We start from the raw sequence: 57,329 nt of genomic DNA on the forward strand, positions 1-57,329 counted from the left end.
TGTTTTAATGCAGTGTCATTACGGCCGATAACTACTTCACCGAAGCTACCTTTTAAACCCACGTACTGGTTACGTGCGGTAATATTGTCTTTATCACCTTTTGAATCAGCGTCAGAGACATCTACTTGGAACTCAAGCTTATAAATAACTTCTAAACCAGAATCTAATTTCTCAGAACCTTTGAAACCAAAGCGAGATGCGTTACTTTTAATTTCAGTAACTGAGCCTGCACCATCGTCAGAAGATTGTACCGATACATTCGCTTTACCATAAACATCAACTTCAGCGTTGGCTTGAAAAGTGAATGCACTTAATAATGATAGCGCTAAAGCAGTCTTAGTTAGTTTCATGTGTATTTCCTCAATATCGCAACACGTATTTTTCAAAACACGCGCAGTTTGACATTGGTAAATGACAAAAATATTACACATAAAATATTTCTGAAAATAAAGTGACACCCAACCTTAAGAAATACGTCACAAAAGATTCATTATAAGAATTACTTCACCGCCCCCAGTAAGTTTACGATGGTTTCTATCTGCTCTAATTGGTCGTTATCTTTGTGGTATGCCACAAAGATCTCTCTTGAGTTACTTTCTACTTCATCAACTTGAGTCAACCTTTCTGCCTCAATGGACTCTAACGCTAGTGCTTCTGGCACAAATGCAGAGCCGCCACATTGGAGAATAAGGTCGAGTGCTATTCGACCAGTGCTGGTTCTAAAATAAGGAGGGGTTGCGCCAGTAAATTGTTTTGCATGCCAAAGAGAAAAAGCGGTTCCCCAGTCAACATAAACGTATTGGTTGTCAAAAAAGTCTTCTTTTGTTGCATTGTCAAAAGTGCTTACAGGAATAATAGCAAGATCGCTGATCGGCTTAACAACCAGTTCATCGACTTTGGGCGGATCGAACAGTACAGCAAGATCTAGTGTTCGCTCTAATAATAATCGCGTGCTTTCTTGCTGAGCTTTCACTTCAGCAACAAGCGATACCCCAGGCATAGCGGATACAATATGGTTAATCCCGAATTGTAAAAATGCGTCCCAAATATTAGCAGTGCCACTCAGTGACAATTGCTTATGCATATTATTTGCGAGTGCAACATCGACCTTGGCCCGCTGCATCCCAGTTAAAATCATTTTGGCGTGTGGTAACAACCTTTCACCAGGCGCCGTTAACTGAATATTGTTACGCTGGCGGATAAAAAGGTTCACTCCTAAGCTTTGTTCAAGTTGGCGGATCCTAAAGCTTACAGCTGACTGAGTGATGTATAAATTTTCTGCCGCCCGGCCAAAATGACGGGTTTTGACAACTTCGACAAAAGTTTTTAATAGATCTATGTCCATTTTTCTTCCTGACGATAAAAATTACTCGTTTAAAAAATTATAAAACTTGGTCCATACTCCAGCCAGATAAACTTAGAGGACTCAGTTATGGATCATAATTTAGCGACTTTGAAAAATGCATTTGCAAGCCCCAGAGCCTTTTATGATGACGCCAACTTCCCTAGAGGATTCGGACGCAGTGGTCACTTCACACTACAAGAAGCCGAAATTCTTGAACGCTGTGGTGCCACGTTAAGAAGCTTATACAGCAAAGCAGCAGAACCTCAAAACAGTTTCCAATCCCAATTTATTCAGGTAATGGAAGGGTTAATCCCCCCAACTAACGCTGTCGAAAAAGCTTGGGCTAAATATTTGAAGCATACTACGTGTAAAACAAAGTTTCACACGCTATTTGGACGCTCTAAAGTTCAAAATGATGGGAGCGTGGTTATCCCAGCAGATATTGACGACGAGCTATAAGCAAAATAGCCCATAAACTATCTAGCTTAGGCGTCAAAAGAGTTGTATTATTTTCTCTTATTGGCGTCTACATTGTTTCCTCATATAAAAACATCTCAATCTCAAATCACACATCGCGCGCTATCTTTCTAGCATTTTGTTCTTAGTCATCACCTGTTTATTCTCACAAGCATTGCAATTAAGCGCAGTTGGGTTAAGAATTAGTAAAACAGGAAATGATTGGCAAAAGTTGTGTTACGGAAAATCTTAATCATTGAAGACACCCCCACAATTGCAAAGGTGCAAAAGCACATTGCAACCACGGTGGGATACCATGTAGATATTGCAGAGTCTTTGGCTGAAGCCAAAGTTTTATTATCACAGCATGATTATTTTTGTGCCGTGGTAGACTTTGTGTTACCTGATGCGCCGCTTGGCGAAGCCATTCCCTATACGGTTAAGGCTGACGTTCCTACTATTGTTATGACAGGTAACCTCGAGAGTCAAACTCGCTCAATCGTAGAGCAGTACCCTATTATTGACTATATAACTAAGGAAAATAAGCAAGCCTATCATTATTTACGGCGCCAATTAGAGCGTCTACCAAGAAATGAAAATGTCAGAGTACTAGTTGTGGACGATTCTATTTCGTCGAGGCATTATGTGTCAGCGCTCCTCGCTCGCCATAAATACCAGGTACTAGAGGCCTGCGATGGCTTAGAAGCGCTCGCGGTATTAAAAGACAATCCCGATATCTCCGTGATCATTACCGACAATGAAATGCCAAATATGCGAGGCGAAGAGTTATGCATCGAAATCAGGCGACTCTACACTGACGATGATAAAGCTATAATCGGTATCTCAGGTGTTGAAACTGCTAATCTATCCACACGCTTCTTAAAAAATGGTGCTAATGACTACCTCAGAAAACCTTTTAACGCAGAAGAGTTTTACTGTCGTCTTAGCCAAAACGTCGATATGTTAGAGCATATTCAAACGATACGCCGACAAGCGAATACAGACTATCTAACCAACTTACCAAATCGACGCTACTTTTTCGATACCGTAAAGAAAAGTCTAAAAGCGAGACATAAAAAAGAGCTCCATGGACTGATAGCGATGATAGATATTGACCATTTTAAGCAAGTAAATGACAATTATGGCCATGAGGGAGGCGATGCAGTGCTTGAGTCTATTGGCCAAGCGTTTGCTCAATATTTTCCCAATGATTTAGTCGCTCGATTAGGCGGCGAAGAGTTTGCGATATATTTTAAAGATACGGTGACTGATCATTGTAAAGAAAGGCTGGAGCGCTTTCGGGAATATCTGGAGCAAAGCAGTAACGAACTGACCGCTCAGCAGATCCCGTTTACTGTTTCAATGGGGCTTGCTGCTCAGGTGACCACAAATATAGAAAGCCTGATAAAACAAGCTGATGAGCGTTTATATCAGGCTAAAGATACAGGAAGAAACCGCTTAGTTTACTAAGCGCTTTCTCTTATCTCTATAAGAATCAAAACTAAACATACGCCAGTAAAAACGCAATGACAGGAATGAATCAAACTGATTAACTGCAACACTACACCCACTATCGCCAATAACACAGCAAACTTTTGCGCTGTTCTTAATCTTTCCGATAAGAATAACACCTCTAACAATACGTTAAGTGACGGGTTGATGTAATAGCCTGAGCTCGCATCTAACATAAAGCATGTTATTAACAGTCCCCAATTAAAATTCAATCGCATCAATATGGACACGTTACTTAAAATAGATAAACGCAATTCCCTACATAAAAACGGCGAGTACAGCGAGTAAGTGTCCTTTCGTTTACTCTTCAATCACGGGCGTTTAATCTTTAGAGGGCTCAACTAAGAGGTCAATCATTATACTCATTTTTATTAATCACGGCGATGAAAGTTAGATGAATTAACAATCGCAAAATCTAAAGCCACAAGTGCTTAAAACTTAGTCAAGTCTCTTAAGATTAGATAAAAAGCAAAGACAAGGTTCAAAAAAAGCTCTAAAATGACGCCGATGGATACCCTCGTAAGCCCCCCAATTAACGACCCTCACTCTGTACTGAAAGATGTGTTTGGCTACAGTACGTTTAGAGATGGTCAGCTTGACATTATTCAGTCCAGCTTAGCTGGTCAGGATACGCTTGTACTACTGCCTACCGGCGGTGGTAAATCACTCTGTTACCAAGTTCCAGCAGTATTATTTGCAGGCGTGACAATTGTAATATCGCCTCTTATCTCATTAATGCAAGACCAGGTCGCGCAGTTAAAAGCACAAGGCATTGCCGCTGAATATATTAACAACAGTGTCGCTTGGGAGCAGCAAAGAGATACTTATGACGCGCTTTTCCAGGGTCGCTTAAAGCTATTATATGTAGCGCCGGAAAAGGCCTTACAAAGAGATTTTATCGAACGCATATCTAACTGTAACATCAGTTTATTTGCCATCGACGAAGCCCACTGCGTATCCCATTGGGGGCATGACTTTAGACCACATTACTTTCGTTTAAAAGAGTTACGTCAACATTTTCCGTCTGTTCCGATGATGGCATTAACCGCAACGGCTGATTTAGCGACACGGAAAGATATTGTCCAGCAATTAGGTATGCAAGCCCCCTTTATCTATACCGGTAGCTTTGACAGACCCAATATTCGTTACACCATCGAAGAAAAGTTCAAACCCCTGTCGCAGTTGATCCGCTATTTAAAAGAGCAAAAGGGGCAAAGTGGTATAATCTACTGTGGTAGCCGAAAACGTGTTGATGATATTGCTGAAAAACTGATTGATGCTGGGTTCAATGCAGCAGGCTATCACGCAGGTCTAGATAATGATCAGCGTCAGTTTGTACAAAACCGCTTCGCCCGAGATGACATTCAAATCGTAGTTGCCACAGTTGCTTTTGGTATGGGGATCAATAAACCCAACGTGCGATTTGTGGTTCACTATGATATTCCAAAAAGTGTAGAAGCATATTATCAAGAAACTGGCCGTGCAGGGCGAGATAGCTTGGCAGCTGAAGCCGTTATGTATTTTGATCCTGCGGATATTCCCCGCGTTAGACGCTTTTTTGAAGATATTCCAGACGAGCAACGTCGTAAAGTCGAAGAGCAGCGCTTTCAGGCGATGTCGAGCTTTGCTGAAGCACAAACCTGTCGTCGTCAAATTTTGCTCAATTACTTCAGCGAATATCAACGAGAAGCATGCGGTAACTGTGATATCTGCCTTAACCCACCAAAACAATTTGACGGCACATTAGTTGCTCAACAAGCCTTATCGTGTGTATACCGAGCTGAGCAGCGTTTTGGTATTGGTTATATTGTCGATATCTTACGTGGAGCTAATACCGCAAGGATCAGAGAGCAAAATCACCATACACTTTCAACCTATGGTATTGGGAAAGAGCACAGTAATGAATTTTGGTTGAGTATATTACGTCAACTGATCCATCATGGTTTATTGAGTCAAGATATTACACAAGGTGCAACACTTAAATTAACAGAAGCCGCCCGGGCCGTGCTGCGCGGTGAATATGTGCTACAACTGGCAGAACCAAGACTCGTAGCTAAGCACGTCTATCAAGATAAACTGGCTCAGTTTAATTATGACAAGAAACTATTTGCTAAGCTTCGTGCACTCAGAAAGCAGCTCGCAGATGAAGATGATGTACCGCCGTATGTTGTCTTTAACGATCGAACGTTAGCTGAAATGGCGCAAAGAACACCAACAACAGACAGCGAGTTTTTACAAGTATCTGGTGTCGGTTTTACTAAGCTCAGCAAGTACGGTTCCCCTTTCATGCAACTCATTCGCAATTATTTGGAAAGAGAATAATGACCACACTCACTTTAGATAATCCACACGAGGTGATTATCATCAACTGTGAAGTTACACCTCAAGACGACGAGTTTGAACTTTGGGGCAAAATATTCTTACACCATAACGCGATTCAATTAATTGAGTTCTCTGCTGGTGCAGACAGACATCAGTGGCGTTTTTCATGTGAGAATTGCAATTTCAATTTAAATTTTGAACATTACAGCGAGAGTATTTGGATAGCTCCAGATGGCGTTGATGCCTTAGAACTCCTACCTTTCCTGCGCCAACAACTTTCTCGTTAAGTCCACATAAAGCTCTTTAAGTCTATAAATATTATTACTTTTGTTGCAGAACTAAAGCAAGCTGCAACAATATCATCCATACTAAAGGAATATTAGACTTAAAGGCTCTGTGATGAATTTAAAGAGGATTTCGTGCAATAGTATTGTACTAATGTGTAGTCTAAATGCAGCTGCACAAGCTGAAAATGTGCCTGCTGTTGACTATACTAATAGCTGCGGTAATAACCGGGTTGAGGCACAAAACGACCAAAATCTTTCTCGCCAGTTAGACAGTAATCAAGTCTATCCAGAGCCAACTGAAGGCAAAAAAGTCGTCGCTATCACACTCAAACAACTTAATGTTTTCGACACTGACAAGCCTGAAGAAGACAATGCTCTATTCCGATTTGCCAACCGTTACCATATTCAAACCAAACCCGAAGTATTAAAAAGTGTGCTCTTATTTAAGGAGGGCGATACTTACAACCCAAGAAAACTCAGTGAATCTGAGCGGCTCCTTCGCAATCAGTCATACCTATATGATGCTCGTATCTATGCTACTGAGAACTGTGACGGTGATATTTTAGTTACGGTTGTAACAAGGGACCTTTGGACTCTATTGCCCGATTTGAGCTTTAGTAGAAGCGGAGGGGAAAATACTTCAAGAATTGGGTTTAGAGAAAGCAACCTATTTGGTTGGGGAAAGCGCCTTTCCTTTACGCATATACAAGAGGTTGACCGCTCCGGCTACCAGTTTGTATATGATGATCCTAATATTTTAAATTCAAGATATCGTGGTCGCATCGAATACTCAGATAATGACGATGGTGAACGCCACTATATCGATGTGAGCTATCCATTTTTTGCAACCGATACACCATACAGTTACGGTTTTACGAGTTATTCCGACAAACGCGAAGAGCCCTTATATTCTGAAGGTGAAACAATCTCAGAGTTCAGTCAGTCCACGGATGTCACGCAAGTCTACTTCGGACACTCAAAAGCGCTATCAGGCAGTTGGACCCGACGCCTCATTGGGGGTGTTAGACACGAGCAGCATACTTTCCGTAAGATAGCTGACACCACTTTACCTATTGCACAGGATAGAACACTCACCTACCCTTATGTCCAAGCTCAGTGGTTTGAAGACTCTTATGTAAAGGTACGCAATTTCGACTCTATTTATCGTACAGAGGACCTAAACTTAGGCTGGAATATTAACGCCTTATTTGGCTATTCAGCTGACTCATGGAGTGACGATAGCGAACGCCTTGTCTATTCATTTTCAGCCAATACAGCGCACTATACCTCAGATCATAGCTTATGGCGGTTTTATTTTGATGTTAGTGGCAACTGGAACAAAGACACAGATAAAACCGAGAACCTGATAGCGAAAACGACCTTTCAATATTATTTAAATACCAGCTTGTATGAGTCTTGGTTTATCAATGCAAGCTATACCTATGGAAATAACCTGACCTTTGATAATCAGATCACCTTAGGCGGGGAAACAGGGCTGCGCGGATACCCAATAAAGTATCAGCAAGGCAGTCGCAGTATGCTACTCAACATCGAAAAACGCTATTATTGGGAGTATGACTTACTACGCTTATTTAAAGTTGGTGGTGCCGCGTTTTTTGACGTGGGTCGCGCATACCACTCTCACCTGCCGATTGAAGCAGATGAATCAGTCCTAAAAAATGTCGGTATTGGCTTACGGTTAGCACCTAGCCGAGCCAATTCAGATATCATGGTTCATATTGATTTAGCCGCGCCAATTCATGGCCCGGATAACGTCGATAGCGTGCAGTGGTTATTAACGGTGAAAAATCGCTTTTAACGGTGTCGCGCTCCAATAAACATGATATAAAGCAGAAAAAATTTCTTAGGATACGATTTTGCATTTGTTAGATTTCGCACTCAGTCAATACAAGCTAATTGTAACTTTGGTGGCACTATTATCCTTCCCACTATTGATGAAAGCATGTTGCAAACTATTAGAGAAAGTAACACGCGGAAAAATAGACTCTCATCGTAAGCAACGTGCCGATCTACTCATTCGTGTACTCGTTGCATTTGTATTCGTCTGTTTCATGCTCGTGTTCTGGGGTATAGAACTTCGTGGTTTACTGGTGCTCGGCTCATCGTTATTTGCGATGCTAGGTGTTGCTATGTTTGCCGGTTGGTCATTACTTTCCAATCTGACTTCGTTCTTACTTATGTTTATTCAAAACGATTACCGCGTTGGAAATTGGGTAAGAATTGTTGACGGTGCAAACTTTGTTGAAGGCTGTATTGTAGAGATGGGGCTAATGAGTGTGGTGCTGCGTCATGTTGACGGTCATAAAGTCGTATATCCTAACAACTTGTTTGTTACTCGACCCGTTATGGTGCTTAGTCAGGAACCAACTAAACCTAAACAAGTTCCAGCACCAAGAAGAACTTTAGGCCCTAAGAAATAGGGCCTATGTCGTCAATAAAGGTTTCTAGCTGTTGTTCAACAATGCTATTTGCATGTGCAAAATAGGCTAAGTGAAAAACTGCATCACCTTCATTCACCAAAGGCAACATTTGTTGACCAATCACTATCCCACTACGAGGCGCGATAACGGCTTCTTCACTTTGACCTAGTGGGCTGTCTATATAAGCCAAGATTTGACCTTTTGATACGCGTTCTCCCAAGTTAACTTGAGCTCGAACAATACCATCAACGTCTGCACGTACCCAACTTGTTGCTGCGGCAATAACTGCGTCATGACGTTGCTTCCTGCGACGTCCACGCAGCATCCTTAGTTTACGCATGACATTCTCGACTCCTTGCAACCCAGCTGCAATAGCCAATGAGTCAAACCGCAATGCTTCTCCTGCTTCATAAGTGATAACAGGAATGTCTAACCCCGCGGCTTCACTTCGCAAAGAGCCATTACGCAGTCGTGCATCTATTGCAACCGGAGTACCAAACGCCATGGCCATTTCTTTAGTCATTTCACAGGACAAATCACCTCGGATCTGCGGTAAGTTCGAGCGATGAATAGCCCCTGTATGCAAATCGATAATATGGGTGCATTTTTTTACCACTAAGTCGAAAAACATATAAGCCATTCGAGCCCCTAGAGAGCCTTGCTCAGAACCAGGAAAGCAGCGGTTTAGGTCTCGTCTATCAGGTAAATATCGAGACTTATGAATAAAGCCAAAGATATTCACAATAGGCACCGCTATCAAAGTACCTCGCAGCGTCGTCGCGTCAACTTTACTCAATAGCTGACGCACGACCTCAACGCCATTCAGTTCATCACCATGAATTGCGGCACAGACCAAAAGTACTGGCCCAGCCTCCGCGCCATTAACGACTTCAATCGGAATAGTCATTGGCGTATGTGTATAAAGCTTTGCCACTTCCAACTGAACAGTCTGCCTTTCAGCAACCCCTACTCGTGTATCTAATAACGTAAAGGGTTGATTGATTTTAACCTTTGCCACGTGTAGCAGTCCTTTTCGCCGCCGCATTCTTCTCGATAAAGGAGATAATCAGGCTTGCAATATCTTTACCTGTAGCCTTTTCGATACCCTCAAGGCCTGGAGAAGAGTTCACTTCCATCACCAAAGGCCCACGCTCTGAACGTAACAAGTCAACACCAGCAACATTTAGGCCCATGGCCTTTGCAGCAGCAATCGCAGTGCGACGCTCTTCTGGAGTGATTTTTACCAATGTTGCAGAACCACCACGATGTAGATTTGAGCGGAACTCACCTTCTTGCGCTTGACGTTTCATCGCGGCAATAACACGGTCGCCGATAACGAAACAGCGAATGTCCGCACCACCAGCTTCTTTAATATACTCTTGCACCATAATGTTGGCTTTTAAGCCCATAAATGCTTCAATAACGCTTTCTGCAGCTTTGCGCGTCTCAGCCAACACCACACCAATTCCTTGAGTGCCCTCAAGCAGCTTGATCACAACTGGTGTGCCGCCAACCATTTCTAGTAAGTCTTTGACGTCATCTGGCTTGCTGGCGAAACCTGTGATTGGCATGCCCACGCCTTTTCTTGACAGTAACTGTAATGAACGCAACTTATCTCTTGAGCGAGTGATTGCAACAGACTCATTCAATGGATACACACCCATCATCTCAAATTGTCTGAGTACCGCACACCCATAAAACGTCACAGATGCACCAATTCGCGGAACAATCGCATCAAAGCCGCTCAACTGCTGGCCCTTAAAGTGAATTTCAGGCTCACTACTGTTGATATTCATATAACAACGTAGTGCGTCAATAACCTCTACTTCATGCCCACGTTGCTCAGCTGCCTCAATTAAACGACGTGTTGAATATAAAGATTGATTCCTTGAAAGAATGCCAATTTTCATGATTTATCCGTTTTATTACTTAAGTATGACTGCTCTGGATCAACAAGGATGCGGCCTCGCATCGCTGTACGGCCCAGTAACATTCTAAATTTCATGGTTTCTCTATCGCTTAGCGTGATTTCAATTGGCCAAGCCTGATTGCCGATAGTTAAATTTGTTTCTATTACATAACGTAGTTCTTTATGACCGCCCGAATCGGTAACAACGCGCTCATCCACTACTTTTGCTTCACTACAGACTTCATAGTCGGTATTGTCTTGTTTGGGATGGATCCAAAACCTTACCCAAAGTTCATCTTGTTCTGTTTTGAAAGGCTCAACCTTAAAGGCATGCAGACATGATGTTCTTGCTCCAGTATCTACTTTCGCTTTGATTTTTTCGATACCTAAATCGGGTAAGGAAAGCCACTCTCTCCAACCAACTGTGATCATATTATGCTCTCGTACAAAATGAGTTTGGACTTATACGCTGATTCAAGTCACTTGAAAAACAAAATAAATTTATCCTAAAGATAAAAAGGCTCTGTTAAGCCAAGCACCTTAACTTACAGTAACACCACTTACACATTTTTCAAGGTAAAGCCCTATACTGAGCTAAAGTAAAATAGAGCATTCAAACAATTTATTTCATCGCCAAGATTTTAGGACCTGTTGACCTTTCAAGTTTGTTTTTGCAGCAGTTTGATTGCCATTTATACTAGGCAGAGCCTGCGTAGCATAGTTATTCTATGTAAATCAGGCGATAACACAGTAGAAATGCCAATCAAGCGCTGCCCTTTGGGTTCACCTGAGTGTGCTTTGTTCATTGTTGCTCAACTTTTGCCTAGATTACTAGGCGGCAAGTCGAGCGTCGCGACCAAAACACACTCAGGAGAACAAAAATTAAACAGCAAAGAACAACAGGTCCTAAATAAATTTGAAAATTAAATTATCTATGTCAGTCTTGGAACGTACTTTTTAATAGGAATTAGCTATGACTGGATTACTCCATGCGTTTGTGCTCGACGGTCAAGGTGGCGGTAGACTACTTTGCGATCTGAGTGAAGTAAAATCCGTAATTCACAAAGAGCCTCTTTGGCTCCATTTCGACTACAGCTTCGACGAAACGACCGAATGGCTGAAGCAACAAACGTTTTTGGATGACTGGGAAAGAGAAGCACTAACCGCAGACGAAACTCGCCCGAGGATAGCTAATGGCGATGAAGGTTTACTGGTATTCTTGCGAGGTGTGAACCTTAACCCTAAGCAGAGCCCCGAAGACATGGTTTCTATTCGCTGTTTTGCAAATGATAAATTATTTATCACCTGCCGTAAGCGCCATATTATGTCCGCCCAAGATATGTTGGCACTGCTCAAAAAAGGTCAAGGCGCAAAAAGTATCGGTGAGCTACTGTCCACATTGGTGATGCGACTTTCTGTGCGAATGCAAGATATCATCTGGCAAATTGAAGAACAGCTTGACGAGTTTGAAGACGCAATGGAAGGCACTGAGCAATTGCCCAACTATCAGCAACTGTCAACATTAAGAAGACAAACCATTGGTTTAAAACGTTATCTTAAGCCTCAAAAGCTTGCTATTAACGAACTGCTCTTAGCAAAGCCTGCTTGGCTGGACGAAGATCATCATCATATGCTCGAAGAAGCGAGCAATGCCTTAAGTCGATATATCGAGGAGTTAGAAGCCGCGATTGAGCGTGCACAAGTGATCCAAAATGCTATCACCAACCATCAAAATGAGCAGTTAAACCAAAGAATGTACGTGATGTCCGTCGTTGCGGCCTTATTCTTACCACTTGGATTTTTAACAGGCTTGTTAGGAGTGAATATTGGCGGTATTCCTGGCACAGAATGGGGCGGCGCATTTGCCTTTTTTGTTATTATGTTGATAGTGCTAACAGGTGGTATTGGCGTGTACTTTAAACGTAAAGGCTGGTTGTAAGTAGGTATAAAAGTTGGCGCTCTCGCTAGGGATCGAACCTAGAACTCAGCCTCCGGAGGGCTACGTGATATCCATTTCACCACGAGAGCGTCGGCAACATAATAATGCTTAGTGCAAGCAATTGCCAGACAATGTTTGCTATATGACTAATTAGTAACCTATTTTTTAAAAAAAGCTGTACTTTGGGCAAAAAACCAGTTATTCAACTATGCTTTGAAAATAATAAAATAGAATGATATTGCTGCCAGTTCAGAAATATCGCGATACATCATTGAGGATCCCAAATATGACACCGATGACAACAGAGCAAGTTGCAGAGTTTCTTGACGTAAAGGTTGAGCGCGTAAGACGCCTCGCACGAGAAAACTTGCTAGTCGCCAAAGACACAGATGCCAATGGCGAACCTATCTTTGACAAAGCCGATGTTGAAAAATACAAAGAACTCGCACAGCGACTGGGTGGGATCTAAACTACCCAATAGTGATAGCCAGTAATGTGATCAAGGAATATCACACGCTACTGGCTTAGCTAGTTGTCACGATAACCACTGCTTCAGTAACTGTCTCAGTTTTTCAGCTTCTGTTATTACGCTACGCTGCTCGTACCATTGAATGCTAACAATCAAATAAATTTGGCAAAATACCGTCAGTTTAGCTTGAGCGTATGAGGGCATAACTTGGTGCTTTAGAGAAAAGTAAGACTCAACTACTATAAGCGATTCTTCAACGCCACAGCTAAAACTACACACCAGCGCTGCTAAATCAAAAAAGATGTCACTATGGCAAGCATACTCAAAGTCGATTAACCGAACTCCTTCCGGACTTTGAATAATATTGCTCATGACTAGGTCATTATGGCAAAATGCCAGATCCATGGGTAAAGAAGCTAAGCTTTCTATAAGCCGTTCGATATCAACTAAGTGACGTAGTTCCTCATCAATAGCCTGAACATAACCAACTAAATCCAGTACCTCATATACTTCAAGCTCTAAGCTATGCACCTGAATAACTTGTGCTAACAATTCAGGGGTGAGCCTTGGCTCAGCACACACTTGTGGCATAAAGGTGAACAATGCCATACGAGTGCGTAGGTCGTACTGCAGTACTTTAGAAGTAATGCCTTGCTGTGCTAATTTATTTTGTGCCTTTAAGGCTTCAGTAGGAATACCATGGCTATAGCACTTTAATAGATAGCTTTCACCTTTACTCACCATCAGGTAATTATTGTTACTCACACCTTTAGTTAGCTTTTCTAATCGCTCAGGTGAAACCTTGAATACGGTATCCACCTTTACTTTTAATTCTTCAAGCTCAGAGTGCTGCAAGCGTCTTTCCTTGCTTAGCTTCATATTCTTCGTACCAACGCTTGTAGCCCCAACACGCCATCAAGGTGTAGAAAATAAATAGTACCAGCGTAGGATAGAAACCTTTAAGGTAATAAAGGTAGATGGAGGCTGCATCAATCACGACCCAATATAACCAGTTTTCAAGAATTTTCTTAGCCACCAAATAGGTTGTCACTACTGCAAAACACGTGGTAAAGCTATCTAAATAAGCGAGATCCGCTGCCATATAATGCTTGGTTAAATAACCAAGCACAACAGAGGCCACAGAAGTAATAACAATGATTGAAAGGTGTTTTGATAACGACCAAGAAACGATATCACTGGGCTTATTTTTGTCACCCTGACGCCACATCCACCAACCAACAACAGCCATGACCATGTAGTAAAAGTGCAGCAGTGATTCCATCACTAGTGCTCCGTTCCAATACAGTACGGTATAAATAAAGGTGTTTATAAAAGCCACAGGCCAACACCAAATATTTTCTCGAATTGCTAGCAATAAATAGGCGACTGCCAGCACCACAGCGATATACTCCCAGCTCGACATCGCTGTGAATCCAGCAAAGGTTTCAGTAAGCCAGTCCATTAATCGCAGGCACTATCAGCTGGAGATAAGTCGCCTGAGATAAACTTACAAACAAAAATAGATTTTCCGTAAGCTTCAAATGAGTGTTTCATTTCTTGATTCAATACTGAGGTCACTAAATCAAATTCACCAAAGACCTGAGTTGACATCGTGTTTGTGATCACCTTGATCCCTTCATGCTCATTCAGCCTATCAATAAAACCTTTAATAAAAGGGATATAGTCTTGGTGCAGTGGGTACTTGCTTATTTCAACAGAAACTTGCATGGGCGCTCCTTACAAATGGCAGCCGATTATTGATATTGCAGATTTAGATTTTCCCCACCGGTAAAATCCGATTTCGGGGTATAGTTAATCCAATCTTGCTGATAGATAATTTTACCTTTTTCGTCAAACTTTAGCACTATCAGAAATCGCCAAGGCCCTAACTCGCGTGACGCATGATTAAAGCGATTAAAAACGCCTCTAGCAACCACAGTTCGAGTCGTGGTATCGACTATCTTATCTTCTACCACCAAGGCAGGTTGTTCATCCAGCACAGCAAAATTCCCTGCAGACCAATTAAAAAAAGCCGTAATTTGCTCTTTACCTTGTGCTTTATGGCCAAAAACCATATCTTCCAACACGGCATCTTCGGCATAGAACTCGATAAACTGCCTAAAGTTCTTCCGCTGAGCATAGGTATTAAAGTAAGCATCGGCATGGCTGATGAATGTATTCTTCTTACTGATATTAACGGAGTTACTACAACCACTCAGTATTAATATAAAAAATAACAAGAACCGATAGCGCATCATAGTCACTCCAAAAGCCGTATTAATCGAGTATAAAAAAAGCGCCTGTAGCGCTTAATTCGACGATGATAAAGTGTGTATTTTTATACTGTTACTATACCCAATGGTTTAGCGGTTTTCCACGCTCCACGGGTAAAGTCTGGAATACTCAATGATTCACTGCGATTAGCGACTGATTGAGCCGATAATGGAGAAATTACCGACCAAGCGGCACCGTCGTATACGTCTTGATCTAGCGCCTCACCATTGCGCAGGCAATAGATCATCCGCCAGAACATTAAAAAGTCCATACCACCATGACCGCCGTTGCGCTGTGCTTCTTCACCCATTTTAGTCCAAAGCGGATGGTCGTATTGTTTATACCATGAATCCATTTCGTAATCCCATTCATGGAAGCTCTTCGTACCACCTTGCTCTAACGCGATACGATTAGGGAAACCAGCAAAGACCCCATTAGTTCCTTGAATAAGATTGTGACGAGAATAAGGCCTAGGCGTGGTCGTATCATGTTGTACCATGATACTGCGTCCTTTGATGGTCTTAATCATCGTGGTATTCATATCACCCGCAATATAATGTAGTTGATTGCGTTCATGATCTGCCGGAAATTCGCGTTTTGCATAGGCTGCACGACCTAGGGCGGGAGAACTCATAGAAGTTAAGTAATCAAAACGGTCACCGCGGTTAATATTCATGTACTGAGATACAGGTCCTAAACCATGCGTTGGATATAGGTTACCATCTCGCTTAGTATGCCAGTGCGTACGCCATGAGCCGGTCTTGTGCTCAATTTCTTTCATTTGCCAACGTAGCTCATGAATATATGCAGCTTCACCATGCAACAACTCACCGAATACACCTTGGCGAACCATGTTCAGTACCATTAACTCATCACGACCGTAGTTGACATTTTCCATCATCATACAGTTCTTTTGCGTGCGCTCTGCGGTGTCGACTATCTGCCACATTTCTTCAACGGTCAGCGCTAAAGGTACTTCAACAAACGCGTGCTTACCACTGTTCATGGTATCTATTGCCATCGGCGCGTGCCATTTCCAAGGTGTTGAAATGATAACGATGTCAATATCATCCCGATTAAGCATTTCTTGGTACGCTAAGTCACCACCACGATACAGCGCAGGCTTCGGCAAACCTCGCTCGCGCACAAGATAATCAGCCGATTTTTCAAGCACTTCATCATGAGTATCACAAATCGCGACAATGCGTGCGCCATCGATGTGACTCATGCGCTTTACATGACCATAGCCACGTTGGCCAACCCCAATAAAACCAACCCGAACCACGTCCATTTTTGGTGCTACGAGTCCAATGACAGAGCGCCCTTGTTGCTTAGGTACAACGCTGTTATTTTGATTAGAACTTGCGCACCCAGCTACTACACTCGCAGCCGCAGCCGCTCCTGCGGCTTTTAAAAAGTCGCGGCGGTTTATATTTTTCATTCTTACTCCTAAACGATACTTCTTAACAGCACTAATACTGCTCGCTATCAAGCTAACCTATCCCAATCTTAGGTTCAAAACATTGCGATAAAGCCGCAAAAAAAGCGCTTGAAGCGCTTTTTCTTAAAATATATTAAACCGTTAAATTGCCCTGATAATATTATTCAGACAATCCTCTTTTTCTAGCACACTGGAATATAACGCAAACTGGTTCTTCGCACGGTCAAGATTATGATTGGCTCTGTGGGTTGCAAAATAATTATCTCCATCTAGGTGATCTGTTAAAAATCTCAGACCTATCATGAATGGCATCACTTTTGCCCCAAGAATAAAACTGTCTTTTTCTGCTGCAGTCACACTGTCTTGTAACGGTTCAATATACCCTTGCGCCAGCGCAGCAAAGATATTTTCTCTTACCTGCACATTACTCAAATTCGTAGAGTCTTCAGCTTCTGGTGAACAGAAGGTGCGCACCATATCGCCAAAATCAAACAACCAGTTACCCGGCATACACGTATCTAAGTCGATAACGGCTCGTGCTGCATCACTCTGTGTTGAAAACAGCATGTTGTTGATTTTGGTATCGTTGTGGCAAGCTCTAAGTGGCACTTGTTTTTGTGCCTGCTGCAATTCTTCTGCAAGTGCAAATTGCTGCTGAAAAGCGGCGATAACATCACTGCACTTTTCCGCGCGACCATGCTCATCTTTCGCTAGTACTTGGTTAAATGCGTCAATACGCATCGCCAAGTTATGAAAGTTTGGAATGACATGATGTAACTGCGCGGCATCAAAATCATTTAGCGCATGCGCAAACTGCCCGAAGGCGTTTGCAGCCGTTAATGCTTGTTGTTCGTTTGCCACTACGTCTTCGCTATAACTGCGGCCAATAAATGCAAGCGCACGCCAAACTTCGTCATTAATATCGACTAAATATTGGCCTGAACTCGTCGCTAGATGCTTGATGATAGCGAGACTATATTCACCATTTAAGGCTTTTGCTGTTAAGTGCTGTTCAATCGCTCGCGCATTTTCAACAAGGTGTAAAGGGTTTGGAAATACCGTGGTATTTAGCTTTTGTACTACCATGGTTTTGTGGTTGTCCTGCAACAGCATAGTCGTGTTGATATGACCACTACCAATCGGCTTCATTTTAGCTTCTTCACTAATGAGACCATATTCATCAGCGAGTTGTTGCGCAACGGCTTGATACTCCATATTCACCTCAAAAGGAGTTAAGTCGGATATAGTTGTGTGGAGATGATTATCTTCCCTGACGTGCTTCATAAATCTTTCTCGCGACAATGTCTAGTTCGCTCTTATAAGTTATACCGTACCAATGTGATTTAGCTTGGTAGACCGACACGGTTTGTAGGCCCTTATTGATACTGTGTTGGATACAATCCGGCAGATAATACTCTTTTTTGACACCGTTGTCATAATTCCTTAAAAACGCGTTAAACCCGGCTTCTAATGAATCAAAAAGTGACGGCATCACCCCCCAGCAGGTCATCGAAGCCAGCGCAGACTTCGCGATTTCACACCGCTTACCTGCAATATCGCCTGACAACTCGCCGTTTTCAAAGCGAATATCTAATGCCTCTTCAACCGAGTGTAGTTGTTGCGCCTGTACCTGACAAACACCACGGTTTACGCCACCTTGATCTGATAAGGTATTTATAATTGGATATGCGACCATCGCCATATTTCTATGATGTTGAAAATGTTCAACAAGCTGCTCAAATGCATCAGGCCCGTAATAATCATCCGCCGTAATAACTATCGCTGGCTTATCAACGTATGGTTTTGCACACAACAACGCATGCCCTGTGCCCCATGGTTTTTCTCGCCCTGCCAAACAGTCGATAAATTCATTCGGAATATCGCTAAGCCTCTGCTGCACTAAAGTGATGTTCAGCGCCTCCGGCAATCGTGGCAATATCACATTTTCGATTAGGCTTCGCACTTTGTCATTAATGATCAAAATAACATCGCGCACACCAGCATGATGCGCGTCAATTATGCTCAATTCCATAATGCTTTTATCGATATTTGGTAGCGCTGCAACCTGCTTATTACCACCAAAGCGGCTTCCTAATCCACCTGCCAAAATGATCAGCTTAGGGGGTTGTTCGATTCGTATCATTGAAAATATATCAAAACTCAAATAAGCGGATAAGTGTACTGAGCTTTTGCGCAGAATAAAAGCAATTGCGAGAAAAGGCACCCTCGCAATTAGTGTGAACTAGCTAAACTTTTGGCATAAGTACTTTATTTCTTGGTATTCAAGCAGTCCTTCCTGCGCCCCTTCTCGGCCAAGACCTGAAAACTTCACTCCGCCAAAAGGCGCTACAGGATTGGATATTGCCCCTTCATTAATCCCAATCATGCCATACTCAAGTGCTTGACTTACTCGCCTTATTTGATTGCTATCATTTGAGTAAAAATAGGCAGCAAGCCCTTCTGGCACAGAGTTTGCCATTCTTACCACTTCATCTTCACTCTCAAAATCAATAATGCTGACAATCGGTGCAAAAATTTCTTCGTGGAAGATCCGCATGGTGCTATTTACACCCGTGATAACTACCGGTGCCATAAATTGGCCGTTTTGTTTGTCACCTTGATAAGCGATGCTCGCGCCTTTAGTTAACGCATCTTCCAACAGCTGCTGTGCTTTTTGTTTGGCTTCGAGTGAAATGAGTGGACCAATATCAACACCTTGCTCTAAACCATTTCCCAAGGTGAGCGTGCTAACCTGCTGAGTAAGCGTAGTGAGTAGTTCTGCCGCGATATCTTTTGTGACAAACACGCGATTTGCGGCCACACAAGTTTGCCCTGCATTTCTAAACTTCGCTGCCATCAAACCACTTACCGCTTGCTCAACATCAGCGCTGTCGAAAACAATAAATGGTGCATTACCACCAAGCTCCATTGACGTTCTTTTCACTGTGTCGGCACATTGCTTCAACAACGCACTCCCCACTTGTGTTGACCCCGTAAACGTGAGTTTTCGAACTTGTGGTGACTCAGTAAGATATGCGACTAACCCTTTAGAATCGTTAGTCACTAACACCTGAAAAGCGCCAACTTCCATCCCTGCCTGAATAGCCAGCTTTGCAAGGGCAATGGCCGCAAGAGGAGTTTTCTCAGAGGGCTTTAAAATAAAACTACAGCCTGCTGCATAGGCTGGTGCTACTTTTCTGGTGATCATCGCCAGTGGAAAATTCCATGGTGTGATCCCAAGTACAACACCAACCCCTTGTCTGATTGTAGTTAGCTCATGTGATTGAGAATGGCTGGGAATAACCTGACCATAGGCGCGCTTGGCTTCTTCGCTATACCATTCAATAAATCCTGCAGCATAATCCGCCTCGGCAAGTGCCTCCTTGAGCGGTTTGCCTTGTTCCTTAGTGACGATTTCAGCCAAGGCCTGACGATGCTCTATTACTAGCTCGTGCCATTTTCTAAGCACTTGGCTACGGGCGTGTGCTGTCGTGCAGGCAAGTTTTTCAAAGGTTTCAACCGCTGCTTGCAGCGCTTTATCAGCTGCCTGATTATCCGCCTCAGAAACCTGCGCAAGCTGCTCTCCAGTTGCAGGATTAACCACATCGACTTGCGTTTTACTATGGTGTGCTTGGCCATTGATAAGTGAAAATTCGGGATTACTGATAAGTGACATAGCGTTCCTCCTAGAAAAGCAAAAAGCCGTAGTATAAGACTACGGCTTTTATTAAATTTGTCAGTAACAACCTAGGTTGTTAGCAGCATTTAATGGTCTTCATTAACGATATTGAGATTGTACTTCGGAATTTCAACTACTAAGTCTTCATCACTAATTATCGCTTGGCAACCTAAACGAGACTCAGCTTCAAGACCCCATGCTTTATCTAGCATGTCATCTTCTAACTCATCACTTTCTTCAAGTGAGTCAAACCCTTCACGAACAACGATATGGCACGTGGTACATGCGCATGATTTTTCACAGGCATGTGGAATACTAATACCGTTTTTCAACGCCACATCGAGTACAGTTTCACCCGTTTTCGCTTCGATTGCAGCACCTTCCGGACATAACTCTTCATGGGGTAAAAAGATAATTTGTGGCATATTACACCTCGTCTACCGACTGCCCTTGCAGTGCCTTTTTAATTGATTCATCCATACGGCGTGAAGCAAAATCGCTACTCGCCTGATCGACTTCTTCGATCGCCTTTTTAATCTGCTCTGGATTGTCTGCACTTTCGCGAATTTGTGCAAGTTCAGTCATTGCACCGCGCAGTGTATTGAGCTCATCTTCTGCCAACAGCTGACCATCCGTTGCAAGCGATGCCTCTAACGCTTCTAATACACGCAGCGCTTCAACCTGCTGTTCTTTAAGCATACGAGCGCTCATGTCTTCTTTGGCATTGCTCATCGAATCTTTTAGCATTTGTGCTACTTGGTCATCGTTCAAACCAAACGACGGTTTGACTTGGATCTCAGCCTGCACGCCTGTCGACTTTTCTTCAGCGGAAACACTCAATAGACCATCAGCGTCAACTCTAAAAGTGACTCGAATGTGCGCTGCGCCTGCCGCCATTGGTGGGATGCCTTTTAGACTAAATTTAGCTAAGCTACGACAATCATCAACGAGCTCACGCTCACCTTGCAACACATGTAATGACATAGCGGTTTGGCCATCTTTAAAGGTGGTAAACTCTTGTGCGCGTGCAACAGGAATAGTGGTATTACGCGGAATGATTTTTTCAACCAACCCACCCATAGTTTCTAGCCCTAAAGACAATGGCAATACATCAAGCAGTAACATATCAGAGTCAGGTTTGTTACCCACTAGAATATCAGCTTGGATAGCAGCACCTAATGCCACCACACGGTCTGGATCGATTGATGTTAGCGGCTCTTTGGCAAAGAAACTCCCAACTTCTTCACGCACCACTGGCATACGAGTCGAACCACCCACCATCACAACCTGCAAGACTTCTTCTGATGTGACATCGGCGTCTTTTAACGCGCGGCGACAAGAGCGCAAAGTCTTTTTAACCAGTGGCATTGCCATTTCAGCAAATGCTTGACGCGTGATCGTAACAACCAACTTTTGCTCGCGAACTGGTAGCTCTACGTTTACCGTTTCATAACTTGAAAGCGCTTCTTTACAAGCTCTTGCCTTATTGATAAACAAGCGTAGCTCTTTTGGGTTTAAATCAAATAGCTGCGTTTGCTGTTTGAAGAAATCAACCAACAATGAATCAAAGTCATCACCACCAAGGCTAGAGTCACCACCTGTTGATAATACCTCAAACACTCCTTGGTTTAAGCGCAAGATTGAAATATCAAACGTACCACCACCAAGATCATATACCGCTATCACACCTTCTTGACCAGAGTCTAGGCCGTAAGCTACCGCAGCCGCAGTCGGCTCGTTGAGGAGCCTTAATACTTTTAGACCAGCAAGCTCGGCTGCGTCTTTTGTACTTTGCCTTTGTGCATCATCAAAATATGCAGGTACAGTGATCACTGCGCCCATCACATCTTCACCAGCAAAACTATCAATAGCACGTTGGTGTAATGTTTTTAAAATTTCAGCGGAGGCTTGCACTGGGCTTACAGCGCCTGCTACGGTTTCAATAGCTAGCGAACCGTTATTATCGACAAAGTTATAAGGCAACTGACCGTAGCTTTGTTCTATTTCAGATTGTGTTTTACCTAAAAAACGTTTTACAGAAATAAGCGTATTAGTGGGGTCTTCAGCAGAAGCAGCTTGGGCTTGTTCACCAACGATAACCTCTGAGTCGGTGTACCTCACTACCGACGGCAGCATAGGTTTACCCATTAAATCGCTAAGGGTCTTCGTTTCGCCACTTTGTACTGTTGCCACAAGAGAGTTCGTGGTACCTAAGTCAATACCAATCGCTAATTTATGCTCATGAGGTGCCGCGCTCTGCCCCGGCTCAGCAATTTGCAATAATGCCATAATGCTCTTTTCACTTTAACGTTTGTTGATGCTATACATCATCAATCGAATAATTCATCTTCGATACGTGCTAATTCGTCGCGTAACTTATAAACAAACTTTAGCTTACGAATATTGTCTGCTGCGGCTTCCAACTTGCTCATGTCATCGCTTTGAAGCTGCTCGGCAAGGGAGGCGCTAAACTCTGTATCTAACGCTTTAATCTGTGTTTCGAACTCTGCAATCGCGCCATCAGGATCCGCCGCATCAGGTAATTCTTCTAATGCTTCACGCAGCTCCATCTGTTGCATTAAAAACATAGGATCTTGCAACGTTTGTTGCTCTGCACGTATGTCTACACCCTTCTCGCTTAGCATATACTCGGCACGCTTAACTGGGTGTTTGAGCACCGCTAGCGCGTCATTGATCTCTGCGGTTTTCTGTACCGCGAGCAACTTCTCACGCTCACTTTTACCAGCAAATCTATCTGGATGAACTGCACGCTGTAGCTCTAAATAACCTTGATTTAGTTTGTTTAAATCAACGTGATAATCAACAGGTAAATCAAATAATTCAAAATAACGCATACGCACCTAATACAGCAAAGCCCCACCAAGGCAGGGCTTTAAGCTATTCACTATTGCAAACTATACGGTGAAGCTTTCGCCACAGCCACATTCGTCTTTCTGATTTGGGTTATTGAACTTAAACCCTTCATTCAGACCTTCTTTTGTGTAATCAAGCTCTGTGCCGTCGATATAAACTAAACTTTTTGCATCAACGATGATTTTGACATCTTTGTCTTCAAATACTTCATCGCCTTCATCTAAATCGTCGACAAATTCGAGAACATAAGCAAGACCTGAACAGCCCGTGGTTTTAATACCAACGCGCAGCCCTATGCCTTTTCCACGGTTACTCAAAAAGGCTAATACGCGATTAGCGGCTGCATCTGTTAACGTCACTGCCATAATAGTCTCTTACTTCGCTTGTTTACTCTTATAATCTGCAATCGCAGCTTGAATCGCATCTTCGGCCAAAATTGAACAGTGGATTTTCACTGGTGGCAACTCAAGCTCAGCACTGATATCAGTGTTTTTGATAGTCGCGGCTTCTTCTAACGATTTACCTTTCACCCACTCAGTTACAAGGGATGATGATGCAATCGCGCTACCACAACCATATGTCTTGAATTTCGCATCTTCGATGATGCCTGTTTCAGAAACTTTAATTTGTAGTTTCATTACGTCGCCACATGCAGGTGCCCCCACCATGCCCGTTGCTACGCTTGGATCGTTCTTGTCTAAAGAACCTACGTTACGTGGGTTCTCAACGTGGTCGATAACTTTATCACTGTAAGCCATAACTATTTCCTCACTACCTGCTTGCGGCTGGATGGTATCCAGCCAGCGGCTAAAACTTGCTTAATGGTGTGCCCATTCAACGCTATCTAAGTCGATGCCATCTTGGTGCATTTCCCAAAGCGGTGACATCTCACGTAAGCGACCAATAGAATTCTTAAGAAGGTTGACGGTGTAATCGATCTCTTCTTCTGTCGTAAAACGACCAATACTGAAACGGATTGAGCTGTGTGCTAATTCGTCATTACGACCTAGAGCACGCAGTACATAAGATGGCTCTAAGCTTGCCGATGTACATGCAGAACCTGAAGAAACCGCAATGTCTTTAACCGCCATTAGTAGACTTTCACCTTCAACAAAGTTGAAGCTGATGTTTACAATGCCAGGTACTGATTGGTCGATAGCACCATTAAAATAGACTTCGTCCATATCCATTAGGCCGTCCAATAGACGCTGACGAAGCGCACTGATGTGTGCATGGTCTTTTTCAAAGTCTTGCTTAGCAATTCTAAATGCTGTGCCCATACCCACGATTTGGTGAGTAGCAAGAGTACCTGAACGCATACCGCGCTCATGACCACCACCGTGCATTTGTGCTTCTAAACGCGCACGTGGCTTACGGCGTACGTACAATGCACCGATACCTTTAGGGCCATAAACTTTGTGGCCAGAAAATGACATAAAGTCTACTTTTAATGTTTGTAGGTCGATTAGTACCTTGCCAGCACTTTGCGCTGCATCAACATGGAACATGATCTTACGCTCACGACACATCTCACCGATAGTCGCGATATCTTGAATAACACCTAGCTCGTTATTAACGTGCATTACGCTCACTAAAACAGTGTCTTCACGCATGGTTGCTTCAAGCTTTTTCAAGTCAAGTAAGCCGTTATCTTCAACATCCATATAAGTCACTTCAAAACCCTGACGCTCAAGCTCACGGCAGGTGTCTAGTACCGCTTTGTGCTCCGTACGAACGGTGATGATGTGCTTGCCTTTCTTTTTATAGAACTGCGCAGCACCTTTGATTGCAAGGTTGTTTGACTCAGTTGCACCAGATGTGAAAACGATTTCACGCGGATCAGCGTTGATTAAATCAGCGATATCATTACGCGCCTGATCAACCAGTTCTTCTGCTTGCCAACCGAAACGGTGTGAACGAGAAGCTGGATTACCAAAGTTACCATCCATTGTCAGGCACTGCATCATCTCGTCTGCAACACGCTGATCAACCGGAGCGGTTGCTGCATAATCTAGATATATCGGTAATTTCATTTATCTCTCCGCTTGACGTCAACCTAGAGTTGACAGCTCACTTGAATATTGTCTAATTGCTCGATAACACGTTTAACGTGCTTATCTTGCCGCGTTGCTACGGATTGAACATCCGCGTCGGCGACTAACTCGGCTAGGGAAATATTATTTAAAAACTCTTCAATTCGCACACTTAAGTCAGACCACAATGAATGAGTCAGACAGCGCATACCGCTTTGGCAACCGCCGCCTTCGCCGTGACAACGTGTTGCGTCAACGGACTCGTCAACAGCACTAATCACATCACCAACGGAAATTGTGTGTGCATCACGGCCCAATAAATAGCCGCCACCCGGACCACGTACAGAGCTTACTAAGCCATGTTTACGTAGACGGGCAAATAATTGTTCAAGGTAAGATAGCGAAATCTCTTGTCGTTCAGAGATATCTGCCAGTGGAACAGGGCCAATACTTGCGTGTAACGCAACATCTAACATTGCTGTCACGGCGTATCTGCCTTTTGATGTCAGTTTCATGCATAACCCCCGCTAATTTACCAAGCCGCAAATTTTAATTACTTGACTAAGATAGTCAAGTATTAACCAAGCATAATAACGGCTTTAAATCTGCAACCCTCGTATGCCTACCCAAAATACCCGAGTAATTTAATCAGGTATTATGGACATTGTAATTACCTGAGTATTTTAGTCAAGTATTAGTGATGAAGATTTATGCAAGATTTCACAAAAGGAATGTTTAATATTTAGACAATAGAAATACAACAGTATTGGCGCACTGAGTTGGCCAATACTGTCATCGTGTTTGGTTTACTTGTTAGTAGATTTATCTATTGAACTTAGGATCCCACGTAGAATATTAAGTTCTTGATCTTCCGGTCTAGCACGGTTGAACAAACGCTTTAGCTTAGTCATTACCATGCCCGGATGCTGCTTAATGATAAAGCCGGTGTCATTCAAGGTATTTTCAAGATGCTCGTAAAATAACTCCATCTGCTTTGATGAAGGGTAAACGGCTTCATCCACTTCTTCTGGCTGCTTTTGTTGCGTGTCTAAGTAAGTCATACGCGTTTCGTAAGCCAATGTTTGCACTGCCATTGCAAGATTAAGCGAGCTATACTCAGGATTAGCCGGAATACATACGTGATAGTTGCACAACTGCAACTCTTCATTTGTTAGACCGCTATTCTCACGACCGAATACAAGAGCGACAGGACCATTCACCGACTCAGCAACCAATTTTTGTGCACACTCACGCGGGTCTACCATTGGCCACGACAAAGTGCGTGAGCGCGCACTCGTGCCAATAGTTAAAGCGCAATCAGCAATCGCCTCTTGAAGCGTATCGACTTTAGTCGCCGCACCCAACACGTCGGTTGCGCCAGCCGCCAATGCACTTGCATGGCTGTCCACTTCACATGCAGGGTCAACTAAATAAAGCTTAGATAACCCCATCGTCTTCATCGCTCTCGCAACTGAGCCAATATTGCCAGAGTGTGAGGTGTTCACTAATACAATTCGAATATCTTCTAAAGCCATTTACACGAGTCTCAAACAAAAATAATGGCGCAGTGTAGCATATCTAATTTGCGTTTTTCCAAGCTCCACAACCAGAAATTAAAAATCTTTGCGCAGCAAGGGAGTACAAAAAACAACCAAACAAATTTACAATTGGTTATTTACTTTAGACAAAAAACCGCTAAAATACGCCGGCTCAAAATGATCCTGTTCTTTTACAACCTAAAGGTAATGCTATGCATCCAATGTTGAACATTGCGGTACGCGCTGCGCGTAACGCGGGTAAGGTTATCTTACGTGCAAGTGAAGATTTATCGCGCGTTGAAGCTGCTCAAAAAGGCACAAATGATTTAGTGACAAACATCGATAAAGATGCGGAATCAATCATTCGTGACACTATTTTAAAATCTTACCCTGATCACGCTATTGTTGGTGAAGAATTTGGTCACCACGAAGGCAAAGATGCAGACTACCTTTGGGTTATCGATCCTCTAGACGGTACCACTAACTTCGTTAAAGGTATTCCTCACTATGCTGTTTCTATCGCGTTAAGAGTTAAAGGCCGCGTAGAGCAAGCAGTTGTATACGATCCAATCCGCGACGAATTATTTACCGCTTCTCGTGGTCAAGGCGCACAGCTAAACAACAAACGTATTCGTGTGTCTAAGTCTATTGAATTACAAGGCACGGTGCTTGCCACGGGTTTCCCTTTCAAGCAAAAACACCACATGGATGCCTACCTAGAAGCATTCAAAGCATTATTCATTCATACAGCTGATATCCGCCGTGCGGGCTCTGCAGCTTTAGACATGGCATATGTTGCAGCAGGTCGTATGGATGGTTTCTTTGAAATTGGCCTTAAGCCTTGGGATACAGCAGCTGGTGAGCTGCTAGTAAAAGAAGCTGGTGGTATGGTTACAGACTTTGCAGGTGGTGCTAACTTTAACCGTAGCGGCAACATCATCTGTGGCGCACCTAAGCTTTGCCAAGCGATTGTAAAAGAAATTCGCCCGGTATTAACTGAGTCATTGCTAAAATAATAGCGCTGGCTTAGATGAAAAAACCCAAGCACTGCTTGGGTTTTTTTGTGTCTGATTCAATCTAGGAATAACAATAGTAAGAGCTAGCTGTTACTCCAAACTCAGCTATTTAAGTTGAGCGACGGATACCTACTTAATTTCCACACGGGCTGAGCGCATTACGATTTCATCGTTTAGCTCAATACCAAGTCCCGGCTCTTCTGACACTCTAAAGATACCGTTCTTAGGCTGTGGATCTTGCAAGCATAGCTCTCTGTTCCACTTTTTGATTGCGTAAGTATGGTGCTCATGGATCAGGAAATTTGGGATGGCGGTTTCCAAGTGCAACGAAGCAGCGGTTGCTACCGGGCCACCACAAACGTGCGCCTGAATACGGATATCAAAGATATCGGCGTAATCACATACCTTCTTGGTTTCCGTAAAGCCACCACACAGGCCAATATCTGGCTGCAGTACATCAATACTTTGATCTTCAAAATAAGGGCGAACACCCCAGCGGTTATACAAACGTTCACCACCAGCGATTGGCACTGAGGTCTTGTTGGCTACCTTTGCATGTAAAGAGTGGTTTAGATAATTCACCGGCTCTTCATAATACATACAATCAAATTCTTCAGCGATGTCTGCAATTTGAATGGCTGATGTCGCGCCTGGTAAGCTGTGGCATTCAAAGATAATGTCGACTTCATCACCTACCGCTTCACGAATAGCCTTCATTCTCGCACGGTATAATTTCATTTCCGCGCGCGAGATAAGCTTAGTTCTGTCGTAATAGGTGTTGCCATCTTTATCGTACTGAATTGGGTCAACTTTAACCGCATCATACCCTTCTGCAATGGCTTTGTGAGCCGCTTCAGCATATTCATGTGGCTGAACTAATGCTTTAAACTCGCTGTCCCAGTCAAACTGTAATTGCGAGGCATAGGTGCGAAGCTCAGGGTTCACTTTACCACCAAGCAATTGATAAACAGGTAGGTTTAAGGCTTTACCTTTAATATCCCAAAGCGCAGTATCTATTGCCGACATCGCCGCATATACCACAGGCCCGCCACCTAAACCCCAGAAGCTTTCTCTGAGCATACGGGACCAGAGCAACTCAGTTTGAAAAGGGTCATGACCAATCAAAAAGGCTTCAGCCATTTCTTTAATCATACTGGCCGCAGCGCTGTGGCCGAGGTCGTATGCAAGCCCTGCTTCACCTACTCCTGAAATACCTTCATCGGTGTGAATACGCACAAAAACAGGTGTCCAAGCAGGTCTATCTGGACAATGAATATCGAAGACTTCGACGCGATTAACTTTCATGTTGACTCCTATTGAGCAAAGCTTGGATCTAGGCGGTAAGCTTTACGAAGCATTGCAGGCCATGCTAATTGACCACCGGTGCTACCGCTATGCACGACATTCGCTTGGTTATAAATGTTATCAATGATAGGTTGTGGTACAGGTACGGCTTGTTGCCCCGTTGCTTGAATCGCAACTTGAATTTCACATGCACGCTGTAAGTCATAAAAACGCATAAAGGCATCGCCGACCGTTGGTCCAACAGTTAAACCACCATGGTTCACCAGCAGCATGTGATTAGTTGTACCTAAATCATCCTGCAGCCGCTTTTTCTCATCCATATTCACCGCTAAACCTTCATAGCCGTGATATGAAAGTGAGGGTAAAGAGAACATGCTATGCTGACTCAAAGGCAATAAACCACATTCTACACTCGCGACTGCAATCGTTTCTTTAGTATGGAGGTGAATAACGCAATGCGCATCTTCTCGCACCTCGTGGATTGCACTGTGAATGGTAAAGCCCGCCGGATTTATCTGAAATGGCGTATCATCAAGAATATTCCCTTCAAGATCGACCTTCACTAAATTAGAAGCGGTGACTTCATCAAAGGTCAGACCAAAAGCGTTGACTAAATAATGATCCGTACCCGGTAAACGCGCTGACATATGCGTATAAATTAGATCTCCCCAACGAAAGTGCTCAACCAATCGATAGCAAGCGGCAAGGTCAACACGCAGTTGCCATTCTTCTGCGCTTACTTTGTCTTTTAAATTTAACTGAGGTAATTCGAACATGGGGATCCCTTATTGACTCCACATTTAGATGTATAGAAGTCTAAAATAGCTTGATTATATCTTCAACTAAAAACCACCGCGAACGGTGGTTTTTATTATCTTTGATATCTAATTTTGACGTTATTCAACTTTAGATAAATACTCTGCAATCGCATCGATTTCAGCGTCAGTGACATTAGCGACCATCGCTTTCATCGCTGCTGACATACCGTTATTACGTTTACCTGATTTGATGTCTTTCATCTGCGCCGCTAAATACTCTTTATTTTGACCATTTAGCTTTGGATACAGAGGCATGATTGGTGCTTTACCTTCTGCACCATGGCAGGTTTGACACAGCTTTGCTGTATATAATGCTTTACCATCTGCAGCTATTGAACTTGCTGAACCTAGTGCGCAAATTGCCACCGTAGTCCCTACTAGTAGTTTTTTCATCTTGCTCATATCATTACTCTTTTTATTGACGGTTAACGTTGTAAGTCAGTGTAGACTAAAGTGTGACCTAAAGCCTAATCACTACCACATCAAATCATCTGGGACTTCAAAGTCAGCGTAAGGGTCATCCTCATCACCTTGCTGATTGTCCTCGACATGGAAAACGATATATTTTTCGTCTACCTCTGCAATCTTTCTAGCAGGTTCATCTTGTAGTACGTAGAACTGCTCTTCTAACACACAAATCGCTAAACGCCCCTTTGATAGCGCTTTTTGTGTTTCGGAATTAACTTCTAACTCCTTCACCTTATTTTGGTATGTGAAGTTAAAGGTCACATTGCCGCGGATCTCATCTTGGTTATGATGCTCTAAGATCTGCTTCACGCGAGCAATTTGCTCTTTGTCTTTTAGCGTTTCTTGCTTCGCCTTATTTAGCTCTTCGGCACGCTTTTGCTGCTCGAGCTTTGTTTGCTCAATATGTTTTTGAAGGTCCGTTTGGTCGCTCGTTGCGCCCTTTTTCTTTTTCTTCTGCTGTTTACGCTTTTGTGTTTTTGCAACTTTCGCTTTGTGCTCAGTTGTTAGACCTGCTTTTAGTAACTGATCTTGCAGTGAACCCATCATGCAACTCCGTAAAATAGACTTTTCACTATTTTAACTCAGCAATTTCGATTGACCAGAGAGGAATCAGCCAATCTAATATAAAACTACCAAAATTATTGCTGCGCATCGTGATTTAGCGCAAAAAATTGTCATCTAGTTTGCTTTAATTTAAGCTAACTCATCGAAATTAAAAGCCTTATTGCTTAATGCCTGTCATACACCTATTGCTCTGCTCCGTTACCATTTTCTTTGTGCTTTACGCACCGCAGCCGCTGCTGGCTGAGTTTGCGGAGCAATTTAGTGTGTCAGCGTCAGATGCAGGCATGCTGATGTCAGCAACTATGCTACCTCTGGCTATCGCACCAATCTGCTACGGATTATTGCTAGCAAGGTCCAATCCACTACGCATTTTAAAGTGGACCATGCTGCTTTTGGCACTCAGCAGTTTAGCATTTGCTTCAATGACTTCATTTTCAGGGCTATTGTTTATCCGGTTAATTCAAGGGCTATTATTACCTGCAGCACTCACTGCAATGACAGGTTATATCGGCCAACAATTCAGTGGCTCGCAGTTGAAAAGAAACATGAGCTTGTACATCGGAAGTAGCATAGCCGGAGGTTATTTTGGCCGTACACTTGCGGCCAACTTTACGGTCTGGTTTGAGTGGCAAAGTTTCTATTACCTAAACGCATTGTTATTAATTATGCTGGCATTTAGCATTCGAGCCAGCAAGAACAAACCACCAATAATTCACGCGACAAGGATCAGGGACTACCTAACACCACTCAAGCAATCACGCCTAGTGAGATTATACAGCTCTGTATTTTGTATGTTTTTCTGCTTCGCGGGACTACTCAACTTTTTACCTTTTATACTCAAGTACGACTTTAATTTAACTGATCCCAGTAAAGTGGGCTGGGTCTATACAGGCTACTTAGTTGGTGCTTTAGGGTCCATCGTTACACCTTGGCTACAAAGTAAATTTCATTCTACCTGGCGATTTTTAGCTGTGATGTTCTTCATCTATGCTACAACCATTGCGCTATTACCCGTGGCGTCTGTATTCTTTTTTGTGGCCTTATTTACGCTATTCTGCGCCTGTATGTTTGTGATCCATTCAACCGCAGCACCATTAGCCAACAGTATTAGTCAGGCTCCAGCAACCGTCACCAATGGCGCTTATGTTTCATTTTATTATTCCGGAGGCGTGCTGGGTTCTTACCTTCCGGGTTTGATTTATGAGCAAGCTGGTATCGCTTGGTTTTGTGCGTCACTTTTTATCGTTTGTACAGTCGGCTTAGTTCTGAGTTTGAGAAATACAGTCAACCCAGTGAGGTGAGTGTCCAGTGACTTGCCAAAAGCGCTTTAAATCTTCGAGCGTTAACACCCAAGTTTTAGTATTCACTAGGGGATGACACTGCCATAAGTGCGCAGATTGCAGTTCACTATCAAGCCATAATTCGACTCGTTGCTCACTGTCGTTATGCAGTGTGAGTGCTGATACACAGCCTTGTTCCACTCCTAAATACTTTGCTAACCTGTCCGTCGATGCAAAACCTAAACGCGACACCCCTTGAGATTTAGACAGCGCTTTTAGATCGACTTGCTTATCTGCAGGAATAATAAAAAGAAAGTGTCGCTTTCCATAGTTATCTCGGAGGAAGAGGTTTTTCAGCCGCGTCCCTTTTCTCTCTAACTTTAAATTGTCAGCTTCTAGACAAGTATGTAAAGGTGGATGCTCATAATTGAGATAACTGATATCTAGCTGAGCGAGCAGCTCTGCAAGTGCACTCGGATTATTTCTGATCACAAACACCTGCCTCGTAACTGAACGCTACGCTGTCGCCAGTATACATCGGTAATTTTATGACCTGCCTTACAGTAGTTCGCCTCAAGCAACGCCGGTTTTAATAAAGCGACGGCTTGCTCTTCTAGCTTGAGTTTTAGAGAGGGGGAGTCCTCAATACGTTCAAACTCCGCAAAACGTTTTAGCTCTCTTCTTGATATTGGCTTACTTGAATCTAACTCCATTCGAGGTGTTGCTTGTACCGTTACAATGAAAGCAAATTCTTTATCGCCAGTTGGCGAAAGACGCTTATGAAAAGATTGTTTTTCGATAATGAGTTCAGGCTCATCAGGCTGTGATGCACAGCTCGCAAGTAGCCCAACAATGGCAATAACAAAAAGATAACGCAGAACCATAATTCTCTTAAGTCGTTTTATTTTCAGTTCAGTGTAACAAAGACTATAAAAAAATAGCGAAATTTTTTGTCAGGGGTTGACGAGAATATAAAAAGTGATTAGATTTTGCATCGTCTAGAGACGGAATGTGGGGCTATAGCTCAGCTGGGAGAGCGCCTGCCTTGCACGCAGGAGGTCAGCAGTTCGATCCTGCTTAGCTCCACCACTTTCTGCTCTTCTTACTTCTTACAAAATGCCCCCTAAAGAAAAAAGCCCAAATCTTTCGACCCGAGCTTTGCAGTTACTTATGTCATTCTGTGTCTACTACTGAGTAAGACCTCACATACCCAAGTAGCATAACTTCATTACTCTCTTATTTGGCCTTCACCATTCACTAAAAACTTTTCTGTTGTTAGCGACTCCAAGCCCATAGGTCCGTAAGCGTGTAATTTGGTTGTAGCAATACCAATTTCGGCACCTAGGCCTAACGCTGAACCATCACTAAAGCGTGAAGAGGCGTTAACCATCACGACAGAAGCATCTACACCGCGTTGGAACAAGTCCGCAGCAGCCTCGTCTTCTGTACAGATAACTTCGGTGTGGTGACTACCAAAGCGATCTATATGTGCAAGCGCTGCATTAAAATCAGCAACCTGACGAACCGCAATTTCAAGGCTCAAGTATTCCTCGCCAAACTCATCATCGCTTAACTCAACAGCATTATCGAAGTAAGCCACGGTTTGCTTACATGCATTGATTTTTACACCTCGTTCAGCCAACGCGGCAGCAACTTTCGGTAAAAAAGTCGAAGCAATATCTTGATGAACAATTAACCCTTCAAGCGCATTACATACACCAGTGCGCTGCGTTTTACCATTTAATAGAAGCGCCATTGCTTTATCGAGATCGGCCGCTTTATCTATATATAAGTGACACACGCCTTTAAAATGCTGGATCACTGGCACCGTACTATTCTCAGTAACGAAATTGATTAGACCTTCACCGCCACGTGGGATGATAAGGTCGATATACTCTTTTTGCTGCATCAGCTCCATTAGCAATGCGCGATCTGGATCTGGAATAACAGAAACCAACGCGGCAGGTAAGTTATGTTTTTCAAGCGCTCTATGCATCGCTTTTGCGATTTCTAAAGAACTCGCTAGTGCTTCTTTACCACCGCGTAAAATAACGCCATTACCAGATTTAAAACACAGCGCACCGGCGTCGGCGGTGACATTGGGGCGCGCCTCATAAATCATGCAAACAACACCAAGTGGCACTCGCATTTTGCTGATTTTAATGCCATTTGGTCTTACGCCCATGTCTCTGCGTGCCCCTACTGGGTCGTCCAGTTGAATGATAGTTTCAATACCTTCTGCCATGCTTTCAATTCGCGCTTGATTAAGCGTTAACCTATCAATCATAGCGTCGCTAAGCTGGTTATCACGAGCAGCAGCTAAATCAGCTTCATTGGCTCTAATAATCGCTTCGCTGCTTTCGCGGATCCCTTTTGCCATATCTGCTAACACAGCGTTTTTTTGCTCTGTAGTTAATAGTGCTAACTGTTTCGCCGCTTTTGCAGCCTGTGATGAAATATCTGTAATTAAACTCATGTCTTATGACTTCTCCAATAAAGCTATATCTTGTTCTGAAATAACGGGTCCGATACTATCTTGAATTTTTTCGCTGATCGGACTCTCTTCATGTTCAGTTAAAAAGTTCAGCAGGCAGCTACTGTAATTGGTGGTCGCTTTTGCTAATCGCTTCCCATCTTTACTTCTTACGAGTATGGTATCACCAACAGAAAATTCACCTTTTACTTCAGTGATTTCATCACCACTTAACTGACCCACGACTTGGTTTTCACTAGAACCGTAATCGCTGTCTACAACTAGCTCTCCCTGCTCAGAGGCTGTGTGAGTCATCCAATGCACCGCTTCTTGCATCGGTTTATCATAAGCAGTAAATACAGTCCCAGGGTTTTTCCCCGCCAACAACAATTCAAAGGTCGTTTCCTCGAAGCCGTTAACAATATAGGTATCTATACCGTGAGAGGTTGCCTTTTCAGCGGCTTCGATTTTGGTCTTCATACCACCGGTGCCAACCTTACTCGTTGGACAACCTGCCATATCGTAGATTTCTTCGGTGATCTCAGTTACCTCTGAAATCAGCTCTGCGTCAGCGTGTAAATTAGGATTTTTGTTATATAAACCGCTAACATCAGAACAAATAATTAGCCCATCAGCATCAGCTGCCCCAGCGACCATGGCTGATAAATTATCGTTATCACCCACCTTCAGGTCGTCTGTGGTCACGGTGTCATTTTCATTGATAATAGGCAGTATTCCATGATCGAGTAAAGTGAATATTGTTTCACGAATACTGGTGTATCGCTCTCTATCACGTAGGTCTCCGTGAGTCAGCAATATCTGCGCCGACGGGAAGTCGAAGAAACGGTCCCACGTAGCCATCATCTCGGTTTGGCCAGCTGCCGCCATCGCTTTTTTCACCGCAATGCTAGGCTGCTCTGCGTTTGGAAATAAGTGCGACCCTGCTGCGACTGAACCCGAAGAGACGAGGATCACTTCGATACCTCTGGCTCGACACCGCACGATGAATTGCGCGATGCTGAGTAAATAGCGGGATCGACACCCATCTTGCTCTGGCGCGATTAACGCACTCCCGATCTTGATTACGATACGTTTTGACTGTTTCATCGACATAAATTCCTGCATTAAATTAACCACTCACTCACGAGTTGGTACTCCAAATATCTCCTATTAGAAGACAACAGAAAGCGCAATGCATCGACCAAAAAGTCGGCAAATAGATAAAACAAACAGACGTGCGACGGCGAAGACCTTAGTCCCATCATGTCGCCACACATGCTAAACCCAGACACAGTAACGATCGTTAACTGGCTGACATTTCACTAATAGAAGATTGATTGTGACATCAAGTACTTAACCCTTGACGTCGAGCCGTTTCCAACAGGGCCACCATGGTTTGGTGCGGCCGGAAAGGCTGTACCGCAATGAATAATTGCGTAATGAGTAGATTGTGAATGACGGCGCGACTTACTCCACGCCTTGAACGCTTATTACCTTAACTTAAGCTCGGGTAAGATTGCAACCCTATCCCATGTTAATTATTTATGACCACCATAAATCAATTTTATAATAGCTTATTTTCAGTAATTTATTCACTTTACCCTCATTCGCGCTGTGTTATAACAGGATGCTAGCTATACTGATAAAAATGTTGGGACAATCCAACCGGGGAGAATCTATGTCAGCAATCTACATTGCAGGTATTGCAGTATGTTCTGTAATAGCACAATGGCTTGCTTGGGCCTTTAAGGTTCCAGCAATTTTGTTTTTACTTCTTATTGGCCTTGCTTTGGGACCGTTTAGCGGCACGCTGGACCCAGATGCCTTACTCGGGGATTTACTCTTTCCCGTCGTCTCGCTTTCCGTTGCAGTTATTCTCTTTGAAGGCTCGCTAACCCTACACTTTAAAGAACTCAAAGGGATTGGCAAGGTCGTACGTAATCTCTGTTCTATCGGGATGCTGGCAACCTTTGCAGTGATAGCAACGACGGCTATTTTCGTGCTGGAACTTAACTGGCAAGTTGCCGCTGTTTTGGGAGCCGTACTTGTGGTGACCGGTCCAACGGTTATTGCTCCAATGCTGAACGCAATGCGCCCAGACAAAGACATAGATCGTATTTTACGTTGGGAAGGTATAGTCATAGACCCAATTGGTGCACTCTTTGCCGTACTTGTATTTGAAGCAGTCTCTTTAGTCGGTGGCGAAGGTATCTTTAGTCACACCTTGTGGGCGCTAGTATCAACCCTTGGTGTTGGGATCAGTATTGGTGTCGCATCAGGTTACCTAACCACATACCTAATAAGAAAAGAGTGGCTTCCTTTCGAGCTTCACAAATTCGCCATTTTAGCGCTAGTGTTGTTTAGCTTTACGCTATCGAATCATCTGAGCCATGAGTCGGGTTTACTAGCCGTGACCATCTTTGGTATTTGGCTCGCGAACCAAGACGACTTGGAAATCGATTCAGTGTTGGAGTTTAAAGAAGATCTTTCAATGATCCTGATTTCGAGCTTATTTATCTTACTCGCGGCACGACTCAAGCTAGAAGATTTAATGCTACTAGACACCGACGTCTTTATCTTTCTCGCGGTAGTATTGTTTATTGCTCGACCACTGTCGATATTCTTATCGACGTTCAACACTGACTTACCGATAAAGTCTCGTATTCTGTTAAGCTGGATAGCTCCTCGAGGCATTGTTGCTGCAGCCGTTGGCTCAGTTTTTGCGTTGAGTATGACAAAATCACAAATCGCAGATGCGGATAAAATGGTGCCACTCATTTTCACCGTTATCATCATTACGGTAGTATTACAAAGCCTAACGGCAACGCCTTTCGCGCGTCTTTTAGGAGTTCGTCAACCAAAACCCAATACCTTACTCATTATTGGTGCAAATCATGTAGCAAGAGCGGTTGCTAAGGGCTTAAAAGATCAAAATGTTGATGTTTACCTATCCGATCCCGCATGGGAAAACTGCAAAATGGCAAGAATGGACGGGCTGCCTTGTTACTATGGTAATCCACAGTCGGAACATGCAGAACGTTACCTGCCGTTGACCAGCCTAAAATCGGTCTTAGCGCTTTCACCTAACCGCCACCACAACGCATTAGGTGTACAATACTTTTCTCACTTACTTGGTGATCAGTGTGTTTATTCGCTCAAATCATCCACTAACCATGCTAAGGCGAACAAAGATAGTGCTACTTTTCTTTCTCGCCAAATCTTGTTTGGTGACGAAGGTAATTACGCCAAGCTAAGCAGCATGATGGCAAAGGGCGGCAAAGTAAGCGTAACTCGGATCTCAGAAGAGTTTAAATGGGAACAGTATAAAGAGGTTAACAGTGAAGCAATCCCACTGTTTGTACTCACAGAGCAGAACAAAGATGAAGAGCCTTTGTTGATCCGCCCATTTACCTCTGACATGAAAAGGCTACCAGAAGAAGGCGATCGCGTATTAGCGTTACAACCGCCTAAGTTAACGGTGCTTAAAGATCCAAACGCCAATAAAGAAGGCCAAATTGGTGCAAAGCTTAGCAGCCAGCAAATCACTTAACCTGAGATTTGGATCAGCAATAAACAAGCGTACGAGCCTTATTTAGAAGCAAGCTAAGCGGCGTAAATCACGCCGCTTTTACTTTCCACTCACAACCTGCTGAAAGTAATATCTATTGACCCGACGGAGTTAACCTAAGCTCAGGCTATATAGGCAACCTAGCGCGCTTCACCACGCTATCTGGCATTTTATTTGCCAACTCCCCTAGTGCTACCTGAATTCGCTTATGTAGCTTTTTATCAGCAACTGCGGAATGGAACAGCCATCGATAGGCATCTTCATAGTCTCTAGGACTGCCATGACCTTGATTAAACACATCTACAAGCCTTAATTGAGCATTTAAGTTACCAAGTGCTGCGGCCTCTCTAAGATAGGTTACCGCCATTGCTTTATCTTCTTGCACCAACTGGCCAACATCATAGTAACGACCTAATTGCTCAAGCGCCGCCGCAAGGCCCTGCTCTGCCGCCCTTTTCATATAATAAAGACCGAGTTCAACATTTCTGTCTACACACACGGCATAAGCTAGCATGTCACCATAGAGAAATTGATACGAAGGCAGCGCCATAATTTCAGCACGCGCTTCAATATCTTTAACTAACTGACACTCATCCGCCTTAACCCGAGCGAGGTGTTGATTTTTTTCAATCAGCGCTAATAGCTCTTGCTGCGTGTATAAAGGCACAGCTTCGATTGCCTCTTCGGCAGATACTTTGCTCTGTATACTGAGACTTAAGGAAACACTCAATGCTGTAGCTGCAAAATAACGAAGTAAGTAATTCATCGAAGACCCATCAAAGTAAAGCTGATTATTTAACTATAGCAGGCTACAAAAGCAACTTACTTGCTCTGCAGCAACATCGACACTCAAATATGATTAAGCATTATTTACGCCAAAGCGCAGTCTAATTTTATCATATGAGCAAACATTCGCTTATTTATCGGCAGGAAGACAAAAACTTGTAGGGTAATAGACACAAAAAAAGCTGCCGTAGCAGCTTCTTTCTTTATCAATCGACAGCTGGATTATTCAGCAAAAGGGTTTCGAACAATCATTGTCTCAACGCGGTCTGGGCCTGTTGAGATGATATCAATTGGCACGCCAGTGATTTCTTCTAGGCGCTTGATATAGTTGATAGCGGCTTCTGGAAGCTGCTCAACTGAAGTTGCACCAAAGGTGTTTTCGCTCCAGCCAGGCATTTCTTCGTATACCGGAGTTACTTTCTCGTAGCCTTCAGCAGCAAGTGGAGTCACATTGGTCACTGTGCCGTCTTCTAACTGGTAACCAGTACAGATTTTTACTTTTTCTAGACCATCAAGTACGTCTAGTTTAGTTAAGCAGAAACCACTGATGCTGTTGATTTGAACTGCACGGCGCATTGCCACAGCATCAAACCAACCTGTACGACGTAAACGACCAGTTGTTGCACCAAACTCATTGCCTTTCTCACCTAAATGCTTGCCAACTGGGTCTTGCTTGTCTTGACCGTCGTAAAGCTCTGTAGGGAAAGGACCTGAACCAACACGAGTTGTATAAGCTTTAACAATACCTAAAACGTAATCTAAGTGTAGAGGACCAAAACCTGCACCAGTCGCAACACCACCTGCTGTCGTGTTTGATGAGGTTACGTACGGGTAAGTACCGTGGTCAATATCAAGTAATGTACCTTGCGCACCTTCAAATAGAATATGGTCGCCAGCATTACGCGCTTGATCAAGTAGTTCAGTAACGTCAACAATCATTGACTTAAGTACTTTTGCTACTTCCATTGCATCATCGTATGTCTTCTGGAAGTCTACTGGGTCTACTTTGTAGTAGTTAACCAAAGCGAAGTTGTGGAACTCTAGTACTTCTTTAAGCTTCGCAGCAAATTGCTCTGGGTTGAAAAGATCACCAACACGTAAACCACGACGTGCAACCTTATCTTCGTACGCAGGACCAATACCACGGCCAGTTGTACCAATGGCTTTTTCACCACGCGCTAATTCACGCGCTTGGTCTAGTGCAACGTGGTAAGGCAAGATCAAAGGACATGCTTCGCTGATCAATAGACGCTCACGTACAGGAACGCCACGAGCTTCAAGCATGTGGATTTCTTTCATTAGTGCATCTGGTGCAAGTACTACACCATTACCAATTACACATTTAACGTCTTCGCGTAGTACACCTGATGGGATCAAGTGTAGTACCGTTTTCTCACCGTTAATTACTAGTGTATGGCCAGCATTATGTCCGCCTTGGTAGCGAACAACTAAAGAAGCCTTATCTGTAAGTAGGTCAACTACTTTACCTTTACCTTCGTCACCCCATTGGGTGCCTAATACAACGACGTTTTTACCCATTGCAAATTCACTTAGAAAAAATTAGGCGCAGATTTTACCAGAAAACCATAGCTGAAATCACCCCAATTTGCCTAATTTTTCTGCTTTCAATAAGATTGATGATGTAAAGCATCAAGGCAAGTTACATAACTTGTTGAAAAGGTAGATTAATAGCTGAAAATCAAACAATGTATTTTATTTTTATATCAAAATAGCTGTATTGTTCGGATTAATCGATAACTATCTCTTTGTTATCAAAAGTAAACTTTTATAAAATGTAAAAAGCCCAAAGGTTAACCTTTGGGCTTTTTAAAATATAGCTCAAGCTTGCTGGCGAGCAGTTAAGCTTGAGTGGTTAGCCTATAGCTCTAAATCGTCTTCAACTTCAGCAAGGCCTTTATCTTCACCCTCTTCAGGCATAATAACCGCTTGCGCTAGGAGCATTTCTCTCAACTTGCCTTCAATTTCATTGGCAATCTCAACATTTTCTTTTAAGAACTTAATTGAGTTTGCTTTACCTTGACCAATCTTACTGCCGTTGTAGCTAAACCAAGCACCCGCTTTATCAACCAGTTTGTGTTTCACACCTAAGTCTATCAACTCACCTTGTTTCGACGTACCCTCGCCATACATGATGATGAACTCAGCTTGCTTAAATGGTGGTGCAACTTTGTTTTTAACAACCTTAACGCGAGTTTCATTACCAACAACCTCATCACCTTCTTTCACTGAACCGATACGTCGAATATCAAGACGTACGGATGCATAGAATTTAAGTGCGTTACCACCAGTTGTGGTTTCAGGGTTGCCAAACATCACACCAATCTTCATGCGAATTTGGTTGATGAAAATACATAACGTGTTCGAACGTTTGATATTAGCAGTAAGCTTACGCAATGCTTGTGACATGAGTCGAGCCTGCAAGCCAACGTGTGAATCACCCATATCGCCTTCGATTTCAGCTTTGGGGGTCAGTGCTGCTACCGAGTCAATAACAACCAAATCAACCGCACCAGAACGAACTAACATGTCACAAATTTCAAGCGCTTGTTCACCGGTGTCAGGCTGAGACACCAGTAGTTCATCAACATTAACCCCTAGCTTCTCAGCATAGATTGGGTCGAGCGCGTGCTCAGCATCAACGAACGCACATGTTTTTCCCATCTTTTGCGCTTCTGCAATCGCTTGTAATGTTAGCGTTGTTTTACCTGATGATTCTGGGCCATAGATTTCAACAATACGACCAGTTGGTAAGCCGCCGATACCAAGTGCAATATCCAGACCTAATGAACCCGTTGAGATGGCTTCAATATCTAGCGCCTTGTTCTCACCCAGTTTCATGATTGAGCCTTTACCAAACTGACGCTCAATTTGTGATAGTGCTGCGTCTAATGCCTTTTGCTTGTTATCGTTCATTTGCTTCTCCAATTCAGCGTAATGACACCTAGTATACTGTATGAAATCACAGTATCAAGTGGAATTTTATGATTTTACCATTGCTATAGTATTTTTTAATGCAAATTCAATAGCTTGAACTCTTACTTCGGCCCTATTTCCAGAAAATACTTGGTGAAATGCCTGAACTTTTTCACTATTTGCAATAGCAAACCATACAGTACCTACGGGCTTATCAACACTGCCCCCTGTTGGTCCTGCGATACCGGACACAGCAATGGCAACTTCAGCCTTGGCTGCCTGCTGAGCGCCTTTTGCCATCTCCACAACCGTTTGTTCACTCACTGCACCAAATTGTGTTAGGGTTTGTTGTGATACCCCCAATAATTCGTGCTTAGCTTGATTACTATATGTTACAAAACAACGTTCGATATAAGCAGAGCTCCCCGGCGTATCTGTTAACGCATAACTCACCCCACCACCTGTACATGACTCTGCGGTAGTGATTGTTACGCCGTTATTCGTTAGAATAGCGCCCAATTGTGCCGCATATTCGGCTATCTCTTTGTAGTGCTCCATAGGAAAACCTTTTAGGTATCAATAATGTCGTCAGATCTATATTCAGAACACACTATAAACCAACAAACCCCAATGATGCAGCAATACCTGCGAATTAAAGCGCAGCATCAAGAAATCTTGCTGTTCTATCGCATGGGCGACTTTTATGAACTCTTCTTTGACGATGCCATCAGAGCGGCGCAGCTTCTCGATATTTCTCAAACCTATCGCGGCAAAGCCGGTGGCAATCCAATTCCAATGGCGGGTGTTCCCTATCATGCAGTTGAAAACTACTTAGCTCGCTTGGTACAACTAGGTGAATCTGTTGCTATTTGTGAGCAAGTTGGCGACCCTGCGACCAGTAAAGGGCCTGTAGAACGTAAAGTTGTGCGTATTGTTACTCCAGGTACCGTCACCGACGAAGCACTATTGCAAGAACGCCAAGATAATTTACTTGCGGCGGTCTACCAACATCCAAAAAACTTAGGTTATGGTGTTGCCTATCTTGATATTAACTCGGGCCGATTTAATATCGTCGAGCTACAGACTGACGAAGCACTTAATTCTACGCTACAGCGCTTGCAGCCCGCTGAATTGTTATATCCAGAGTCATTTCAGAACCTTTTAGTGCTAGAAAGTATTAAAGGCAGTCGCCGCCGCCCGGATTGGGAGTTCGATTTAGACACAGCAAAGCATTTACTCTGTCAACAGTTTGAAACCCGCGATTTAGTCGGTTTTGGTGTCGACAATGCCAATATGGGTTTAATCGCTGCAGGTTGTGTCATGCAATACGTAAAAGACACGCAGCGCACGGCATTACCTCATATTCGTGCGATCACGCTCGAAAAGAATGAGCACGCGGTGATCTTAGATGCCGCGACGCGCAAAAACTTAGAGCTAACACTGAATCTCTCTGGTGGTGTTGAAAACACCTTAGCGCAGATTTTAGATAAGTCTTCAACGGCCATGGGTTCGCGCTTACTAAAACGCCGTATTCATACGCCCGTGCGCGAACGCAAAGAGCTCAATGCTCGCCTCAATGCGATTGCAAGCCTTATCGAACAACAACTATGCATGGAAGTTTACGATGCACTAAAACACATTGGCGATATTGAACGAGTCGTAGCACGGTTAGCCTTGTTTACCGCTCGTCCGCGTGATCTAACGCGTTTAAGAAGTGCATTACAAGCGTTACCGCCATTGCATGATATTTTACAAGACGCGACGGATGCGAGACTTCAGTCTATCATTAGCCACTCACCGGCATTACCTAAGTTACAAGATTTGTTAGAACGAGCGGTTATCGACAATCCCCCTGTTCTCATTCGTGATGGTGGAGTAATAGCACAGGGCTACAATGCAGAGCTTGACGAGCTGCGTGCATTAAGCGCAGGTGCCACAGACGTATTAGAAAAACTTGAAGAAAGAGAGCGCGAGCGCACAGGGATCTCAACATTAAAAATTGGGTATAATCGCGTTCACGGATTTTATATTGAGATCAGCCGCGCCAATTCGCACTTAGTGCCTGCAGAATACATTCGCAGACAAACACTGAAAAATAACGAGCGCTATATTATTCCTGAGCTAAAAGAGCATGAGGATAAAGTGCTTGGTAGCCAATCGAAGGCGCTAGCACTTGAAAAGCGCCTGTATGAAGAGCTCTTTGAACTCATCGCTCCTTATATTGAACAATTGCAAGTCATGGCAGCGGCGCTTGCGGATTTAGACGTATTAAACACCTTAGCCGAACGTGCTCAGACACTAGACTATTGCAAGCCCACGCTTACCGAGGGCACCGAAATTGATTTAGTGGATGGTCGCCATCCAGTCGTAGAACAAGTAAGTAAAGAGCCATTCATTGCCAACCCAGTAAAACTCAACGATGAACGGAAAATGCTCATTATTACAGGGCCAAATATGGGTGGTAAATCGACCTATATGCGCCAAACCGCGTTAATTGTGTTGATGGCGCATATTGGCAGCTATGTGCCGGCAAGCGCAGCCACCATCGGAATTGTCGATCGTATTTTTACTCGTATTGGTGCCAGTGACGACCTTGCCTCTGGGCGCTCAACCTTTATGGTTGAAATGACCGAAACTGCAACCATTTTAAACAATGCAACCGCCCAATCATTGGTGCTGATGGACGAAATTGGCCGTGGTACAAGCACCTATGACGGTTTATCACTTGCTTATGCAACAGCGGATTATCTCGCCAGCAAAATTGCAGCAAAAACACTATTTGCTACTCATTATTTTGAGTTAACCGAATTGGCTGAGCAACAAGCAGGCCTTGTTAATGTGCATTTGGATGCCGTTGAACATAACGATACCATTGCCTTCAAACATACCGTGATGGAAGGGGCTGCAAGTAAGAGTTTTGGTTTACAGGTAGCAAGTCTTGCTGGCGTGCCAAAAGCCGTGATTAAGTTGGCGAAACAGAAACTCGCTTTGTTAGAGCAACATCAGAGTGTTATTGGCGATAAGCCTACTCATGTAGCTGCGCCTCTACAACAGAGCTTAATGCTTGCCAATGAGCCTTCTGAGGTTGAAGCACTACTTGCAGATATGGATCCCGATGATATGACACCAAAGCAAGCTCATGCTTTGCTATATCAACTTAAATCTATGCTTTAGAAAGTTATGCTATGGAAAGTAAAAAGCGGCTAAAAGCCGCTTTTTTAATGTTCTCTCACAATTAGAACTTGTGGTTATACTGAAGACCAAAGATCATCGCATGGCCTTTAGAACGGAAACCCCACTTGCTTTGCGCTTTGTCAGTCTCAACAAAGTTTTGAGTCTTACCTCTTAACAAGCTGATACCAAAATCAAGTGTTGCTTGATTTGGTAAAGTGTACTCAGCACCAAAAGAGTACCATGTACGGTCTGTGTCTGGGATTGAAATAGACAGGTGGTTTTCATCCGCTGGCGATTCATCATACGCCATGCCAGCACGCAACTTAACAGACTCATTTAACTGATAGTCAGCACCTACAGAGAAACGCAAAGAGTTTGAAAAGTTTTCTTCTTTAGTGAATGCCGACTGCGAAGTACCGATAATCGCCTCAAGCTCATCAAAGCTGCTCCAGCCTGTCCATAATACGCTGTAGTGAACAGAGGTTGCTGAGTTTAACTTATGTGAACCGGAAATTTCAGCTATTGCGGGTAGTGTTATATCTACATATCCAGGAACAGATTCGTTGCCAGTACCACCTATTTCCGGAGGCAAAGCACTACGGAAGTGGCCATCAAAAGTAATGTCCGTTTCGCTGCGATAATGGAAACCAAGGCGATTGTTTTCATCAATTTGATAAGCTACACCCACATTCCAACCAAAGCCAGTATCATCACCTTCAAGGTGAACAGCTTCAAGGCTAGCCAGCTGACCTAAGTTGTTAGCACCCAAATTACGGATGATTTTTGCATCGGCATAAACATGGTTAATACCTAGAGCAACACTCCACTGCTCATCCACTTGGTATGATGCGGAGATACCAGCATTAACTGTGACGATTTCAGTTTCACCCGCAATTTGGCCTGCCACATAATCCTCATCGAACTCTGTAGATAGACCAAACTGTGAATAGATACCAGCACCAATCGACCATTGGTCATTATATTTGTGTGTCGCATAAATAGCAGGAATAATAGCACTTGGTGCGATGCTGTTGTCATTTAACGCTGAAGCAGGGATACCATTGCTAGTACCTGTTCCCGTCAGGCTTACGTCCGGTTGAACATACATAGCTGCTACTGATAGTTGCGTGCCCGGTAGCTGACCCATCAATGCTGGGTTACGTGCAACCACTGACGCATCGTCGGCTGCAGATGCTTCACCCGCATAAGCACGACCAAGGCCAGATACGTTTTGTTCCGCAAGTTGAAAGGCGGCAGCTAGTGCTTGTGATGACGATAAAATCGCACCTGATGCGATAAGACCTAATAATACTTTGTTCATACTCTAATCCCCTGTGAACTAACCATTTCCTGAGTAATGGTTAAAAAAACCAATTCGAGTAACACTGCGTAGCCTCACTTTGACCTTGCTCACCTAGCCAATATCCAGCTATGCCACACACCCACCAAATTGGCAGAATAATAAATTCATGACACCCTACCTAAAAGTGGAGTAGAAATCTCCTTTTTTGCGACTTTTCGTTGATTAAGTGAACATATAACGAACAAATTACGCACTTTATAAACTCATCGGATGAGATAAATTATCAAATGATAATAATTACCAATATCATTGACGTACCTTCACCCCTTATATACACTCTTCAATCTGAGTATGAATCATTCTGTGTGCTAATCGTGCCAAGGAGAACAACATGTCGATAGCATTAATCGTTTGCGCATTGGTATTTTGCGGTCTCAGCGTATATTGCCTGTGTAAAGCAAACTACTGTGCCTGTCGCCACGCAGGAGAGTGTGATAACCCAGTCAGTCAATACTGGTTAGGTGCTATTGTCGCAGCGCTGCTATCACTGCTGTTAAGCTGTGCGGCGTTACATTCGGAAAAGGGAACATTGCTGTGGATATTAATGATGGCAAGCTGTATGACTGGCGCGATGCTCTCTGCTAGGTGGCAAAACCTCAAAAGGCGCTGTAAAAACGCTTTCTTCCCTGTCGCGCAATCCAAACCTTAAATCAATAATTGATCTCTTAGCAGTCGTGAGAGGTTAATTTGATAATCAAGCGGCCTGACACTTGCGATCACTTTTATATCTGACTCGCTTAAATCCAAATCTTTTGCCGTAACATGGTGGAGATGTTTGGTATTGTAAAACACACGTACAAGAGGCGCGGTGGGTGCATGTTTATTGCCTTCGAGTACCAACCCTAATCGCTCGTTGGTCAGTTTAACAATAGTTCCTACGGGGTGAACCCCCATACACTTAATAAATCGTTGCACTAAAATAGGGTCAAATTGCTTTTTACTCGACAATAAAAAACGTAAAGCATTGATTGGTTCATCAGCCTCTTTGTGGTGCTGATCTGAAGTTATGGCGTCGTATACATCTACAATCGCCATCATTCTTGCCGCGGTGCTGAGTGCGTCGTCTTTAATTCCTCTGGGATAGCCTGTACCATCTAAGCGTTCATGATGGTTGATGATCATGTCCAGCATAATAGGCGTGATCCCAGACTCACCTTTGCTCAACCCCAACGACTGCGCCACATGTTTTTTGACCGCACGATACTCAAGATCGGTAAAATTACCCGGCTTATTGATCAGCCCCTGCGGTAGCTTAGCGTGACCAATGTCATGCAACATCGCCCCCGTGGCTAACTGTTCAATAATGTGTTGTTGCAAACCGAGGTGCTTAGCAAATACAGTGATCAGAATTGCGCAGTTAGTCATATGACGCCAATTGTAGGCATCTTTGTCTTTGATCCGAGTTAAAATCGCCATCGCATTTGAATTACGCAATACCGAATCGACGATGTCTTTACTTACCTCATTGATGAGGCTCATATCGACCTTCAAACCCGATGTTACATCTCCATAGAGGCTTTGGATCTGCCGATTATTTTTTTCAAACTTTTGCATCGCAACCGCGAATTCTTGCTGCAAAGTTTGTTCTTTACTCACCGTTTTAGCTTTGGGTTTTGGCTTGCTGCGAGCGGTGGAGAGACTACCATCCATGCCATTTTTCGCGGCAGGTTCTTCAGGGGCTTGTGGCGCTTCAGTGACAGGCTCTGCTGGTTGCTGATATTTCTGTGGTACAGGAATATCACTCTGCGTAAAGTCTATGGTGAGCTCTAACACCCCTTTATCAATCAGCCTTTGAATGATAGCTTCATCTCTAACCATTCCCCGAGATTTAATCTTAATACCCGCGTCAGACTTATGTTTGTGAACATTATCCACAAACATTCCAGGTCTAAGATCTTCAATGGGAAGGACAATCTGCATGAATCGCTTACACTACGTAATTAGCCAATGAATATTAATACCATTGAATGAGGTGAAACACCATCTATTCAGATTAAATTCACACAAAGGTATGGTGAAATTACAACCTTTCAAAAACCTCAGGAGATATCAATTTGCTTAATTAAGTGATCTATTTTGAGGTATTTGTGAAGCATTGCCGGAGGGAAACCCAACACCGTATACATGCTGGGTTTTATATAGTTGCTATTCTTGGAAATAAGTTCCCCAACCGTCGTATTCAACGCCAGCGTCTAATGCAACCTTTTCTAACTTGTCTACGTCTTCCATGATGACGTCGGTATCCAGTTCGGCTTCTACAACAACATCAAAGCCCCAAATTTTGCCGCCGTCTTCGAGCTCAAGCTCTGCTGGTTCTTCAACATCATAGCCCAATTTAAATGCTGCTAATGCTGCTGCTTCCAGCTTGTCAAAGTCCTCACTTACAAAGTGATGTTCTACTTCATAAAGCGTTTCAGGGTTTGAACCGTCTTCTAGCAATGAAGAAACGATGTCTTCACTTATCTCACGCCAGTTTTCCATTATTTTAATCTCGCTTTTGCATCTAGTTCAGCTATTCTTTGAGCCATTTTAGCATGGATCTGAGCAGCGTGATCCCTCGCTGGCACTTCTGGGTCTAAATATTCTGGCTCTAGCATGTCAATATAGACCTTACCATTATTCCAACGATTGAGTTTTATCTGCTCATGAGTTGAACTCATACACACTGGGATGATAGGCACGTTGGCGCTCATCGCAGTGTGAAATGCCCCGGTTTTAAAGGGCAACAAACCGCGACCATAGCTTCTGGTTCCTTCAGGGAACATCCAAACTGATAGTTTTGACTCGGTGATTTTTTTTGCTGATTTGGTCAGTGTTCCTAAGGCTTTAGAACGATTAGCTCTATCAATCAAAATGTTGCCAGATAGCCAATACATTTGCCCAAAAAACGGGATCCACTTTAAGCTTTTTTTCCCCATGCTAACAGTGTTTTTTGGCACCACGGCCGGCAGCGTAAAGAGATCATAATTATTTTGGTGATTTGCAACATACATCGCGGGAACAACATGTTTAGCATTTTCATGCTGCGTGATCACCAACTCAACACCTATCAACTTTGACATATAGCCATACCATCTGGCTATCGTGTGCACATTATTGGCGTGAAAAGGACGCACAATGCACAATAACAATCCACAAATACCACTAACAATGATAAACACTGCTAATAAGAGAATTCGTATAATGGCAATCAATTTAACCACTCCAGAATTAAAATCTTGCGCATTATAGTAAAATAAGCGAACACTTGTAAGCTCAAAATGATGATAGTTTAGAGGCTGCCAGAGGAATCTCTGGGTATGATGGTTAAGATACTGATCTGTTTATAGAAAATAAAAATGCCGCTAAGTAGCGGCATTTGACACACGATTTATCATTTTTGCAAAATTTAGTTCATTGCGTTTTGCAACTTTTTCATCGCTGATTTTTCTAGCTGACGTACACGCTCTGCCGACACGCTATATTTCTCAGCAAGATCTTGTAGCGTTGCTTTTTCGTCGGCAAGCCAGCGTGCGCTTACGATATCTTGAGAGCGCTCATCAAGCGTTTTCAACGCTGCAAATAAACGATTATGTGACTGCTCTTGCCACTGCTCTTGCTCGACTTCTTCGGCAAGGTCGCTACTTGTGTCTGTTAAATACTGTACTGGAGAGAAGTTACCTGCTTGACTTTCGTCATCATCAGCAGATAGGTCAAAGCCCATATCTTGGCCTGCCATACGAGATTCCATCTCGCGAACTTCTTTCTCACTTACACCAAGCTCGTTTGCAACTGTTGTCACTTCGTCTTGGTTAAACCAACCTAAGCGCTTTTTATTTTTGCGCAGATTGAAGAATAATTTACGCTGCGCTTTTGTCGTCGCAACTTTCACAATACGCCAGTTCTTTAACACATATTCATGGATTTCCGCTTTAATCCAATGTACTGCAAAAGAAACAAGACGCACACCCACACTTGGGTCAAAACGCTTTACTGCTTTCATCAACCCAATGTTACCTTCTTGGATTAAATCAGCCTGAGGTAGGCCATAGCCCGAATAACTTTTTGCGATGTGAGCAACAAATCTCAAATGAGACATAATGAGTTGCTTAGCCGCGTTAAGATCCCCTTCTTCCTGAAGACGTGTCGCAAGTTTTTTCTCTTCCTCAGCGCCAAGCATAGGTATTGTGCTTACAGATTGAAGGTAACCTTCAACACTTGCGCTTTGCTGCCCAGTTAGTGCTAATGCGTATAAATCTTTAGTCATGTTTCACCTCAGTGATAAACCGTTTCGTGTATATTTAGCACTCTAACATCTAGAGTGCTAAATGCAATCTACTTTATCTGATTTTTAAAATCAACCTTTTTAGAAGAACTTCAAAAACAAAATATAACCTATTGAATAACAATAAAAATATTGAATTAACTTGGCTTCTTTTTACGATATTATTTTTTTATGACAGTGCTAAATTTAATTAGTTCTGATTGTTTGAGTGCTAAAATCTGATAGCAATTGGCAATCGACTGCTAAACTTTAGCAGTCGATTGGTAGTTGTAACGTTAAATCACACCTTTTCAGGTTCAATCTCTTTTATATAACGGTGTACAGAAAGAAAAGAGCCTACAAACCCTAAAGTAATCGCGGTGCCAAGTAGCACTAAAAGTTCATTCCCTGCCATCCCTTGAAGCACAAAGTTGCTTTGATATACCCCAACAACCGTAGAGACAGCTGATTCCAACCACCACAACATAAGGGCAACGCAGATAAAGGCAACCAAACCACCAACTATGCCATACCATACACCAGTCCAAAGAAACGGAGCCTGAATAAAAGCATTGGTCGCTCCCACCAGTTTTAGCACTTGAATTTCTTCTTTCTTGTCCATGATGGATAAGCGTATGGTATTTCCAATAATCAAGATAACAGCGCTAAGCAATAGAAACCCCACGGTGATCACACTTTCTTTTAGTAACCCCAGTAGTGCATTAAGGCGCTCTAGCCATTCAATATCCAGCTTACCAAACTCAACCTCACGCTCTTTTTCAAGTTTAGTAAGAAGCTCAGTTGCGGCTTGTGGTTTTCTAAAACGACTAACAGGTGTTACCAACACAACATTAGGCAAGGGGTTTTCTTCTAAATAGTTAAGCGCCTGACCAAAGCCAGACATTGACTTAAATTCATCCAGAGCTTGACTTTTACTTATCAGTACTACTTTTTCTATTTCTGGATAGAGTGCAAGTCGCTTCACCAAAGTTTGTGTCTGTGACTCTGTCATTTCATCTTTAACAAATAATGATATTTCAGATGCTTCTTTAAACCCGCTACTTACCTGCTGGACATTTTTCACTACCACATAAAGCGTCGCTGGCAATGTCAGGCTGAGCCCCAAAACTAGAATAGTCATTAAAGAGGCCATTGGCGTCCGCCACATTTCCCCAAGGCTCTGTACACCTTGACGAATAATCATCAAACAAAAAAAGTAAAAATGATGAAATATCGACTTTTTACTCTGTTCAGCCTGATTTCCTCTTCCTTTAAACAACAAACTCATAGCGTGTCCTCCGCTAGCGGATCTTGTAGCATACGTCCTTGATTCAGTGTGAAGCTACGGTATTTCATGCGTGCTATTAACCCTAAATCATGGGTAGCGATAAGAACAGATGTACCACGGCGATTAAATTCTTCAAATAGGTTCAGAATTTCCATCGATAGTTCAGGGTCTAAGTTTCCTGTAGGTTCGTCTGCAAGCAGCAAAGGCGGCGAGTTAACAATCGCTCTTGCTATGCCAACACGTTGCTGTTCACCTCCAGATAACACACTCGGGTGACACTTTGCTTTATCAAGCAAACCCACCTTGTCCAAAGCAGCATGTACTCTTTTGGTGATCTGTTTATGGTGAGTACCTTCAATAACTAAAGGTAGTGCGACGTTATCAAATACACTGTAACGTTCAAGTAGGCGGTGGTTTTGAAAAATAATCCCAATATCTCGGCGAACAAAAGGAACTTGCCGGTTGGATACCGTATTGAGGTCAACACCATTAATGTAGACACGGCCTGCTGATGGCCTTTCCATCACGCTAACCAACTTTAATAATGTACTTTTACCTGCGCCACTGTGGCCAGTTAAAAATGCGAGTTCTCCATTTGCAAGTTCAAAGCTAACTTTTTCCAGCGCTTTGTGCCCACCAGGATAAGTTTTGCTCACTTGCTCAAATTTAATCATGTTGGCCTCTTATACTTATTTTTAACCATGACGCTCAGCCCGTGGCATTGTAGCAATTCAGCAATCGAATAAAGCGGGCAAATTTGCCCGCTTTATTGCAACTGATGTCTCTATTTATTCTTGACTGAACAAAGCCTCGATAAAATCATCACTCTTAAAGGTGCGTAAGTCGTCAATGCCTTCACCTACACCTATATATCGAATTGGCACCTTAAACTGATCCGCCACAGCAAAGATAACCCCACCTTTGGCTGTACCATCAAGCTTAGTTAACGTGATACCAGTTAAGCCAACCGCTTGATTAAACAGTTTTACCTGACTAATCGCATTCTGACCAGTTCCGGCATCAATCGTCAACATCACTTCATGTGGCGCGTCTGGGTCTAATTTTTTCATTACTCGAGCTATCTTCTCAAGCTCTTGCATTAGGTTATCTTTATTTTGTAATCGACCCGCTGTATCCGCTATTAATACATCAATATTTCTCGCTTTAGCGGCTTGGAAAGCATCAAATACCACCGACGCAGAATCAGCACCTGTGTGCTGGGCCACAACAGGGATACTGTTTCTTTCACCCCATACCTGCAACTGCTCTACCGCAGCCGCGCGGAAAGTATCGCCAGCCGCCAACATGACGGATTTACCTTCACTTTGAAACTGTTTGGCAAGCTTACCGATTGTCGTCGTTTTACCAACACCATTTACGCCAACCATTAAGATAACAAAAGGTTTTTTATCGGCAGGGATCTCAAGCGGCTGCTCTGCCGTTTTTAAGATCTCTGACATTTCTTTTTTCATTAGATCATATAAAGCTTCACCGTCTTTTAACTGCTTTCTATCAGCAGCATCAGTCAGGTTATCTATCAGCTTCATCGTGGTTTCAACACCAATATCAGCCGTTAGCAATTGTGTTTCTAGATCTTCGAACAATTCATCATCGATTTTCTTGCCTTTGAATACCGAAGCAAAGCCCGAGCCGATATTGGCTTTGGTTTTCAAAAGGCCTTTTTTAAGGCGAGAAAAGAAACCTTCTTTTTTCGGCTTCTCTTGTTCTTTAGCTAATTGTGCCTGACGCTCTGCCTCTTCACGTTCAGCTTGTTCTTTCGCTTCTTGCGCTTGATGTTCTGCTTCCTCGCGCTCGGCTTGTTCTTTCGCTAATTGTGCCTGACGTTCTGCTTCTTCACGCTCAGCTTGTTCTTTAGCTAATTGTGCCTGACGTTCTGCTTCTTCACGCTCAGCTTGTTCTTTTGCTAATTGTGCCTGACGCTCTGCCTCTTCACGCTCTGCTTGTTCTTTTGCTAACTGTTCTTGGCGCTCAGCTTCTTGCTGCTCTTTATCGGATTTACCAAAGCCCAACCAAGATAAAAATTTGTTTTTCTTTCCCATATTCACTTATGACCGTGTTAGATAAATTGCATAAACCCAAAGCAAAATGTTGATGATCTTGCTACCATACTCGAAAACGCCAATCCGCATCAGCTTATCGCTTTTACTTGGATTGATATCACACTTAATTTTGGGCTCGAAAGGCAAGCCGAGGATGGCAACCTTAGTGCTTAGACAAAATTGCGTGCAAGTGTACCATGTTCCGTAAGGATGAAAAATCCTGACACCAAGAACCTTTAATAAAGAAGCAAATTACGTCGCTATGAGAAAATCTAAGCCTAAATCAAATACCAAACAGTCTGGATTCATTCGCCTGATCAGTGGCAAGCATAAAGGTCGCAAGTTACCTGTTCATGATGTTGTGGGATTAAGACCAACAACGGATAGAATGAAAGAAACCGTTTTTAATTGGCTCATGCAGGATGTAAGAGACGCAAAAGTACTCGATTGCTTTGCCGGTGCTGGCAGTCTAGGATTTGAGGCTATTTCACGCTTTGCAGCAAGCGGAACCTTTATCGAACTGGATAAAACCGCAGCGACGCAGCTTAGCAATAATGCAACCTTACTTAAGCTGGATAACGTTGAAATCATTAATACCAACGCATTAACCATGCTGGCAAATAACCCTAAGCAACAGCAATATAACTTGGTTTTTATTGACCCCCCCTTTCGCAAAGGGCTTGTCACTCCTTGCTGCGCCTTACTTGAATCGCAGTCTTGGCTCAGCGAAGACGCGCTCATCTACGTTGAATTTGAACAAGAGGCACAACCTGAAACACCAGAAAATTGGCACTTGATTAAAGAAAAGCATGCAGGACAAGTGATCTGCCGCCTTTATCAGCGCTGAAATTCCCCCATAAAGAATGAAAAAACAGCCGCTAGCGTATGACATGACAGGGCTGGTGTTTTTAGCTATAATTTAAGCTTTACATGCGGTCTTGCTTCAGATTACAATACCGCACCATTTTTGAACCAATTGGCTAGTTTTTAGCCAGATAGAGCTAAGCTCATTAATTAGGTAGGTGAATTTTTAATGCCAGTAATTAAAGTAAGAGAAAACGAGCCGTTTGACGTTGCACTACGTCGTTTCAAACGTTCATGTGAAAAAGCAGGTATCCTTTCTGAAGTTCGTCGTCGCGAGCACTACGAGAAGCCAACTGCTGAGCGTAAGCGCAAAAAAGCTGCAGCGGTTAAGCGTCACATGAAGAAGCTTTCTCGCGAAAACGCACGTCGCGTTAAATTATACTAATCAGTATTGGTCTTGTATCAATGAGCTTATTAGTTACGCTAAAAGACGCACAAAAAGAAGCGATGAAAGCCAAAGATAAACTTCGTCTTGGCGCGATTCGTGCGGTACTTGCTGAAATTAAACAGCGAGAAATCGACAACCAAACTACACTAGACGACGCAGGCATTACTGCGGTTTTAGTTAAGTTGGTTAAGCAACGTCGCGATTCTTATACCCAGTATAAAGATGCAGGGCGTGAAGACTTAGCTGATATCGAAGCTAACGAAATTAGCGTACTTGAGACATTCCTTCCTAAGCCACTTAGCGAAGATGAAATTGTCGAGCTAATTGATGCCGTGATTGCACAAACTGGTGCGTCAGGCATGCAAGACATGGGTAAAGTAATGGGTGCGATTAAAGCTGAAGCTGAAGGTCGTGCTGATATGGGTAAAGTCTCTGGTTTAATTAAGCAAAGACTTACCGCTTAAGCCCACATACAATTGTATGATTGATAAGTGAACCGAGCCTAGTGCTCGGTTTCTTCGTTTTAGGCGTCATGCGTATCAATGCAGCGCTAATAAGATACCTTAATTGAATTAAGTTGATTTTTTCTCGTTGCTACTTGATATAATGCGCTCACTCACTAATACAACTTCGGAACTTAAATGAAAGGCAAAATCCCTAGACAGTTTATTGATGACTTGCTCGCAAGAGCGGATATTGTCGAGCTCATAGACGGTCGTGTGGGATTAAAAAAGGCAGGAAAAGACTATCAAGCCTGCTGTCCATTTCACAATGAAAAAACGCCTTCATTTACCGTGTCACGTGATAAACAGTTTTATCATTGCTTCGGCTGTGGTGCCAATGGCAACGCAATCTCCTTCTTAATGGAATACGACAAGCTTGAATTTGTCGATGCTATTGAAGAATTAGCCGCCCTATTAAACTTAGAAGTACCACGCGAAAATGCCCCGCAAGGGCCGCAGCGTTCAATGGAAGAAAAAAAGTCTGACTATGACTTAATGCTCCAAGCGGCTAAGTTTTATCAGCATCAGTTAAAGCACCATAGCAATGCCACTCAAGTAATTGACTACGTGAAAGGGCGCGGCTTGAGTGGTGAAACTGTACAAAAGTTTATGATTGGTTATGCACCTCCTGAGTGGGAATCATTGTGTAATCAAATAGCCCGCAAGCCTGAGCATAAACAACAGCTGCTTGATTTGAAATTAGCATCAGAAAAGTCAGCTGGCCGCCAATTTGACTTCTTCCGCGATCGCTTGATGTTCCCTATTCGTGACAAACGTGGTCGTGTCATCGCATTTGGCGGAAGGATAATGGGTGCAGATCAAGGCCCTAAATATCTAAACTCGCCTGAAACACGCATTTTCCATAAAAGTTTCGAGCTTTATGGTTTTTATGAAGCCAAGCAAGCACACAAGCAATTAGATAAGGTGTTGATTGTGGAAGGCTATATGGACGTCGTTGCCCTAGCAGAAAAAGGCATTGATTACGCCGTTGCCGCATTAGGCACTGCAACCACCGCTGAACACATGCAAACTTTGTTTCGTAATACCGACAGAGTGATCTGCTGCTACGACGGTGACAGAGCTGGCCGCGATGCTGCTTGGCGTGCGCTTGACCATGCCCTACCTAACTTGAAAGACGGTAAGTCACTACAGTTTGTATTTTTGCCTGATGGTGAAGACCCGGACTCATTAGTGCAGCAAGAAGGCAAAGACGCCTTTGAAGCACGACTGGAAACGGCAAGCGATTATACGCAAGTATTGTTTACCAAATTACGTGAGCAATGCGACCTTACAAATGATGCAGGCAAATCCAAGCTGCTTACCGATGCCATTCCACTGCTCAGCAAAATACCCAGTGACTACTACCAAGAGAGTTTGTTAACTACCTTAGCGAGGTTAATTGGTCGTACTCGTGAGCAGCTTAGTGCTAAATTAGCAAGTAACAAACAGCAGAATAAAATTGAGCGCCAATTTAAAGTGACTCCGATGCGTCGAGCGATTGGCTTACTGCTCCAACATCCACAGCTTGCGCAAACGGTTGAGTACATGCCAGAGCTAGGTGAAATGGCAATCCCAGGTATTCAACTACTGCTGAGCTTACAAATGTTATGTAGTGATAACCCACAAATAAACACAGCGCAGTTACTTGAACACTATCGCGACCAGGCTGAATTCGATGCCTTGAAAAAGCTTGCGGTATGGCAACATGGCGTTGC

Annotated in this window: 57 protein-coding genes, 2 tRNA genes and 2 pseudogenes (2 of these 61 only partly in view); 18 read left to right on the forward strand and 43 right to left on the reverse strand. The window is 43.3% G+C overall.

Annotated elements, in window-relative coordinates:
- Positions 1 to 350, reverse strand: the start of a protein-coding gene (locus CWC29_RS13515) for a porin (protein ID WP_128727742.1). Its footprint begins 580 nt before the window's first position; 350 of the gene's 930 nt are visible here — the first part of the coding sequence; its start codon is at positions 348 to 350; the stop codon falls past the left edge of the window.
- A 149-nt stretch (positions 351 to 499) separates the two neighbouring features.
- A complete protein-coding gene (locus tag CWC29_RS13520; RefSeq protein WP_128727741.1) occupies positions 500 to 1,345 on the reverse strand; it encodes a LysR family transcriptional regulator in 846 nt (281 codons plus the stop codon).
- Between the two features lie 87 nt (positions 1,346 to 1,432).
- Between CWC29_RS13520 and maoP the strand changes: the two genes are divergently transcribed.
- Positions 1,433 to 1,804, forward strand: a complete 372-nt coding sequence (gene maoP / locus CWC29_RS13525; RefSeq protein ID WP_138524200.1) for a DUF413 domain-containing protein — start codon at positions 1,433 to 1,435, stop codon at positions 1,802 to 1,804.
- Positions 1,805 to 2,035: 231 nt separating this feature from the next.
- Complete coding sequence (locus CWC29_RS13530) at positions 2,036 to 3,271, forward strand: GGDEF domain-containing response regulator (RefSeq protein ID WP_193554576.1); 1,236 nt, start codon at positions 2,036 to 2,038, stop codon at positions 3,269 to 3,271.
- A 40-nt stretch (positions 3,272 to 3,311) separates the two neighbouring features.
- Here CWC29_RS13530 and CWC29_RS23755 read toward each other — a convergent pair.
- Positions 3,312 to 3,525 (reverse strand): annotated as a pseudogene (locus CWC29_RS23755) (EamA family transporter RarD); the annotation flags it as partial.
- Positions 3,526 to 3,820: 295 nt separating this feature from the next.
- On the opposite strand from CWC29_RS23755, the gene recQ reads away from it, so the two are divergent.
- The 4 genes from recQ (at position 3,821) to CWC29_RS13555 (ending at position 8,363) form a co-directional block, all read left to right on the forward strand.
- Entirely contained in the window at positions 3,821 to 5,635 is a 1,815-nt protein-coding gene (recQ, locus tag CWC29_RS13540; protein ID WP_167815431.1) for a DNA helicase RecQ, read from the forward strand.
- The gene (locus CWC29_RS13545; protein ID WP_128727737.1) at positions 5,635 to 5,922 is read left to right on the forward strand and encodes a DUF3630 family protein; all 288 of its coding nucleotides are present in this window, start codon (positions 5,635 to 5,637) and stop codon (positions 5,920 to 5,922) included. Before recQ ends, CWC29_RS13545 begins: the two co-directional genes overlap by 1 nt.
- Before the next feature lie 151 nt (positions 5,923 to 6,073).
- Positions 6,074 to 7,741 (forward strand): POTRA domain-containing protein, encoded by a 1,668-nt coding sequence (locus CWC29_RS13550; RefSeq protein WP_128727736.1) that lies wholly within the window; start codon positions 6,074 to 6,076, stop codon positions 7,739 to 7,741.
- 58 nt (positions 7,742 to 7,799) lie between these two features.
- Complete coding sequence (locus CWC29_RS13555) at positions 7,800 to 8,363, forward strand: mechanosensitive ion channel domain-containing protein (RefSeq protein ID WP_128727735.1); 564 nt, start codon at positions 7,800 to 7,802, stop codon at positions 8,361 to 8,363.
- Here the strand turns inward: CWC29_RS13555 and CWC29_RS13560 are convergent.
- From CWC29_RS13560 to CWC29_RS13570, 3 genes are read right to left on the reverse strand one after another with little or no spacing between them, the layout of a single operon-like run.
- Positions 8,353 to 9,381 (reverse strand): succinylglutamate desuccinylase/aspartoacylase family protein, encoded by a 1,029-nt coding sequence (locus tag CWC29_RS13560; RefSeq protein ID WP_138524196.1) that lies wholly within the window; start codon positions 9,379 to 9,381, stop codon positions 8,353 to 8,355. The genes CWC29_RS13555 and CWC29_RS13560 overlap by 11 nt on opposite strands.
- The gene (rimK, locus tag CWC29_RS13565; protein ID WP_010378991.1) at positions 9,368 to 10,273 is read right to left on the reverse strand and encodes a 30S ribosomal protein S6--L-glutamate ligase; all 906 of its coding nucleotides are present in this window, start codon (positions 10,271 to 10,273) and stop codon (positions 9,368 to 9,370) included. Before rimK ends, CWC29_RS13560 begins: the two co-directional genes overlap by 14 nt.
- Entirely contained in the window at positions 10,270 to 10,704 is a 435-nt protein-coding gene (locus CWC29_RS13570) for an ATP-dependent zinc protease family protein (protein ID WP_088531788.1), read from the reverse strand. Before CWC29_RS13570 ends, rimK begins: the two co-directional genes overlap by 4 nt.
- Positions 10,705 to 11,245: 541 nt before the next feature.
- Here CWC29_RS13570 and CWC29_RS13575 point away from each other — a divergent pair.
- The gene (locus tag CWC29_RS13575; RefSeq protein WP_128727733.1) at positions 11,246 to 12,211 is read left to right on the forward strand and encodes a zinc transporter ZntB; all 966 of its coding nucleotides are present in this window, start codon (positions 11,246 to 11,248) and stop codon (positions 12,209 to 12,211) included.
- Positions 12,212 to 12,225: 14 nt separating this feature from the next.
- On the opposite strand, the gene CWC29_RS13580 is transcribed toward CWC29_RS13575, so the two are convergent.
- Positions 12,226 to 12,300, reverse strand: a tRNA-Arg gene (locus tag CWC29_RS13580).
- A 197-nt stretch (positions 12,301 to 12,497) separates the two neighbouring features.
- Here CWC29_RS13580 and CWC29_RS13585 point away from each other — a divergent pair.
- Entirely contained in the window at positions 12,498 to 12,680 is a 183-nt protein-coding gene (locus tag CWC29_RS13585; RefSeq protein WP_010607231.1) for a helix-turn-helix domain-containing protein, read from the forward strand.
- A gap of 66 nt (positions 12,681 to 12,746) precedes the next feature.
- Here the strand turns inward: CWC29_RS13585 and CWC29_RS13590 are convergent, their stop codons facing one another.
- The 16 genes from CWC29_RS13590 to trmJ all read right to left on the reverse strand — a co-directional run bounded on the left by CWC29_RS13590 (position 12,747) and on the right by trmJ (position 26,516).
- Positions 12,747 to 13,559, reverse strand: a complete 813-nt coding sequence (locus CWC29_RS13590; protein ID WP_235956576.1) for a phosphotransferase — start codon at positions 13,557 to 13,559, stop codon at positions 12,747 to 12,749.
- Complete coding sequence (pnuC, locus tag CWC29_RS13595; RefSeq protein ID WP_128727732.1) at positions 13,522 to 14,142, reverse strand: nicotinamide riboside transporter PnuC; 621 nt, start codon at positions 14,140 to 14,142, stop codon at positions 13,522 to 13,524. Before pnuC ends, CWC29_RS13590 begins: the two co-directional genes overlap by 38 nt.
- Positions 14,142 to 14,408: a YkoF family thiamine/hydroxymethylpyrimidine-binding protein gene (locus tag CWC29_RS13600; protein WP_128727731.1), complete on the reverse strand. Its 267-nt coding sequence runs from the start codon at positions 14,406 to 14,408 to the stop codon at positions 14,142 to 14,144. The genes pnuC and CWC29_RS13600 overlap by 1 nt, the downstream gene beginning before the upstream one ends.
- A 26-nt stretch (positions 14,409 to 14,434) precedes the next feature.
- The gene (locus tag CWC29_RS13605) at positions 14,435 to 14,938 is read right to left on the reverse strand and encodes a nuclear transport factor 2 family protein (RefSeq protein ID WP_128727730.1); all 504 of its coding nucleotides are present in this window, start codon (positions 14,936 to 14,938) and stop codon (positions 14,435 to 14,437) included.
- A gap of 80 nt (positions 14,939 to 15,018) precedes the next feature.
- Entirely contained in the window at positions 15,019 to 16,395 is a 1,377-nt protein-coding gene (locus CWC29_RS13610) for a Gfo/Idh/MocA family protein (RefSeq protein WP_102057530.1), read from the reverse strand.
- A 141-nt stretch (positions 16,396 to 16,536) separates the two neighbouring features.
- A complete protein-coding gene (locus CWC29_RS13615; protein ID WP_128727752.1) occupies positions 16,537 to 17,610 on the reverse strand; it encodes a phosphotransferase enzyme family protein in 1,074 nt (357 codons plus the stop codon).
- Between the two features lie 46 nt (positions 17,611 to 17,656).
- Positions 17,657 to 18,538, reverse strand: coding sequence for a nucleotidyltransferase family protein (locus CWC29_RS13620; protein WP_162847795.1), 882 nt, complete (start codon positions 18,536 to 18,538; stop codon positions 17,657 to 17,659).
- A gap of 99 nt (positions 18,539 to 18,637) precedes the next feature.
- Positions 18,638 to 20,071, reverse strand: a complete 1,434-nt coding sequence (locus tag CWC29_RS13625) for an NAD-dependent succinate-semialdehyde dehydrogenase (protein ID WP_138524194.1) — start codon at positions 20,069 to 20,071, stop codon at positions 18,638 to 18,640.
- An 89-nt stretch (positions 20,072 to 20,160) separates the two neighbouring features.
- Complete coding sequence (gene fdx / locus CWC29_RS13630) at positions 20,161 to 20,499, reverse strand: ISC system 2Fe-2S type ferredoxin (RefSeq protein ID WP_010607222.1); 339 nt, start codon at positions 20,497 to 20,499, stop codon at positions 20,161 to 20,163.
- Between the two features lies 1 nt (position 20,500).
- Positions 20,501 to 22,363, reverse strand: coding sequence for a Fe-S protein assembly chaperone HscA (gene hscA, locus CWC29_RS13635; protein ID WP_138524192.1), 1,863 nt, complete (start codon positions 22,361 to 22,363; stop codon positions 20,501 to 20,503).
- A gap of 41 nt (positions 22,364 to 22,404) precedes the next feature.
- The gene (gene hscB / locus CWC29_RS13640) at positions 22,405 to 22,929 is read right to left on the reverse strand and encodes a co-chaperone HscB (RefSeq protein WP_128727727.1); all 525 of its coding nucleotides are present in this window, start codon (positions 22,927 to 22,929) and stop codon (positions 22,405 to 22,407) included.
- Between the two features lie 60 nt (positions 22,930 to 22,989).
- Positions 22,990 to 23,313 (reverse strand): iron-sulfur cluster assembly protein IscA, encoded by a 324-nt coding sequence (gene iscA / locus CWC29_RS13645; protein ID WP_010378967.1) that lies wholly within the window; start codon positions 23,311 to 23,313, stop codon positions 22,990 to 22,992.
- Between the two features lie 9 nt (positions 23,314 to 23,322).
- A complete protein-coding gene (gene iscU / locus CWC29_RS13650; protein WP_095729783.1) occupies positions 23,323 to 23,706 on the reverse strand; it encodes a Fe-S cluster assembly scaffold IscU in 384 nt (127 codons plus the stop codon).
- A 60-nt stretch (positions 23,707 to 23,766) separates the two neighbouring features.
- The gene (locus CWC29_RS13655; RefSeq protein ID WP_010378962.1) at positions 23,767 to 24,981 is read right to left on the reverse strand and encodes an IscS subfamily cysteine desulfurase; all 1,215 of its coding nucleotides are present in this window, start codon (positions 24,979 to 24,981) and stop codon (positions 23,767 to 23,769) included.
- A gap of 23 nt (positions 24,982 to 25,004) precedes the next feature.
- Positions 25,005 to 25,496, reverse strand: a complete 492-nt coding sequence (iscR, locus tag CWC29_RS13660; RefSeq protein ID WP_128727726.1) for a Fe-S cluster assembly transcriptional regulator IscR — start codon at positions 25,494 to 25,496, stop codon at positions 25,005 to 25,007.
- A 291-nt stretch (positions 25,497 to 25,787) separates the two neighbouring features.
- Positions 25,788 to 26,516 carry a tRNA (cytosine(32)/uridine(32)-2'-O)-methyltransferase TrmJ gene (gene trmJ, locus CWC29_RS13665; protein WP_128727725.1) on the reverse strand — a complete coding sequence of 243 codons (729 nt, stop codon included), beginning with the start codon at positions 26,514 to 26,516 and terminating at the stop codon, positions 25,788 to 25,790.
- 215 nt (positions 26,517 to 26,731) lie between these two features.
- Between trmJ and suhB the strand changes: the two genes are divergently transcribed.
- Positions 26,732 to 27,535, forward strand: coding sequence for an inositol-1-monophosphatase (suhB, locus tag CWC29_RS13670; protein WP_138524190.1), 804 nt, complete (start codon positions 26,732 to 26,734; stop codon positions 27,533 to 27,535).
- A 129-nt stretch (positions 27,536 to 27,664) separates the two neighbouring features.
- Here suhB and CWC29_RS13675 read toward each other — a convergent pair whose 3' ends face one another.
- From CWC29_RS13675 to CWC29_RS13690, 4 genes are all read right to left on the reverse strand, one after another.
- Positions 27,665 to 28,840 (reverse strand): mandelate racemase/muconate lactonizing enzyme family protein, encoded by a 1,176-nt coding sequence (locus CWC29_RS13675; protein ID WP_039493039.1) that lies wholly within the window; start codon positions 28,838 to 28,840, stop codon positions 27,665 to 27,667.
- Between the two features lie 8 nt (positions 28,841 to 28,848).
- Positions 28,849 to 29,616 (reverse strand): class II aldolase/adducin family protein, encoded by a 768-nt coding sequence (locus CWC29_RS13680; RefSeq protein WP_128727724.1) that lies wholly within the window; start codon positions 29,614 to 29,616, stop codon positions 28,849 to 28,851.
- A gap of 120 nt (positions 29,617 to 29,736) precedes the next feature.
- On the reverse strand, positions 29,737 to 30,060 hold the full coding sequence (locus tag CWC29_RS13685; protein ID WP_128727723.1) for a c-type cytochrome: 324 nt from the start codon (positions 30,058 to 30,060) through the stop codon (positions 29,737 to 29,739).
- 72 nt (positions 30,061 to 30,132) lie between these two features.
- Positions 30,133 to 30,669 carry a DUF2058 domain-containing protein gene (locus CWC29_RS13690; protein WP_010378951.1) on the reverse strand — a complete coding sequence of 179 codons (537 nt, stop codon included), beginning with the start codon at positions 30,667 to 30,669 and terminating at the stop codon, positions 30,133 to 30,135.
- Between the two features lie 188 nt (positions 30,670 to 30,857).
- Between CWC29_RS13690 and CWC29_RS13695 the strand changes: the two genes are divergently transcribed.
- Positions 30,858 to 31,991 carry an MFS transporter gene (locus tag CWC29_RS13695; RefSeq protein WP_128727722.1) on the forward strand — a complete coding sequence of 378 codons (1,134 nt, stop codon included), beginning with the start codon at positions 30,858 to 30,860 and terminating at the stop codon, positions 31,989 to 31,991.
- Here CWC29_RS13695 and CWC29_RS13700 read toward each other — a convergent pair.
- Both CWC29_RS13700 and CWC29_RS13705 read right to left on the reverse strand, forming a co-directional pair.
- A complete protein-coding gene (locus tag CWC29_RS13700; protein WP_128727721.1) occupies positions 31,950 to 32,462 on the reverse strand; it encodes a prolyl-tRNA synthetase associated domain-containing protein in 513 nt (170 codons plus the stop codon). The genes CWC29_RS13695 and CWC29_RS13700 overlap by 42 nt on opposite strands.
- Entirely contained in the window at positions 32,459 to 32,854 is a 396-nt protein-coding gene (locus CWC29_RS13705) for a hypothetical protein (RefSeq protein ID WP_138524188.1), read from the reverse strand. Before CWC29_RS13705 ends, CWC29_RS13700 begins: the two co-directional genes overlap by 4 nt.
- 129 nt (positions 32,855 to 32,983) lie before the next feature.
- Here CWC29_RS13705 and CWC29_RS13710 point away from each other — a divergent pair.
- Positions 32,984 to 33,059: transfer RNA gene (locus tag CWC29_RS13710), tRNA-Ala, on the forward strand.
- Positions 33,060 to 33,198: 139 nt separating this feature from the next.
- Here CWC29_RS13710 and CWC29_RS13715 read toward each other — a convergent pair.
- Entirely contained in the window at positions 33,199 to 34,446 is a 1,248-nt protein-coding gene (locus CWC29_RS13715) for a glutamate-5-semialdehyde dehydrogenase (protein ID WP_128727719.1), read from the reverse strand.
- 3 nt (positions 34,447 to 34,449) lie between these two features.
- Complete coding sequence (gene proB, locus CWC29_RS13720) at positions 34,450 to 35,556, reverse strand: glutamate 5-kinase (RefSeq protein ID WP_408004174.1); 1,107 nt, start codon at positions 35,554 to 35,556, stop codon at positions 34,450 to 34,452.
- A gap of 565 nt (positions 35,557 to 36,121) precedes the next feature.
- Here proB and CWC29_RS13725 point away from each other — a divergent pair.
- Positions 36,122 to 37,993, forward strand: a complete 1,872-nt coding sequence (locus CWC29_RS13725) for a cation:proton antiporter (RefSeq protein ID WP_138524186.1) — start codon at positions 36,122 to 36,124, stop codon at positions 37,991 to 37,993.
- A 145-nt stretch (positions 37,994 to 38,138) separates the two neighbouring features.
- Here CWC29_RS13725 and CWC29_RS13730 read toward each other — a convergent pair whose 3' ends face one another.
- From CWC29_RS13730 to CWC29_RS13745, 4 genes are all read right to left on the reverse strand, one after another.
- Positions 38,139 to 38,777, reverse strand: coding sequence for a tetratricopeptide repeat protein (locus tag CWC29_RS13730; protein WP_128727716.1), 639 nt, complete (start codon positions 38,775 to 38,777; stop codon positions 38,139 to 38,141).
- Between the two features lie 242 nt (positions 38,778 to 39,019).
- Positions 39,020 to 40,336, reverse strand: coding sequence for an adenylosuccinate synthase (locus tag CWC29_RS13735; RefSeq protein WP_095729680.1), 1,317 nt, complete (start codon positions 40,334 to 40,336; stop codon positions 39,020 to 39,022).
- 339 nt (positions 40,337 to 40,675) lie between these two features.
- Positions 40,676 to 41,731, reverse strand: coding sequence for a recombinase RecA (gene recA, locus CWC29_RS13740; RefSeq protein ID WP_095729681.1), 1,056 nt, complete (start codon positions 41,729 to 41,731; stop codon positions 40,676 to 40,678).
- Positions 41,732 to 41,797: 66 nt separating this feature from the next.
- Entirely contained in the window at positions 41,798 to 42,289 is a 492-nt protein-coding gene (locus CWC29_RS13745; protein ID WP_128727714.1) for a CinA family protein, read from the reverse strand.
- Positions 42,290 to 42,313: 24 nt separating this feature from the next.
- Here CWC29_RS13745 and mutS point away from each other — a divergent pair, with 24 nt between their 5' ends.
- Positions 42,314 to 44,905, forward strand: a complete 2,592-nt coding sequence (gene mutS, locus CWC29_RS13750; protein ID WP_138524184.1) for a DNA mismatch repair protein MutS — start codon at positions 42,314 to 42,316, stop codon at positions 44,903 to 44,905.
- A 61-nt stretch (positions 44,906 to 44,966) separates the two neighbouring features.
- On the opposite strand, the gene CWC29_RS13755 is transcribed toward mutS, so the two are convergent.
- Positions 44,967 to 46,226, reverse strand: a complete 1,260-nt coding sequence (locus CWC29_RS13755) for an outer membrane protein transport protein (RefSeq protein ID WP_138524182.1) — start codon at positions 46,224 to 46,226, stop codon at positions 44,967 to 44,969.
- Between the two features lie 373 nt (positions 46,227 to 46,599).
- Between CWC29_RS13755 and CWC29_RS13760 the strand changes: the two genes are divergently transcribed.
- Complete coding sequence (locus CWC29_RS13760; RefSeq protein WP_010374094.1) at positions 46,600 to 46,917, forward strand: hypothetical protein; 318 nt, start codon at positions 46,600 to 46,602, stop codon at positions 46,915 to 46,917.
- Here the strand turns inward: CWC29_RS13760 and CWC29_RS13765 are convergent.
- The 7 genes and pseudogenes from CWC29_RS13765 to ftsY all read right to left on the reverse strand — a co-directional run.
- Entirely contained in the window at positions 46,914 to 48,188 is a 1,275-nt protein-coding gene (locus CWC29_RS13765; RefSeq protein WP_128727711.1) for an HD-GYP domain-containing protein, read from the reverse strand. The genes CWC29_RS13760 and CWC29_RS13765 overlap by 4 nt on opposite strands.
- A gap of 225 nt (positions 48,189 to 48,413) precedes the next feature.
- Positions 48,414 to 48,749, reverse strand: coding sequence for a ribonuclease E inhibitor RraB (gene rraB, locus CWC29_RS13770; protein ID WP_010374098.1), 336 nt, complete (start codon positions 48,747 to 48,749; stop codon positions 48,414 to 48,416).
- Complete coding sequence (locus CWC29_RS13775) at positions 48,749 to 49,462, reverse strand: 1-acylglycerol-3-phosphate O-acyltransferase (RefSeq protein ID WP_209319055.1); 714 nt, start codon at positions 49,460 to 49,462, stop codon at positions 48,749 to 48,751. The genes rraB and CWC29_RS13775 overlap by 1 nt, the downstream gene beginning before the upstream one ends.
- A 194-nt stretch (positions 49,463 to 49,656) precedes the next feature.
- Positions 49,657 to 50,514, reverse strand: coding sequence for an RNA polymerase sigma factor RpoH (rpoH, locus tag CWC29_RS13780; protein WP_138524180.1), 858 nt, complete (start codon positions 50,512 to 50,514; stop codon positions 49,657 to 49,659).
- Positions 50,515 to 50,812: 298 nt separating this feature from the next.
- Positions 50,813 to 51,799: a permease-like cell division protein FtsX gene (gene ftsX / locus CWC29_RS13785; protein ID WP_138524178.1), complete on the reverse strand. Its 987-nt coding sequence runs from the start codon at positions 51,797 to 51,799 to the stop codon at positions 50,813 to 50,815.
- On the reverse strand, positions 51,796 to 52,473 hold the full coding sequence (gene ftsE / locus CWC29_RS13790) for a cell division ATP-binding protein FtsE (RefSeq protein WP_017218471.1): 678 nt from the start codon (positions 52,471 to 52,473) through the stop codon (positions 51,796 to 51,798). Before ftsE ends, ftsX begins: the two co-directional genes overlap by 4 nt.
- A 114-nt stretch (positions 52,474 to 52,587) precedes the next feature.
- Positions 52,588 to 53,805, reverse strand: a pseudogene (ftsY, locus tag CWC29_RS13795) (signal recognition particle-docking protein FtsY); the annotation flags it as partial.
- Between the two features lie 316 nt (positions 53,806 to 54,121).
- Between ftsY and rsmD the strand changes: the two are divergent.
- The 4 genes from rsmD to dnaG all read left to right on the forward strand — a co-directional run.
- Entirely contained in the window at positions 54,122 to 54,706 is a 585-nt protein-coding gene (gene rsmD, locus CWC29_RS13800) for a 16S rRNA (guanine(966)-N(2))-methyltransferase RsmD (RefSeq protein ID WP_128727707.1), read from the forward strand.
- Positions 54,707 to 54,892: 186 nt separating this feature from the next.
- On the forward strand, positions 54,893 to 55,108 hold the full coding sequence (gene rpsU, locus CWC29_RS13805; RefSeq protein WP_010362466.1) for a 30S ribosomal protein S21: 216 nt from the start codon (positions 54,893 to 54,895) through the stop codon (positions 55,106 to 55,108).
- A 20-nt stretch (positions 55,109 to 55,128) separates the two neighbouring features.
- A complete protein-coding gene (locus CWC29_RS13810; RefSeq protein WP_138523652.1) occupies positions 55,129 to 55,575 on the forward strand; it encodes a GatB/YqeY domain-containing protein in 447 nt (148 codons plus the stop codon).
- A gap of 177 nt (positions 55,576 to 55,752) precedes the next feature.
- On the forward strand, positions 55,753 to 57,329 hold the 5' portion of the coding sequence (gene dnaG, locus CWC29_RS13815; RefSeq protein ID WP_138523654.1) for a DNA primase. The gene runs 163 nt beyond the window's last position; only the first 1,577 of its 1,740 coding nucleotides appear in the window; it begins with the start codon at positions 55,753 to 55,755; its stop codon lies off the right edge, out of view.

Source organism: Pseudoalteromonas galatheae (assembly GCF_005886105.2).
Lineage (GTDB): Bacteria > Pseudomonadota > Gammaproteobacteria > Enterobacterales > Alteromonadaceae > Pseudoalteromonas > Pseudoalteromonas galatheae.

What these genes read in the sequence shown, in the direction of transcription:
- CWC29_RS13520 (WP_128727741.1), bottom strand. Translation starts at nt 1,345, where the DNA reads ATGGACATAGATCTATTAAAAACTTTTGTCGAAGTTGTCAAAACCCGT.
- maoP (WP_138524200.1), top strand. Translation starts at nt 1,433, where the DNA reads ATGGATCATAATTTAGCGACTTTGAAAAATGCATTTGCAAGCCCCAGA.
- recQ (WP_167815431.1), top strand. Translation starts at nt 3,821, where the DNA reads ATGGATACCCTCGTAAGCCCCCCAATTAACGACCCTCACTCTGTACTG.
- CWC29_RS13545 (WP_128727737.1), top strand. Translation starts at nt 5,635, where the DNA reads ATGACCACACTCACTTTAGATAATCCACACGAGGTGATTATCATCAAC.
- CWC29_RS13550 (WP_128727736.1), top strand. Translation starts at nt 6,074, where the DNA reads ATGTGTAGTCTAAATGCAGCTGCACAAGCTGAAAATGTGCCTGCTGTT.
- rimK (WP_010378991.1), bottom strand. Translation starts at nt 10,273, where the DNA reads ATGAAAATTGGCATTCTTTCAAGGAATCAATCTTTATATTCAACACGT.
- CWC29_RS13570 (WP_088531788.1), bottom strand. Translation starts at nt 10,704, where the DNA reads ATGATCACAGTTGGTTGGAGAGAGTGGCTTTCCTTACCCGATTTAGGT.
- CWC29_RS13575 (WP_128727733.1), top strand. Translation starts at nt 11,246, where the DNA reads ATGACTGGATTACTCCATGCGTTTGTGCTCGACGGTCAAGGTGGCGGT.
- CWC29_RS13585 (WP_010607231.1), top strand. Translation starts at nt 12,498, where the DNA reads ATGACACCGATGACAACAGAGCAAGTTGCAGAGTTTCTTGACGTAAAG.
- CWC29_RS13590 (WP_235956576.1), bottom strand. Translation starts at nt 13,559, where the DNA reads ATGAAGCTAAGCAAGGAAAGACGCTTGCAGCACTCTGAGCTTGAAGAA.
- pnuC (WP_128727732.1), bottom strand. Translation starts at nt 14,142, where the DNA reads ATGGACTGGCTTACTGAAACCTTTGCTGGATTCACAGCGATGTCGAGC.
- CWC29_RS13600 (WP_128727731.1), bottom strand. Translation starts at nt 14,408, where the DNA reads ATGCAAGTTTCTGTTGAAATAAGCAAGTACCCACTGCACCAAGACTAT.
- CWC29_RS13605 (WP_128727730.1), bottom strand. Translation starts at nt 14,938, where the DNA reads ATGATGCGCTATCGGTTCTTGTTATTTTTTATATTAATACTGAGTGGT.
- CWC29_RS13610 (WP_102057530.1), bottom strand. Translation starts at nt 16,395, where the DNA reads ATGAAAAATATAAACCGCCGCGACTTTTTAAAAGCCGCAGGAGCGGCT.
- CWC29_RS13615 (WP_128727752.1), bottom strand. Translation starts at nt 17,610, where the DNA reads ATGGAGTATCAAGCCGTTGCGCAACAACTCGCTGATGAATATGGTCTC.
- CWC29_RS13620 (WP_162847795.1), bottom strand. Translation starts at nt 18,538, where the DNA reads ATGATACGAATCGAACAACCCCCTAAGCTGATCATTTTGGCAGGTGGA.
- CWC29_RS13625 (WP_138524194.1), bottom strand. Translation starts at nt 20,071, where the DNA reads ATGTCACTTATCAGTAATCCCGAATTTTCACTTATCAATGGCCAAGCA.
- fdx (WP_010607222.1), bottom strand. Translation starts at nt 20,499, where the DNA reads ATGCCACAAATTATCTTTTTACCCCATGAAGAGTTATGTCCGGAAGGT.
- hscA (WP_138524192.1), bottom strand. Translation starts at nt 22,363, where the DNA reads ATGGCATTATTGCAAATTGCTGAGCCGGGGCAGAGCGCGGCACCTCAT.
- hscB (WP_128727727.1), bottom strand. Translation starts at nt 22,929, where the DNA reads ATGCGTTATTTTGAATTATTTGATTTACCTGTTGATTATCACGTTGAT.
- iscA (WP_010378967.1), bottom strand. Translation starts at nt 23,313, where the DNA reads ATGGCAGTGACGTTAACAGATGCAGCCGCTAATCGCGTATTAGCCTTT.
- iscU (WP_095729783.1), bottom strand. Translation starts at nt 23,706, where the DNA reads ATGGCTTACAGTGATAAAGTTATCGACCACGTTGAGAACCCACGTAAC.
- CWC29_RS13655 (WP_010378962.1), bottom strand. Translation starts at nt 24,981, where the DNA reads ATGAAATTACCGATATATCTAGATTATGCAGCAACCGCTCCGGTTGAT.
- iscR (WP_128727726.1), bottom strand. Translation starts at nt 25,496, where the DNA reads ATGAAACTGACATCAAAAGGCAGATACGCCGTGACAGCAATGTTAGAT.
- trmJ (WP_128727725.1), bottom strand. Translation starts at nt 26,516, where the DNA reads ATGGCTTTAGAAGATATTCGAATTGTATTAGTGAACACCTCACACTCT.
- suhB (WP_138524190.1), top strand. Translation starts at nt 26,732, where the DNA reads ATGCATCCAATGTTGAACATTGCGGTACGCGCTGCGCGTAACGCGGGT.
- CWC29_RS13675 (WP_039493039.1), bottom strand. Translation starts at nt 28,840, where the DNA reads ATGAAAGTTAATCGCGTCGAAGTCTTCGATATTCATTGTCCAGATAGA.
- CWC29_RS13680 (WP_128727724.1), bottom strand. Translation starts at nt 29,616, where the DNA reads ATGTTCGAATTACCTCAGTTAAATTTAAAAGACAAAGTAAGCGCAGAA.
- CWC29_RS13685 (WP_128727723.1), bottom strand. Translation starts at nt 30,060, where the DNA reads ATGAGCAAGATGAAAAAACTACTAGTAGGGACTACGGTGGCAATTTGC.
- CWC29_RS13690 (WP_010378951.1), bottom strand. Translation starts at nt 30,669, where the DNA reads ATGGGTTCACTGCAAGATCAGTTACTAAAAGCAGGTCTAACAACTGAG.
- CWC29_RS13695 (WP_128727722.1), top strand. Translation starts at nt 30,858, where the DNA reads ATGCCTGTCATACACCTATTGCTCTGCTCCGTTACCATTTTCTTTGTG.
- CWC29_RS13705 (WP_138524188.1), bottom strand. Translation starts at nt 32,854, where the DNA reads ATGGTTCTGCGTTATCTTTTTGTTATTGCCATTGTTGGGCTACTTGCG.
- CWC29_RS13715 (WP_128727719.1), bottom strand. Translation starts at nt 34,446, where the DNA reads ATGAGTTTAATTACAGATATTTCATCACAGGCTGCAAAAGCGGCGAAA.
- proB (WP_408004174.1), bottom strand. Translation starts at nt 35,556, where the DNA reads ATGTCGATGAAACAGTCAAAACGTATCGTAATCAAGATCGGGAGTGCG.
- CWC29_RS13725 (WP_138524186.1), top strand. Translation starts at nt 36,122, where the DNA reads ATGTCAGCAATCTACATTGCAGGTATTGCAGTATGTTCTGTAATAGCA.
- CWC29_RS13730 (WP_128727716.1), bottom strand. Translation starts at nt 38,777, where the DNA reads ATGAATTACTTACTTCGTTATTTTGCAGCTACAGCATTGAGTGTTTCC.
- CWC29_RS13735 (WP_095729680.1), bottom strand. Translation starts at nt 40,336, where the DNA reads ATGGGTAAAAACGTCGTTGTATTAGGCACCCAATGGGGTGACGAAGGT.
- recA (WP_095729681.1), bottom strand. Translation starts at nt 41,731, where the DNA reads ATGAACGATAACAAGCAAAAGGCATTAGACGCAGCACTATCACAAATT.
- CWC29_RS13745 (WP_128727714.1), bottom strand. Translation starts at nt 42,289, where the DNA reads ATGGAGCACTACAAAGAGATAGCCGAATATGCGGCACAATTGGGCGCT.
- mutS (WP_138524184.1), top strand. Translation starts at nt 42,314, where the DNA reads ATGTCGTCAGATCTATATTCAGAACACACTATAAACCAACAAACCCCA.
- CWC29_RS13755 (WP_138524182.1), bottom strand. Translation starts at nt 46,226, where the DNA reads ATGAACAAAGTATTATTAGGTCTTATCGCATCAGGTGCGATTTTATCG.
- CWC29_RS13760 (WP_010374094.1), top strand. Translation starts at nt 46,600, where the DNA reads ATGTCGATAGCATTAATCGTTTGCGCATTGGTATTTTGCGGTCTCAGC.
- CWC29_RS13765 (WP_128727711.1), bottom strand. Translation starts at nt 48,188, where the DNA reads ATGCAGATTGTCCTTCCCATTGAAGATCTTAGACCTGGAATGTTTGTG.
- rraB (WP_010374098.1), bottom strand. Translation starts at nt 48,749, where the DNA reads ATGGAAAACTGGCGTGAGATAAGTGAAGACATCGTTTCTTCATTGCTA.
- rpoH (WP_138524180.1), bottom strand. Translation starts at nt 50,514, where the DNA reads ATGACTAAAGATTTATACGCATTAGCACTAACTGGGCAGCAAAGCGCA.
- ftsX (WP_138524178.1), bottom strand. Translation starts at nt 51,799, where the DNA reads ATGAGTTTGTTGTTTAAAGGAAGAGGAAATCAGGCTGAACAGAGTAAA.
- ftsE (WP_017218471.1), bottom strand. Translation starts at nt 52,473, where the DNA reads ATGATTAAATTTGAGCAAGTGAGCAAAACTTATCCTGGTGGGCACAAA.
- rsmD (WP_128727707.1), top strand. Translation starts at nt 54,122, where the DNA reads ATGAGAAAATCTAAGCCTAAATCAAATACCAAACAGTCTGGATTCATT.
- rpsU (WP_010362466.1), top strand. Translation starts at nt 54,893, where the DNA reads ATGCCAGTAATTAAAGTAAGAGAAAACGAGCCGTTTGACGTTGCACTA.
- CWC29_RS13810 (WP_138523652.1), top strand. Translation starts at nt 55,129, where the DNA reads ATGAGCTTATTAGTTACGCTAAAAGACGCACAAAAAGAAGCGATGAAA.